The 55,708-nt window shown below is 75.6% G+C and carries 55 protein-coding genes, 1 tRNA gene and 1 pseudogene (1 of these 57 running past the window's edge); 29 read left to right on the plus strand and 28 right to left on the minus strand.

Features of this window, described 5'->3' with window-relative positions; genetic code table 11:
• The 4 genes in view from ACI8AD_RS07745 to ACI8AD_RS07760 are tightly spaced (at most 41 nt apart) and all read left to right on the plus strand, a layout consistent with a single transcriptional unit that may run on beyond the window.
• Nucleotides 1–143, plus strand: the 3' end of a protein-coding gene (locus ACI8AD_RS07745; protein WP_456869951.1) for an ABC transporter ATP-binding protein. The gene continues 820 nt to the left of window position 1, outside the view; only the last 143 of its 963 coding nucleotides appear in the window; its start codon lies off the left edge, out of view; it ends in the stop codon at nucleotides 141–143.
• Nucleotides 140–946, plus strand: coding sequence for an ABC transporter permease (locus ACI8AD_RS07750; protein ID WP_456869952.1), 807 nt, complete (start codon nucleotides 140–142; stop codon nucleotides 944–946). Before ACI8AD_RS07745 ends, ACI8AD_RS07750 begins: the two co-directional genes overlap by 4 nt.
• Before the next feature lie 41 nt (nucleotides 947–987).
• Nucleotides 988–2,187, plus strand: coding sequence for a sensor histidine kinase (locus tag ACI8AD_RS07755; protein ID WP_456869953.1), 1,200 nt, complete (start codon nucleotides 988–990; stop codon nucleotides 2,185–2,187).
• Entirely contained in the window at nucleotides 2,184–2,789 is a 606-nt protein-coding gene (locus tag ACI8AD_RS07760; protein ID WP_456869954.1) for a response regulator, read from the plus strand. The genes ACI8AD_RS07755 and ACI8AD_RS07760 overlap by 4 nt, the downstream gene beginning before the upstream one ends.
• Here the strand turns inward: ACI8AD_RS07760 and ACI8AD_RS07765 are convergent.
• From ACI8AD_RS07765 to ACI8AD_RS07805, 9 genes and pseudogenes are all read right to left on the minus strand, one after another.
• On the minus strand, nucleotides 2,786–2,977 hold the full coding sequence (locus ACI8AD_RS07765; protein ID WP_456869955.1) for a hypothetical protein: 192 nt from the start codon (nucleotides 2,975–2,977) through the stop codon (nucleotides 2,786–2,788). The two genes, ACI8AD_RS07760 and ACI8AD_RS07765, sit on opposite strands and share 4 nt — an antisense overlap.
• Complete coding sequence (locus ACI8AD_RS07770) at nucleotides 2,977–3,228, minus strand: hypothetical protein (RefSeq protein ID WP_456869956.1); 252 nt, start codon at nucleotides 3,226–3,228, stop codon at nucleotides 2,977–2,979. The genes ACI8AD_RS07765 and ACI8AD_RS07770 overlap by 1 nt, the downstream gene beginning before the upstream one ends.
• A gap of 161 nt (nucleotides 3,229–3,389) precedes the next feature.
• The gene (locus ACI8AD_RS07775; protein ID WP_456869957.1) at nucleotides 3,390–5,234 is read right to left on the minus strand and encodes an acyl-CoA dehydrogenase; all 1,845 of its coding nucleotides are present in this window, start codon (nucleotides 5,232–5,234) and stop codon (nucleotides 3,390–3,392) included.
• A 177-nt stretch (nucleotides 5,235–5,411) separates the two neighbouring features.
• A complete protein-coding gene (locus tag ACI8AD_RS07780) occupies nucleotides 5,412–5,624 on the minus strand; it encodes a LapA family protein (RefSeq protein WP_456869958.1) in 213 nt (70 codons plus the stop codon).
• Nucleotides 5,625–5,852: 228 nt separating this feature from the next.
• Complete coding sequence (locus ACI8AD_RS07785) at nucleotides 5,853–6,038, minus strand: hypothetical protein (protein WP_456869959.1); 186 nt, start codon at nucleotides 6,036–6,038, stop codon at nucleotides 5,853–5,855.
• A 46-nt stretch (nucleotides 6,039–6,084) separates the two neighbouring features.
• Nucleotides 6,085–6,510, minus strand: coding sequence for a hypothetical protein (locus tag ACI8AD_RS07790; protein WP_089402731.1), 426 nt, complete (start codon nucleotides 6,508–6,510; stop codon nucleotides 6,085–6,087).
• A gap of 53 nt (nucleotides 6,511–6,563) precedes the next feature.
• Nucleotides 6,564–7,199, minus strand: coding sequence for a TetR/AcrR family transcriptional regulator (locus tag ACI8AD_RS07795; RefSeq protein ID WP_456869960.1), 636 nt, complete (start codon nucleotides 7,197–7,199; stop codon nucleotides 6,564–6,566).
• A 289-nt stretch (nucleotides 7,200–7,488) separates the two neighbouring features.
• Nucleotides 7,489–8,637, minus strand: a complete 1,149-nt coding sequence (locus ACI8AD_RS07800; protein ID WP_456869961.1) for a PfkB family carbohydrate kinase — start codon at nucleotides 8,635–8,637, stop codon at nucleotides 7,489–7,491.
• A 34-nt stretch (nucleotides 8,638–8,671) separates the two neighbouring features.
• A pseudogene (locus tag ACI8AD_RS07805) lies at nucleotides 8,672–9,151 on the minus strand (DUF6328 family protein); the annotation flags it as partial.
• A 307-nt stretch (nucleotides 9,152–9,458) separates the two neighbouring features.
• On the opposite strand from ACI8AD_RS07805, the gene ACI8AD_RS07810 reads away from it, so the two are divergent.
• From ACI8AD_RS07810 to ACI8AD_RS07825, 4 genes are all read left to right on the plus strand, one after another.
• Nucleotides 9,459–9,800: a DUF3140 domain-containing protein gene (locus ACI8AD_RS07810; protein WP_456869962.1), complete on the plus strand. Its 342-nt coding sequence runs from the start codon at nucleotides 9,459–9,461 to the stop codon at nucleotides 9,798–9,800.
• Nucleotides 9,800–10,576: a methyltransferase domain-containing protein gene (locus ACI8AD_RS07815; protein ID WP_456869963.1), complete on the plus strand. Its 777-nt coding sequence runs from the start codon at nucleotides 9,800–9,802 to the stop codon at nucleotides 10,574–10,576. The genes ACI8AD_RS07810 and ACI8AD_RS07815 overlap by 1 nt, the downstream gene beginning before the upstream one ends.
• A 40-nt stretch (nucleotides 10,577–10,616) precedes the next feature.
• Nucleotides 10,617–11,645 carry a type III polyketide synthase gene (locus ACI8AD_RS07820; RefSeq protein ID WP_456869964.1) on the plus strand — a complete coding sequence of 343 codons (1,029 nt, stop codon included), beginning with the start codon at nucleotides 10,617–10,619 and terminating at the stop codon, nucleotides 11,643–11,645.
• A 68-nt stretch (nucleotides 11,646–11,713) separates the two neighbouring features.
• Nucleotides 11,714–12,355 carry a response regulator transcription factor gene (locus ACI8AD_RS07825; RefSeq protein WP_456869965.1) on the plus strand — a complete coding sequence of 214 codons (642 nt, stop codon included), beginning with the start codon at nucleotides 11,714–11,716 and terminating at the stop codon, nucleotides 12,353–12,355.
• Between the two features lie 18 nt (nucleotides 12,356–12,373).
• On the opposite strand, the gene ACI8AD_RS07830 is transcribed toward ACI8AD_RS07825, so the two are convergent.
• The 9 genes from ACI8AD_RS07830 to ACI8AD_RS07870 form a co-directional block, all read right to left on the minus strand.
• Entirely contained in the window at nucleotides 12,374–14,074 is a 1,701-nt protein-coding gene (locus ACI8AD_RS07830; RefSeq protein ID WP_456869966.1) for a GAF domain-containing protein, read from the minus strand.
• On the minus strand, nucleotides 14,071–14,535 hold the full coding sequence (locus ACI8AD_RS07835; RefSeq protein WP_456869967.1) for a universal stress protein: 465 nt from the start codon (nucleotides 14,533–14,535) through the stop codon (nucleotides 14,071–14,073). Before ACI8AD_RS07835 ends, ACI8AD_RS07830 begins: the two co-directional genes overlap by 4 nt.
• A gap of 61 nt (nucleotides 14,536–14,596) precedes the next feature.
• A complete protein-coding gene (locus tag ACI8AD_RS07840; RefSeq protein WP_456869968.1) occupies nucleotides 14,597–15,445 on the minus strand; it encodes a putative protein N(5)-glutamine methyltransferase in 849 nt (282 codons plus the stop codon).
• Nucleotides 15,446–15,524: 79 nt separating this feature from the next.
• Nucleotides 15,525–16,265 carry an alpha/beta fold hydrolase gene (locus ACI8AD_RS07845; RefSeq protein ID WP_456869969.1) on the minus strand — a complete coding sequence of 247 codons (741 nt, stop codon included), beginning with the start codon at nucleotides 16,263–16,265 and terminating at the stop codon, nucleotides 15,525–15,527.
• Nucleotides 16,262–16,939 (minus strand): FAD-dependent oxidoreductase, encoded by a 678-nt coding sequence (locus ACI8AD_RS07850; protein WP_456869970.1) that lies wholly within the window; start codon nucleotides 16,937–16,939, stop codon nucleotides 16,262–16,264. Before ACI8AD_RS07850 ends, ACI8AD_RS07845 begins: the two co-directional genes overlap by 4 nt.
• 73 nt (nucleotides 16,940–17,012) lie before the next feature.
• Nucleotides 17,013–17,083, minus strand: a tRNA-Gly gene (locus ACI8AD_RS07855).
• Between the two features lie 58 nt (nucleotides 17,084–17,141).
• Nucleotides 17,142–19,841, minus strand: a complete 2,700-nt coding sequence (locus ACI8AD_RS07860; protein WP_456869971.1) for an ATP-binding protein — start codon at nucleotides 19,839–19,841, stop codon at nucleotides 17,142–17,144.
• A 147-nt stretch (nucleotides 19,842–19,988) separates the two neighbouring features.
• Nucleotides 19,989–20,933, minus strand: coding sequence for a methyl-accepting chemotaxis protein (locus ACI8AD_RS07865; RefSeq protein ID WP_456869972.1), 945 nt, complete (start codon nucleotides 20,931–20,933; stop codon nucleotides 19,989–19,991).
• Between the two features lies 1 nt (nucleotide 20,934).
• Nucleotides 20,935–21,513 (minus strand): PAS domain-containing protein, encoded by a 579-nt coding sequence (locus tag ACI8AD_RS07870; RefSeq protein WP_456869973.1) that lies wholly within the window; start codon nucleotides 21,511–21,513, stop codon nucleotides 20,935–20,937.
• 143 nt (nucleotides 21,514–21,656) lie between these two features.
• Between ACI8AD_RS07870 and dcd the strand changes: the two genes are divergently transcribed.
• The gene (gene dcd, locus ACI8AD_RS07875; RefSeq protein WP_456869974.1) at nucleotides 21,657–22,247 is read left to right on the plus strand and encodes a dCTP deaminase; all 591 of its coding nucleotides are present in this window, start codon (nucleotides 21,657–21,659) and stop codon (nucleotides 22,245–22,247) included.
• Here the strand turns inward: dcd and ACI8AD_RS07880 are convergent.
• From ACI8AD_RS07880 to ACI8AD_RS07890, 3 genes are all read right to left on the minus strand, one after another.
• Nucleotides 22,213–23,490 (minus strand): MFS transporter, encoded by a 1,278-nt coding sequence (locus ACI8AD_RS07880; protein WP_456869975.1) that lies wholly within the window; start codon nucleotides 23,488–23,490, stop codon nucleotides 22,213–22,215. The genes dcd and ACI8AD_RS07880 overlap by 35 nt on opposite strands.
• Nucleotides 23,491–23,574: 84 nt before the next feature.
• A complete protein-coding gene (locus tag ACI8AD_RS07885; protein WP_456869976.1) occupies nucleotides 23,575–24,546 on the minus strand; it encodes a DUF389 domain-containing protein in 972 nt (323 codons plus the stop codon).
• A gap of 106 nt (nucleotides 24,547–24,652) precedes the next feature.
• The gene (locus ACI8AD_RS07890; RefSeq protein WP_456869977.1) at nucleotides 24,653–26,944 is read right to left on the minus strand and encodes a heterodisulfide reductase-related iron-sulfur binding cluster; all 2,292 of its coding nucleotides are present in this window, start codon (nucleotides 26,942–26,944) and stop codon (nucleotides 24,653–24,655) included.
• Nucleotides 26,945–27,434: 490 nt separating this feature from the next.
• Here ACI8AD_RS07890 and ACI8AD_RS07895 point away from each other — a divergent pair, with 490 nt between their 5' ends.
• The 8 genes from ACI8AD_RS07895 to ACI8AD_RS07930 all read left to right on the plus strand — a co-directional run bounded on the left by ACI8AD_RS07895 (nucleotide 27,435) and on the right by ACI8AD_RS07930 (nucleotide 35,919).
• Nucleotides 27,435–28,457, plus strand: coding sequence for a hypothetical protein (locus ACI8AD_RS07895; RefSeq protein WP_456869978.1), 1,023 nt, complete (start codon nucleotides 27,435–27,437; stop codon nucleotides 28,455–28,457).
• A gap of 259 nt (nucleotides 28,458–28,716) precedes the next feature.
• Entirely contained in the window at nucleotides 28,717–30,588 is a 1,872-nt protein-coding gene (gene dnaK, locus ACI8AD_RS07900) for a molecular chaperone DnaK (protein WP_456869979.1), read from the plus strand.
• 158 nt (nucleotides 30,589–30,746) lie between these two features.
• Entirely contained in the window at nucleotides 30,747–31,319 is a 573-nt protein-coding gene (gene grpE / locus ACI8AD_RS07905; RefSeq protein ID WP_456869980.1) for a nucleotide exchange factor GrpE, read from the plus strand.
• 46 nt (nucleotides 31,320–31,365) lie between these two features.
• A complete protein-coding gene (dnaJ, locus tag ACI8AD_RS07910; protein ID WP_456869981.1) occupies nucleotides 31,366–32,625 on the plus strand; it encodes a molecular chaperone DnaJ in 1,260 nt (419 codons plus the stop codon).
• Nucleotides 32,622–33,095, plus strand: coding sequence for a heat shock protein transcriptional repressor HspR (locus ACI8AD_RS07915; protein WP_456869982.1), 474 nt, complete (start codon nucleotides 32,622–32,624; stop codon nucleotides 33,093–33,095). Before dnaJ ends, ACI8AD_RS07915 begins: the two co-directional genes overlap by 4 nt.
• Nucleotides 33,092–33,613, plus strand: coding sequence for a MarR family winged helix-turn-helix transcriptional regulator (locus ACI8AD_RS07920; RefSeq protein WP_456869983.1), 522 nt, complete (start codon nucleotides 33,092–33,094; stop codon nucleotides 33,611–33,613). Before ACI8AD_RS07915 ends, ACI8AD_RS07920 begins: the two co-directional genes overlap by 4 nt.
• Before the next feature lie 177 nt (nucleotides 33,614–33,790).
• Nucleotides 33,791–34,264, plus strand: coding sequence for a MarR family winged helix-turn-helix transcriptional regulator (locus ACI8AD_RS07925; RefSeq protein WP_456869984.1), 474 nt, complete (start codon nucleotides 33,791–33,793; stop codon nucleotides 34,262–34,264).
• 47 nt (nucleotides 34,265–34,311) lie between these two features.
• Nucleotides 34,312–35,919 (plus strand): MFS transporter, encoded by a 1,608-nt coding sequence (locus ACI8AD_RS07930; RefSeq protein WP_456869985.1) that lies wholly within the window; start codon nucleotides 34,312–34,314, stop codon nucleotides 35,917–35,919.
• Nucleotides 35,920–35,998: 79 nt separating this feature from the next.
• Here ACI8AD_RS07930 and ACI8AD_RS07935 read toward each other — a convergent pair whose 3' ends face one another.
• A complete protein-coding gene (locus ACI8AD_RS07935; protein WP_456869986.1) occupies nucleotides 35,999–36,439 on the minus strand; it encodes an OsmC family peroxiredoxin in 441 nt (146 codons plus the stop codon).
• A gap of 95 nt (nucleotides 36,440–36,534) precedes the next feature.
• Nucleotides 36,535–37,008 carry a MarR family winged helix-turn-helix transcriptional regulator gene (locus tag ACI8AD_RS07940; protein WP_456869987.1) on the minus strand — a complete coding sequence of 158 codons (474 nt, stop codon included), beginning with the start codon at nucleotides 37,006–37,008 and terminating at the stop codon, nucleotides 36,535–36,537.
• A 186-nt stretch (nucleotides 37,009–37,194) separates the two neighbouring features.
• On the opposite strand from ACI8AD_RS07940, the gene clpB reads away from it, so the two are divergent.
• From clpB to ACI8AD_RS07985, 9 genes are all read left to right on the plus strand, one after another.
• On the plus strand, nucleotides 37,195–39,792 hold the full coding sequence (gene clpB, locus ACI8AD_RS07945) for an ATP-dependent chaperone ClpB (protein ID WP_456869988.1): 2,598 nt from the start codon (nucleotides 37,195–37,197) through the stop codon (nucleotides 39,790–39,792).
• Between the two features lie 150 nt (nucleotides 39,793–39,942).
• Complete coding sequence (locus ACI8AD_RS07950; RefSeq protein WP_456869989.1) at nucleotides 39,943–40,560, plus strand: hypothetical protein; 618 nt, start codon at nucleotides 39,943–39,945, stop codon at nucleotides 40,558–40,560.
• A 110-nt stretch (nucleotides 40,561–40,670) separates the two neighbouring features.
• Nucleotides 40,671–42,326: a molybdopterin-dependent oxidoreductase gene (locus tag ACI8AD_RS07955; protein WP_456869990.1), complete on the plus strand. Its 1,656-nt coding sequence runs from the start codon at nucleotides 40,671–40,673 to the stop codon at nucleotides 42,324–42,326.
• Nucleotides 42,327–42,498: 172 nt separating this feature from the next.
• Nucleotides 42,499–43,188: a fasciclin domain-containing protein gene (locus tag ACI8AD_RS07960; protein WP_456869991.1), complete on the plus strand. Its 690-nt coding sequence runs from the start codon at nucleotides 42,499–42,501 to the stop codon at nucleotides 43,186–43,188.
• A gap of 80 nt (nucleotides 43,189–43,268) precedes the next feature.
• On the plus strand, nucleotides 43,269–43,814 hold the full coding sequence (pyrE, locus tag ACI8AD_RS07965) for an orotate phosphoribosyltransferase (RefSeq protein ID WP_456869992.1): 546 nt from the start codon (nucleotides 43,269–43,271) through the stop codon (nucleotides 43,812–43,814).
• Nucleotides 43,815–44,024: 210 nt separating this feature from the next.
• The gene (locus tag ACI8AD_RS07970; RefSeq protein WP_456869993.1) at nucleotides 44,025–45,419 is read left to right on the plus strand and encodes an FAD-binding oxidoreductase; all 1,395 of its coding nucleotides are present in this window, start codon (nucleotides 44,025–44,027) and stop codon (nucleotides 45,417–45,419) included.
• A gap of 74 nt (nucleotides 45,420–45,493) precedes the next feature.
• Nucleotides 45,494–46,528, plus strand: a complete 1,035-nt coding sequence (gene fbaA, locus ACI8AD_RS07975; RefSeq protein WP_456869994.1) for a class II fructose-bisphosphate aldolase — start codon at nucleotides 45,494–45,496, stop codon at nucleotides 46,526–46,528.
• A 3-nt stretch (nucleotides 46,529–46,531) separates the two neighbouring features.
• Nucleotides 46,532–46,954: a DUF3151 domain-containing protein gene (locus ACI8AD_RS07980; RefSeq protein WP_456869995.1), complete on the plus strand. Its 423-nt coding sequence runs from the start codon at nucleotides 46,532–46,534 to the stop codon at nucleotides 46,952–46,954.
• A gap of 165 nt (nucleotides 46,955–47,119) precedes the next feature.
• Nucleotides 47,120–47,263 (plus strand): GPGG-motif small membrane protein, encoded by a 144-nt coding sequence (locus ACI8AD_RS07985; RefSeq protein ID WP_176449825.1) that lies wholly within the window; start codon nucleotides 47,120–47,122, stop codon nucleotides 47,261–47,263.
• A gap of 45 nt (nucleotides 47,264–47,308) precedes the next feature.
• On the opposite strand, the gene ACI8AD_RS07990 is transcribed toward ACI8AD_RS07985, so the two are convergent.
• From ACI8AD_RS07990 to ACI8AD_RS08000, 3 genes are all read right to left on the minus strand, one after another.
• On the minus strand, nucleotides 47,309–48,109 hold the full coding sequence (locus tag ACI8AD_RS07990) for an ATP-binding cassette domain-containing protein (protein ID WP_456869996.1): 801 nt from the start codon (nucleotides 48,107–48,109) through the stop codon (nucleotides 47,309–47,311).
• Nucleotides 48,110–48,117: 8 nt separating this feature from the next.
• Nucleotides 48,118–49,164, minus strand: coding sequence for an ABC transporter permease (locus ACI8AD_RS07995; RefSeq protein ID WP_456869997.1), 1,047 nt, complete (start codon nucleotides 49,162–49,164; stop codon nucleotides 48,118–48,120).
• A 99-nt stretch (nucleotides 49,165–49,263) separates the two neighbouring features.
• Nucleotides 49,264–49,878 carry a hypothetical protein gene (locus ACI8AD_RS08000; RefSeq protein ID WP_456869998.1) on the minus strand — a complete coding sequence of 205 codons (615 nt, stop codon included), beginning with the start codon at nucleotides 49,876–49,878 and terminating at the stop codon, nucleotides 49,264–49,266.
• 67 nt (nucleotides 49,879–49,945) lie between these two features.
• On the opposite strand from ACI8AD_RS08000, the gene ACI8AD_RS08005 reads away from it, so the two are divergent.
• A complete protein-coding gene (locus tag ACI8AD_RS08005; protein WP_456869999.1) occupies nucleotides 49,946–51,235 on the plus strand; it encodes an adenylosuccinate synthase in 1,290 nt (429 codons plus the stop codon).
• 118 nt (nucleotides 51,236–51,353) lie between these two features.
• Here the strand turns inward: ACI8AD_RS08005 and ACI8AD_RS08010 are convergent, their stop codons facing one another.
• The gene (locus ACI8AD_RS08010; protein WP_456870000.1) at nucleotides 51,354–52,403 is read right to left on the minus strand and encodes a glycerophosphodiester phosphodiesterase family protein; all 1,050 of its coding nucleotides are present in this window, start codon (nucleotides 52,401–52,403) and stop codon (nucleotides 51,354–51,356) included.
• Between the two features lie 180 nt (nucleotides 52,404–52,583).
• Between ACI8AD_RS08010 and rsgA the strand changes: the two genes are divergently transcribed.
• On the plus strand, nucleotides 52,584–53,540 hold the full coding sequence (gene rsgA, locus ACI8AD_RS08015; protein WP_456870001.1) for a ribosome small subunit-dependent GTPase A: 957 nt from the start codon (nucleotides 52,584–52,586) through the stop codon (nucleotides 53,538–53,540).
• A gap of 39 nt (nucleotides 53,541–53,579) precedes the next feature.
• On the opposite strand, the gene ACI8AD_RS08020 is transcribed toward rsgA, so the two are convergent.
• Nucleotides 53,580–54,032, minus strand: a complete 453-nt coding sequence (locus ACI8AD_RS08020) for a hypothetical protein (RefSeq protein ID WP_456870002.1) — start codon at nucleotides 54,030–54,032, stop codon at nucleotides 53,580–53,582.
• Nucleotides 54,033–54,309: 277 nt separating this feature from the next.
• Between ACI8AD_RS08020 and purD the strand changes: the two genes are divergently transcribed.
• Complete coding sequence (gene purD, locus ACI8AD_RS08025; protein WP_456870003.1) at nucleotides 54,310–55,581, plus strand: phosphoribosylamine--glycine ligase; 1,272 nt, start codon at nucleotides 54,310–54,312, stop codon at nucleotides 55,579–55,581.
• The last annotated feature ends 127 nt before the right edge of the window (nucleotides 55,582–55,708 follow it).

Genomic DNA, 55,708 nt, shown 5'->3' on the forward strand with positions numbered 1-55,708 from the left:
CGCTGCAGCCGGTGCTCGCCGCTCTGCTGGCCTGGGCCGACGCCCACGACCTCGTCCTGGGCGGGCTGCAGGCCCGCGCCGCGTCCCTGGAGCAGGCCTTCCTCGCCGTCGCCGACGGCACCGACCCGGAGGACCCCCGATGACCGCCCTGACCGCCCCGGCTCCCGCCCCGTCGCGCCTGCGACGGGTCCGCGCGCTCGCCGCCGCCGAGACCCGGCTGCTGCTGCGCAACCGCACCGCCGTCGTGAACTCGGTGCTGCTGCCCCTGTTCCTCGTCGCCGTCGTCCCGGCCGCCGGGCTCGGGGGGGACGACCCGCTGGGCCCCAGCCTCGCCGTCACCTCCGTCGCCGTGACGCTGGTCTTCCTCACCTACTACAACCTGGTCACCACCTACGTCGCCCGCCGTGAGGAGCTGGTGCTGCAGCGGATGCGCAGCGGCGAGCTCACCCCCGGCGAGGTGCTGCTCGGCACGGCCGCCCCGACGCTGCTCGTCACGCTGGTGCAGGTGGCGCTGGTGCTCGCCGGCACCGCCGTCATCGGCGAGTGGGCCGCACCGACCGACGTCGTCCTGCCGCTGCTGGCGCTCCTGGGCGGGGCGGCGCTGATGACGCTGCTGGCCGCGGCCAGCACCTCGTTCACCCGCACCGCCGAGAGCGCGCAGATCACGACCCTGCCGCTGGTGGTCCTCGCGTCGGTCACCTCGGGCGTCCTCGTGCCGCTGTCGGCCTTCCCGGAGCAGGTGGCCCAGGTCCTCCGGCTGACCCCGGTCGAGCCCGTCGTCGAGCTGGCCCGCCTGGGCCTGGCCGGGCGGACCTGGGACGGCCGGACGGTCGACTGGGCCGGCGCCTGGGCCGCCGCACCGCAGCCGCTGCTCGTGCTGGCCGGCTGGACCGCCCTGGCCGCGCTGATCGCCCCGCGGGTCTTCCGGTGGGCACCCCGCCGGTGAGCGGTGGGGGACCCGGCGGCCGGTACGGCAGCATGGGCGCCGTGCCGACCGTCGCGCGCTGGTGGCGGGACCGCTCCGACCCCCAGCGCCTCGACCTGTACACGCGCTGGTCGCTGTACACCTGGCTGGCGACGACGCCGCTGTTCGCACTGCTCGTCGTGGCGGGGGCCGGTCTCGGCGACACCCCGGTCACCCGGCTGTACCTGGCCGGCTCGCTCGCCGTCGCCGTCACCGGTGTCGTGCTGGTGCGTGCCGGGCTGGCCGCCCGCTCGACCCGGGGCCCGCTGCCGGCCCGCCCGCTGGCCGCCGCGCTGGCCGCCGCCGTCCTCACCACCGGCACCGGGGTGGTGGTGACCCTCGCCGAGGGCAGCGACCCGGGCACGCGGTGGCTGGTCGCGCTGCCGCCGGCGATGCTGCTCACCGCGGGCTCCCCCGTCTGGACGTCGCCGGTGCTGGTCCGCGCCTCCGTCGGCGTCGGCCTCATGGTGGGCGCGGTGGCGCTGCTCGCCGGTGAGGTGTGGCCCGCCGCGGTGGTGCTCGCCGTGCTGTTCGCCACCGCCGTGGGCGGCCTCGCGCTCGCCTTCCGGCTGACCGTGTGGGTGCTCGACGTCGTCGTCGAGATGGAGCGCAGCCGCGCGGTGCAGGCGCAGCTGGCCGTCGCCGAGGAGCGGCTGCGCTTCGCCCGCGACCTGCACGACGTCATGGGCCGCAACCTCTCGGTGATCGCGGTGAAGAGCCAGCTGGCCGCGGAGCTGGTGCGCCGAGGACGCGACGGCGCGGCCGAGGAGCTGGCCGACATCAGCCGGGTCGCCGAGGAGTCGCTGCGCGAGGTGCGCGACGTCGTCCGCGGGTACCGCGGCAGCGACCTGCCCGGCGAGCTGGCCGGTGCCCGGTCGGTGCTGCGCGCGGCCGGGGTGGACGTCACGGTGACCGGGGACGACGGCGCCGTGGCCCTGCCCGACCCCGTGCAGACGGCGCTGGGCTGGGTCGTGCGGGAGGCGGTGACCAACGTGCTGCGGCACAGCCGGGCGACCCGCTGCACGGTGGAGCTGTCCACCGACGGCGGCGCTGCAGCGCTGCGGGTGGTCAACGACGGCGTGACGGCGACGGGCGGCGGCGGGGGCAACGGGCTGACCGGCCTGGCCGAGCGGCTGGCGGCCACCGGCGGCCGGCTGGCCGCGGGCCGGGACGGCGACCGGTTCGTGCTCACCGCCACCGTCCCGGTCGGGGTGCGCGTGTGATCCGGGTGCTGCTCGCCGACGACGAGAACCTCATCCGCTCGGCGCTCGCCGCGCTGCTGGCGCTGGAGGACGACCTCGAGGTGGTCGCCCAGGCCGCCTCCGGCGACGAGGCGCTGGCGATGGCCCGGCGACACACCCCCGACGTCGCCGTGCTGGACCTGCAGATGCCCGACCTCGACGGCATCTCGGTGGCCGCGCAGCTGGGGTCGCTGGTGCCCGGCTGCGCGGTCGTCATCGTCACCGGGCACGGCCGCGCCGGGCACCTCAAGCGCGCGCTCGCGGCGGGGGTGCGCGGGTTCCTGCCGAAGACGGTGAGCGCGCCGGTGCTCACCGACGTCGTCCGGACCGTCGCCCGCGGCGGCCGCTACGTCGACCCGGAGCTGGCCGCCGAGGCGATCAGCGCCGGCGACAGCCCGCTCACGCCCCGCGAGGCCGACGTCCTGGAGCTGGCCGCCGGCGGCGCGCCGGTCGAGGAGATCGCCGCCCGGGCGCACCTGTCACCGGGGACGGTGCGCAACCACCTGTCCTCGGCGGCGGGCAAGCTCGGCGCGGCCAACCGGCACGCGGCCGTGGAGGTCGCCCGCCGCCACGGCTGGATCTAGCCGGCCTGGTTGCCGCCGCGGATCACCGAGTCGTCGCGCTGGGCGTCCTCGTCGGTGGTGAGGGTGACGTCGCGCTCGCCGCCGTCGGACCGGTCCTGGCCGGGGACGCCGTCGACCATGTTCGCCTCGGTCGGGCCGTCGGCGGTGTCGGGGGACTCGCCGTAGCCGCTGTGGTCGGGCTCGCTCATCAGTCGGTGCCTCCTCCGGAACGGGGGGTGGGCCCGGCGACCTCGCCGGACGCACCGGCGCCGCGGGCGCGGGCGACGTCGCCGTCGGCGCGGGCGGGCAGGTCGTCACCGGAGGCCGCGTCCCGCTCGATCGCCTCGTCGGCGGTGAGGGGGACGTCGTCGAAGCCGGTGCCCGTGCTGCTGTTGTCGCCGGTGCCCGACGCGGTCGGGACGCCCTGCTGGATGCGGTCACTGCCCTGCGGGTCGGTCATGGTGCCTCCGGTCGGACGATGCCGTCCTGACGGGCATGCCCGCCGTCGTCGGCCCGAAACGGCCGGCACCCCGCCGCCCTGGGGACGACGGGGTGCCGCTACCGGGCACTTCCGCGGAAGTGCCCGGACCTGGTCGTGCACATCCGCGGAAGTGCACGCCCTCAGAAGGCGGCCTCGGGGACCTCCATCAGCGCGTTGTCGGTGGCCTCGACGATCGCCCGCTCACCGGCCAGGCGCGGCAGCACCTGGGTGGCGAAGAAGCGGGTGGCGGCGAGCTTGCCCTCGTAGAAGAGCCGGTCCTTCTCGCCGACCTCGCCGGCCAGTGCGGCCAGCGCGACCTCGGACTGGCGGACCAGCAGCCACCCGGTGACCAGGTCGCCGACGGCGAGCAGCAGCCGGGTGGTGTTCTGGCCGACCCGGTAGAGGCTGGTCATGTCCTCCTGGGCCCCGCTGAGCTGGGCGAACATGGCCGTGAGCATCGCCTGGACCTCGCCGAGGGCGGTGGCCAGGTGCGCCCGCTCCTCCTTGAGCCGGCCGTTGCCGGCCTCCGCGTCGATCGTGGCCTCGATCTGGCCGGCCAGCCAGGTCAGCGCGACCCCGCCGTCCTTGACGATCTTGCGGAAGAAGAAGTCCTGCCCCTGGATCGCCGTGGTGCCCTCGTAGAGGGTGTCGATCTTGGAGTCGCGGATGTACTGCTCGACCGGGTAGTCCTGCAGGTACCCCGAGCCGCCCAGGCACTGCAGCGACTCGCTGGTCAGCAGCTCGGTGGCGCGCTCGGAGCCGAAGCCCTTGACCACCGGCAGCAGCAGGTCGTTGACGCGGGCGGCGAGCCGGGCCTCCTCGCCGTCGGCGGTGCCCGTGGCCTCGGCCTCGGTGACCCGGTCGCGGAAGGTGGCGGTGTAGAGGTAGAGCGCCCGCATGCCCTCGGCGTAGGCCTTCTGCCGCATGAGCGAGCGGCGCACGTCGGGGTGGTGGGTGATGGTCACCCGCGGGGCGTCCTTCGACGTCGCGGTGAGGTCGGCGCCCTGCACGCGGTTCCGGGCGTAGTCGAGGGCCACCTGGTAGCCGGCCGACAGCGTGGCGATCGCCTTGGTGCCCACGAACATCCGGGCGTGCTCGATGACCTTGAACATCTGGGCGATGCCCTCGTGCACGTCGCCGACCAGCCAGCCCCTCGCCGGCACCGGCCCGTCGCCGAAGGTCAGCTCGCAGGTCGTGGAGACCTTGAGGCCCATCTTCTTCTCGACGTTGGTCACGAACACGCCGTTGCGCTCGCCGAGGGCGCCGGTGGCGAGGTCGACGTGGAACTTGGGGACGACGAACAGCGACAGCCCCTTGGTGCCCGGCCCCGCGCCCTCGGGGCGCGCCAGCACCAGGTGGACGATGTTGTCGCTGAGGTCGTGCTCGGCGCTGGTGATGAACCGCTTGACGCCGGTGAGGTGCCACGAGCCGTCGGGCTGTTGCACGGCCCGCGTGCGGCCGGCGCCGACGTCGGAGCCGGCGTCGGGCTCGGTGAGCACCATGGTGGCACCCCACCTGTGCTCGATCATGAGCTCCGCGAGCCGCTTCTGGTCGGCGTTGCCCAGCTCGTGCAGGACGGCGGCGAAGGCCGCCCACGCCCCGTACACGAAGACGGCGGGGTTGGCGCCGAGCACCATCTCGAACGCGCCCCACGTCAGCGCGTGCGGGGCGCCGAAGCCGCCGAGCTCCTCGGGCAGGTCCAGGCGGTACCACTCGCCGTCCTCGAGGGCGCGCACCGACCGGACGAAGCTCTCGGGCAGCGTCACCGAGTGCGTGGCGGGGTCGAACACCGGCGGGTTGCGGTCGGCGTCGGCGAAGCTCTCCGCGATCGGGCCCTCGGCCAGCCGGCGGATCTCGGCGAGCACGCCGCGCGCGGTCTCGGCGTCCATCTGCTCGAACGGGCCGGTGCCGAACCGGTCCTTGGTGTCGAGGAACTCGAACAGGTTGAACTCGAGGTCCCGCAGGTTCGCGGTGTAGTGGCTCATGGCGGTCTGGCTCCGTTGCTCCGTGCCGGTGGGCGGCGAGCAGTGGCTACTCGCCGGTAACCAACGCTATTACCGGCGAGTAACCAGGAGCAAGGCCGCGGCCCGGGACACGCTCGCAGGGGTCAGCTGCGGGTGCGTCCCGGGCCGTCGGGGATGCCGGGTGCGGCCCGGCGTGGGTCAGCGGTTGCGGCGACGGGCGGCGAGGACGGTGGCCGCCAGCAGGCCGATCAGGGCGCCGAGCCCCGCCGCGATGAGCAGCGCCACCACCAGCGGGGCGCGCACGTCGGTGAAGACCAGGCTGATCGGCACGGTCTCGCCGTTGAACACGACGAACAGCACGAGGACCACCGTGACGGTGATCAGCAGGGCCAGGGCCAGCCCCCTGCCCACGGTGCGGCCCGCCGAGCGGGTGCGCGACGTCGTCCGGGCGGGTGCGGGGGCGGGGGCGGAGGTGGCGGGTGGCGCCGTCGGGGAGCCGCCCGTCGCGTACGGGGAGGTCCCGGTGGCGAACGGGTCGGTTCCCGGGGCGGACGGCCGGGGCTCGGCAGGCGATCCGGGAGCGGTCACGCTCCGGGTCTGTCCGCTGCGACGGGCGCTCAAACCGCCGCCCGGCGCAGGTCAGTCGCGGTGGGCGGCGGGCTCGGTCTCCGCGGGCGGGTAGGACGGGCCGGCGGCGCCGTCGGCCGGGCCGGTGCCCTCGGGCCCGTCGGAGTCGGGGGCCGGCGCGCCGGACGTGCTGCTGCCGAGGGGGCCGACCGAGCGCGGGGACTCCGGCTCGGGCATCTTCTGCTCGCGCGTGCTCACCGGTCCGAGTCTGCGGCCGCCGCGAGCCGACGGCGACCGCAGGCGGTCACTCCGACAGCGCGGGACCGGCCTCGTGCGCCGGGTGGCCCTGGGTCCGCTCGCGCTGCTTCATGCGGGCCTCGTAGACGTGCCGGTCGCCGTCGGCCAGCTCGGTGCGGGCCCGCTCGTCGAAGGCGCGGAACACCGACCAGTAGGTGGCGTCGTAGTCCTCGACGATCTGGAAGGTCCACCGGTCGGCGATGACGTTGCGGCCGACCAGGTCGCGGTCGAGGTCGTCGGCCAGCTCGGTGTGCCCCGCCTTCCGGAACAGCTCGACGGCGTCCTGCAGCAGCAGGTCGGCCTTGCCGGAGTGCTGGTGGAAGCCGTAGAGCTGCCCGCGGGCCTGTTCGATGGTCTCGAGGGCCTCGGAGAGCTTGCCCAGCCCCTCCACGGTCGTGTCGTCCAGGTCGGGGCGGCTGCGGTCGGCGCTCACCGGCTCATCCTGGGGTCTGCCGGACGGGGCCGCCCGGCGAGGGGGAGCGGCCCTCAGGCGCCCGCCGCCGACCGGGCCACGGCGATGTCGACCAGCCGCTCGGCCAGGTCGCGGCCGTGCGCGGCCGGGCCGTCGGGCCCGAGCAGGCCGCCGGAGAGGTACATGCCGTCGATGATCAGGTGCACCTGCGCGGCGAGGTCCTCGCCGGTGCCGGGGGCGACCGCCTCGGCCAGCCGCTCCAGCCGGGCGTGCAGCTCGAACTTGTAGTCGGCGGCGGCGCTGCGGGCGGGGTGCTGCGGGTCGTCGTACTCGCTGCTGACGTTGGTGAACGGGCAGCCGCGGAAGCCGGCGCGGGTGACCTCGGCCTCGACGGCCCCGACGACGGCGAGCAGCGCGGCGCGCGGGTCGCGCTCGCGGCGGATGGTCTCGTCGATCTGGCCGAGCTCGGTGGCCGCCTTGCGGGCCAGGTAGGCGCCGACCAGCTCGTCCTTGCTCCGGAACAGCCGGTAGACGGTCATCTTGCCCAGGCCGGTCTCGCGGACCAGCTCGTCCATGCCGACGCTGCGGGAGCTGCGGGTGGCGAACAACCGCTCCGCGGTGTCCAGGACGATCGCCTCGCGCTCCGCGCGGCTGCGGCGGACCGGGCCCGGGGCGTCGGCGTCGGCGAGGGAGAGGGCGGGGGCGGTCACGACGGCGATGCTGCCGTCTCCCGTGACGGATCAGTTCGCGGCACGCCGGATCTCCCGCACGACTGCTCGCTCCTGGGTGCCGAGGGGCGAACGCGCAGTTCGGGACGGCGGTGGGCGGTGGGACCGCTGTGACGGCGCCCGCGGGCACGCGAGCGGCGGGGTGGGGCGGGCCCGGACGTGCTCCTCCCTCACCGCGGGGCGTCCTCCTCCACGTCCCACCGTGCGGGAGGACGCCCGGCGATCAGGTCACCTGATCCCGGCGGGCGGCCCGGACCGGTCCGTCACGCGGTCAAGAACCGGGCGTGTCCGCGCCCTCGCCGCCGACGTCGGAGCCCTCCGCGGGGTCCTCGGCGCGCGGCGTGCGGCCGTCGTCGGTCTGCTGGTCGCCGGGGTCGCCCTCCGCGCGCTCGGGCGTGCGCGGCGGCCGTTCGGGCTCGGTCACGGCGTCCTCCTCGGGTCTCGGGGCGGGGTCACCGGGGCCTTGCCCAGCCGGGGGCGGCGTCGAACCCGGCCGGCCGACGGGAACCGCCGCGGGCAGCTGCGGCAGCAGGTGGCCGACGGCGCCGGCGTCGGGCAGCGCGCCGCGCGCGCCCGCCCCGGTCGTCGACAGCGCCGCGGCCGCGACCGCCTCGCGCACCGCGGCGGTCAGGTCCGCACCGCGGGCGAGGGCGGCGCCCAGCGCGCCGGTGAAGCAGTCGCCGGCGCCGGTGGTGTCGACGGCCTCGACCGGGGGCGGTGCCTGCAGGGCCACCGGCCCGTCGCCGGGCACCACCAGCGCCCCCCGCGCGCCGAGCGTGACGACGACCGCCGGCACGCCGAGCGCGCGGGCCAGCCCGGCCAGCTCGGCGGGGGAGCGCTCCGCGGGGCGGGCGCCGGCGAGGGCCACCAGCTCGTGCTCGTTGGGCACCAGCACCGCCACCCGACGCAGCAGCGCGGGCGGCAGCGGCGCCGGCGGCGCGGGGGTGAGCACCACCGTCCCCGACGCGGCCTCCGCGGCGGCCTGCACCGTGGCCAGCGGAACCTCCAGCTGCAGCAGGACGACGGCGGCGTCGCGCACGGCGGGCACGTCGACGTCGGCCGGGGTCAGCGCGGCGTTGGCCCCCGGCACCACGACGATGAGGTTCTCCCCGCTGCCGTCCTCCACCGGGATCGTCGCCGAGCCGGTCGGGGTGCCCGCGGTGCGCCGCACCAGCACGGTGTCGACCCCTGCCTCGGCGAGCGCGGCCAGCTGCCGCTCCCCGGCCGGGTCGTCGCCCACGCGGCCGACCATGGTCACCCCCGCGGCCGACAGCCGGCCGGCGGCAGCGGCCTGGTTGGCGCCCTTGCCGCCGGCGGCGAGGACGGCGCCGCGGCCGACGACGGTCTCGCCGCGGCCCGGCAGCCGCTCGACGGCGACCAGCACGTCCTCGTTCAGGCTGCCGACGACGGTGACGGACACGGGGACCCCCGGGGGACGCGGGACAGCGGGCCCCTCATCCTGCGGAACCGCTGTCCGGCTCCGGCGGGTCGGGGTGCCCGGCCGCGGACGCGCGCCGGGCCCACACCGGCAGCGCGTACCAGGTCACCGTCGCCACCAGCAGCACCCCGGCGCCGGCCACGATGCCCGCCGCGCGCCCGAGGACGACGTCGAGCACGAGCAGCACGCCGCTGCTGATCGCGAGCACCAGCAGCGCCAGGCCGGCCACCAGCATCCGGTCGGCCACCACGATCAGGGCGGCCTTGAGCCGCCGCCGGAACACCAGCCGGTGGAAGGAGACCGGCGCGATGAGCAGCACCGTGGCCAGCGCGGTGGCCAGCAGCGTGACGGTGTAGACGGTGCGCGCGAAGTCGTCGAGGTCGGCGAAGCGCTGGGTGAAGGCCAGGCCGAGCAGGAACGCGAACAGCACCTGCACCCCGGTGATCGCCACCCGGAGCTCCTGCAGCAGCTCCGCGAGGTTGCGGTCGAGCAGCTGGTCGACGGTCTCGCCCCGGGCCTGGGGGGGGGGGCGCGGCCCGCCCCCCCCCCCCCCCCCCCCCCCCCCCCCCCCCCCCCCCCCCCCCCCCCCCCCCCCCCCCCCCCCCCCCCACCCCCCCCCCCCCCCCCCCCCCCCCCCCCCCCCCCCCCCCCCCCCCCGCCGACACCTGTGGTCCCCGCCGCTCGTCCCGCGTCGCCGTCCCGTCGCCGGTCACCTCCGCGTCGTACCCGCCCGGCCGTCCCGGCACCCGTTTCCCGTGGTCGGGAAGGAGGTACCGCCCCGGGGACGCGACCGAGGAGGAGCCGTGGCCGACGACGACAGGGACACCGTCCGCAGGGAGTTCGGCGAGGCGGTGAACATGAGCGCCGCGGAGCTGGAGAGCTGGCTGCAGACCGACGAGTCGCAGTCGGTCGGGCAGAAGAGCGGCGGGTCGGGGGAGTCGACGGGACACGAGTCCGGCCGCCGGATCGTCGAGCTGCTGCGCGCGGAGGAGGGCGACCTCACCGACGACGACTACGCGCACATGCGCAAGGTCCACGGCTACGTCCAGCGGCACCTGGCGCAGGAGCCGCAGAAGGAGGACGTCGAGACGTCGAGGTGGCGCTACTCGCTGATGAACTGGGGTCACGACCCGCTGAAGAAGTGATGCGCATCGACGACCCCCGGCGCAACGACCCCGCGCAGTACGACGAGCTGGCCGACCAGTGGTGGGAGGCCTCCGGCGGCTTCGCCATGCTGCACTGGTTCGCCGCGTCGCGCGCCGAGCACATCCCGCAGGCAGCCCGCCCCGGGGCCCTGCTGGTCGACCTCGCCTGCGGCGGCGGGCTCATGGCGCCGTACGCCGCCCGGCTGGGCTACCGGCACGTCGGGGTGGACCTGGGGGCGGCCGGGCTCGCCGTCGCCGCCCGGCACGGGGTCCTGCCGGTGCGGGCCTCGGTGCTCGCCGTCCCGCTGTGCGACGGGTGCGCCGACGTCGTCGTCGCCGGGGAGGTCCTCGAGCACGTCGACGACGACGTCGCGGTGCTGGCCGAGGCGGCCCGGCTGCTGCGCCCGGGCGGGACGCTGGTCCTCGACGCGATCGCCGCCACCCGGCTGGCGGAGGTGATCGCGGTCCGCATCGCCGAGCGGCTGCCGGGCGGGCCGCCGCCGGGCATCCACGACCCCGCCCTCTTCGTCGACCGCCGGCGGCTGCTGACCGCGGCCGACCGGCTGGGGCTGGACCTGCGGCTGGTCGGGCTGCGCCCGTCGGTGCGCGACGTCGTCGCCTGGCGCCGGGGGCGCCGCGACGTCGTCCGGATGCGGCCGCTGCGGACGACGGCCGTCATCTTCGCCGGGTACGGCCGCAAGCGCGCCACCCCGCCGGACGGCGGGCCACCCCTCCGGGAGCGGGTCGCGACCCCCGGCCGTACGGTCGGGTCGTGACCCCGCACGTGAGCAGCCCGTTCGTCCCGGGGCCGCGCGGGTGAGCGCCGCGGTCCTGACCGGGGCCGGAGCGGCGCTCCCGACGACGCTGGACCAGGACGCCGCGTGGGAGGGCTTCTTCGCCCGCCACTACGCCGGCGTCCGCGCCGCCCGCCGCATCTGGTCCAGCGCCGGGGTGCGCACGCGGCACGCGGTGGCCAACCCGGTCGACGAGGACCTCAGCTCGTGGGGCACCGGGGCGCGCATGGCCCGCTACGTCCAGGAGGCGCTGCCGCTGGGCAAGCAGGCGGTCGCCGGGGCGCTCGACGCCGCCGGGCTCGCGCCGGGCGACGTGGGCCTGTTCGCCGTCGCCACCTGCACCGGCTACGCCACCCCGGGCCTGGACATCCGGCTGGCCAGCGACCTCGGCATGCCGCCCGGGCTGCAGCGCCTGCTGGTCGGGCACATGGGCTGCTACGCGGCGATCCCGGGCCTGGCGGCGGTCGGCGACTTCGTCACCGCCCGCTCACGCCCGGCGGTGCTGCTGTGCTGCGAGCTGACCAGCCTGCACGTGCAGCCGGCGCAGCGGGACCTCGACCAGGTGGTCGCGCACGCGCTGTTCTCCGACGCGGCCGCGGCCGTCGTCGTCGAGCCCGGCGCGGGGCGCGGGCGGCGGCTGGCCGGGGTGGTGGCCCGGACCGACCCGTCGACCGCCGACCACATGACCTGGGACGTCACCGACCTCGGCTTCCGCATGGGGCTGTCCCCCCGCGTCCCCGACGTGCTCTCCCGCCACGTCGGCGACGTGGTCGCCGAGTTGCTCGAGGGGGCCGGCCTGCGGGTCGAGGACGTCGCCGGCTGGGCGGTGCACCCCGGCGGCCCGCGGATCCTCGACGTCGCCCGGGACGAGCTCGGCCTGACCGAGGAGCAGATCGGCGCCTCGCGCCGGGTGCTCGCCGAGCACGGCAACTGCTCCTCGGCCACCGTGCTGCTGGTGCTGCAGGAGCTCGCCGACGTCGACGGCCCGGTGGTGGCCATGGCCTTCGGTCCGGGACTGACTCTGTACGCAGCGTTGCTGCTGCCCGTCTGACGCCCCGCGGGGCCCACGTCGGCGCTACCCTCTGTGACCGCCGAGACGGTCAGGGAGGGGAGGCACCCGTGGCCGCTGTCCCGCGCTCGATCCGCGTGTTCCTCGTCGACGACCACGAGGTGGTCCGCCGCGGCGTCGCCGAGCTGCTGGAGGACGACCCCGCGCTGGTCGTCGTCGGCGAGGCCGGGACCGCCGCGGAGGCGCTCGCCCGCGGTCCGGCGGTCCGCCCCGACGTCGCCATCGTCGACATGCGGCTGCCCGACGGCGACGGCGCCGACGTCGTCCGCGCGCTGCTGGAGCGGGTGCCCGGCTGCTCCTGCCTGGTGCTGTCCAGCTACGCCGACGACGACGCGGTGGCCGCGGCAGTGGCCGCCGGCGCCGCCGGGTACCTGGTCAAGCAGGTCCGCGGGGCCGACCTCGTGTCGGCCGTGCACACGGTCGCGACCGGCGGCACGCTCGTCGGTGCCCCGGGGCGCCCGTCCCGGGACGGCGCCGACCGGCGGCTGGCCGGGCTCACCGAGCAGGAGCGCACCGTGCTCGGGCTGATCGGTGAGGGGCTCACCAACCGGCAGATCGGCGACCGGATGGGCCTGGCCGAGAAGACGGTGAAGAACTACACCAGCCACCTGCTGGCCAAGCTCGGGCTCGAGCGGCGCACCCAGGCCGCGATCCTCGCCACCGAGCTGCGCGGCCGGCGTCCCCGCGGCTGAGCGGCCGGCCCGCCGGCCTCAGGCGCCGCCGGTCCGCGGCGCCCGCCAGGTCACCGCGGTCCCACCCCGGTCACTGGCGACGGTGAGCGTGCCGCCGCGGCGCCGGGCGCGCTCCTCCAGGTTGGCCAGGCCGCTGCGGACGGGGACCGCGGGCAGCCCCCGGCCGTCGTCGGCGACCGATGCCGTGACGTCGTCCCCGGGGGCCGAGCCGGCGTCCACGGTGACCCGGACCAGGGTCGCCGCCGCGTGCCGGACGACGTTGCTCACCAGCTCGCGCACCACCGCCAGCAGGTCGTGCGCCAGCGCGCGGGACAGCCCGTCGACGTCGCCGCGCAGCTCCACCCGGCGCTGCACCCCGGAGCCCTCGGTCACCCGCGCCACGACCTCGGCCAGCCGCCGTCCCAGCGCCGCCGGCGGCGCCTCGCGGTCGTGCAGCTCGAAGATCGCCGAGCGGATCTGGGTGATCGTCTCGTCGAGCTCGTCGACGCTGCGCTCCACCCGGCGGGCCGCGTAGGGGTCGACCTCCCCGAGGGAGCGGGCCACCCGGTCGAGACTCAGCGCCGTCGCGTAGATCCGCTGGACGACGTGGTCGTGCAGGTCGCGGGCGATGCGCTCGCGGTCGGCCTGGACCTGCAGCTGGCGCTCGCGGCGCTGGCTGCGGGCCAGCTCGAGGGCCACCGCGGCCTGCGCGGCGAAGGCGGCCAGCGCGTCGAGGACCTCGGCGTCGAAGGGCTCCCGGTCCGCGGCGCGCAGGCACACGATCGTGCCGATGGCCGGGCCGAGCGGGACGACGACGGCCGAGCGGGCACCGGTGGTCAGCTCCACCGCCACCTCGGCGGGCCGCCCCGGCCCGGGCCCGGCGCGCACGTCGTCGAGCAGCTCGGCGCGGCCCGAGCGGTGGACGCGGCCGACGTGGGTGCCCTCCACGGGCACCCGCACGCCCTCGAGGTCCGCCGACGCCGGGCCGGTCGCGGCGACGATGGTCAGCGCGCCGGGGTCGTCCTCCTCCGGGACGAGCAGCCCCGCGCCGTCGGCGTCGCTGAGGTCGGCGGCCCGGCGCACGAGCGTCTGCAGGACCTCCTCGAGCGCGCTGCCCGACAGCAGGGCGGTCGACACCTCGGTCGCCGCCTGCACCCACGCCCGCCGCCGCTCGGCGACCTCGGCCCGGCGGGCGTTCTCGATGGCCAGCCCGGCGACCGCCGCCAGTGCCAGCACGGCCTCCTCGTCGGCGGGCGTGAACGACCCGCCGGAGCGCTTCTCGGTCAGGTAGAGGTTGCCGAAGACCTCCTCGCGGACCCGCACCGGGACGCCCAGGAACGACGCCATCGGCGGGTGGCCCTCGGGGAAGCCGACCGAGGCCGGGTGCGCCCCGAGGTCGTCGAGCCGCAGCGGCACCGGCTGGTCGACCAGCAGGCCCAGGATCCCGGCGCCCGCGGGCGGCCGGCCGATGCCCGCCTGGGTCGCTGCGTCCATGCCGACGATGACGAAGCGGTCGACCCGCCGGCCGTCGCGGGAGAGCACCCCGAGGGCGCCGTAGCAGGCGTCCGCCCGTGCCACCGCGGCCTCGACGATGGCGTGCAGCGTCGCCTCCAGGCGGCCGCCGGCGGCCACGGCGCGGACGGCGGCGGCGAGGGCGGGCTCGCCGGCCGGGACGTCCTCGGGATCGGGCGGGGTCAGGGCCCGTCCGGAGGAGGCCGGGCGGAATCGAGGGGCGCTCACGCGCCGGAGGCGAGGCGACGGCCGGGGAAGCGCGGCGCCACCGGGCGCAGGAGGGTGCGGCCGCCGGCGCCGACGAGCACCAGGTCGCCCCCACGGGCGGCGGTGCCCAGCGCGTCGAGCAGCGGCCGGTCCACCGCGACGGTGCGGACGCGACCGCTCACGCCGGTCTCGGCGATGGCCCGCACCACCGCGGCGTCGGCCCGCGCGAGGGCGGCCTCGCGGGCGTCGACGTCGGAGGGGCGCTGACCGGGCAGGGGGTCACCGGCGGGCGGTTCGACGGCGGCCACCGCGAGCACGGTGCCCTCGCGGCGGGCGGCCTCGCGCAGCGCCCACACGAGGGCGCGGTGCCCGGTCGGGGAGCCGTCGACGTCGACGACGAACGACGGCCCGGGACGGCGCGGCAGCAGGGGGAGCAGCCGGATCGGCTCGACAGGAGGCTCGACGGGCGGATCGGCGGCCATATCCGGATACTGACCGGCTCCTGCCCGATCGGACAGGGCCCAAGGGCCCGGTCAACGGAACTCATCCGGACGGATGGCCGGTCAGCGCGCCGGTCACCACCGTGGTCCCGTCCTCCTCGGGCGGCGCCGTGCCGGCCCGCAGGCCCGCCCGCGCGAGCACCGCGGCGAGCACCGGGGCCTGGTCCTCGCCGACCTCCACCAGCAGCACCCCGCCGGGCGCCAGCCAGTCCGGTGCGCCGGCCGCGATGCGCCGGTGCACCGCCAGCCCGTCGCCGCCGCCGTCCAGGGCCGTGCGCGGCTCGTGCAGCCGGGCCTCGGGCGGGAGCAGGCCGATCGCGGCGGTGGGCACGTAGGGGGCGTTGGCGACCAGGACGTCGACGCGGCCGCGCAGCCGGCCGGGCAGGGCGTCGTAGAGGTCCCCGCAGTGCACCGTCCCGCCGACCGGGCCGAGGTTGCGCCGGGCCCACGGCAGCGCCGCGGGGTCGACGTCGGCGGCGTGCAGCTCGGCGAGGTCGACGGCGGAGGCCAGCGCCAGCCCGACCGCGCCGCAGCCGCAGCACAGGTCCACGGCGACCGGCCGGCGTCCCCGAACGGCGCGGGCCGCCGCCACCGCCCGCGCGACCAGCGCCGCGGTGCGCTGGCGGGGCACGAAGACGCCCGGGCCGACGGCGACCCGCAGCCCGCAGAACACGACGGCGCCGACGAGGTGCTCCAGCGGCTCGCCCGCGACGCGGCGGGCGGTCCGGGCGGCGAGGTCGGCGGGACCAGCGGCGGCCTCGACGAGCAGGCGGGCCTCGTCCTCGGCGAAGACGCAGCCGGCGGCGCGGAGCCGGGCGACGAGGTCGGCGAGGGCGCCGGGCGGGAGCTCGACGGGCAGCGGGGCCTCCGGGGGTCGGGGGGACCCGCCCACTGTGGACCCCGACTCCGGTGCCCGTGCCGCAGGGTGGGCCGTCGCGACGGGGGCGGGTCGCGACGGCCCGGTCCCGGCACTACGCCGTGAGCGTGGCCAGCGCCTGCTGGATGGCGTCGGTGACCACCTTGGGCTGGCTGACCATGATCACGTGCGAGCCCTCGGCCTCGGTGATCGTGGCCCCGGCGCGCTCGGCCATGCGGCGCACGACGTCGCTGCCGGCGGCGCGGTCCCCGGTCGCGACGACCGCCCAGGAGGGCAGGCTGCGCCACGCCGGGGTGCCGGTGCGCTCGCTGAACCCACGGGCGGAGATCGGGCGCTGGGTCGCGGCCATGACGCGCGCCTGCTGCTCGGAGACGTCGGCGGCGAACGCGTCGTGGAACTGCTCGGGGTCGATGGCGAGCTCGACCTCGGTCTGCCCGCCCTCGCCGGGGTACTGCCACTGCTGCAGCGCCGAGTTCAGGACGCTGTCCCGGGAGTCGGCCTCGATCTCCTGCAGGGCCTCGCCCTCGTCCGGGGCGAACGCGGCGACGTACACGAGGCCGACGACGTTGCCGGCCCGCAGGGCGGCGTTGGTGATGATCGCGCCCCCGTAGGAGTGGCCGACGGCCAGGACGGGGCCGGGGATCTGGCCGAGCGCGCTGCCCACGTAGGCGGCGTCGTGCTCGATGCCCCGCAGCGGGTTCGAGATCGCCTGGACCCGTACCCCCGCGGTGAGCAGCTGGGCGACCACGTCGTTCCAGCCGGAGCTGTCGGCGAACGCGCCGTGGACGAGCGCGACGGTGGGGGCCGAGCCGGTGGCGGACGGTGCCTGGGTCATGGGGGTCTCCTCCTGGATCGACGGACGCAGGACGAGCCTGGGGACCGGCGCGGGGCCGGGCATCGGTCGTTCGACTCTGCGCCCGTCGCTCCCGGCACCCGGGACGCGCCGCTCTCGCGAGGCGAGCGGCCCGCGCCGGGGACCGGCCCGGAGGAGGGGCCGTGCCGCCGTCCGCGGACGGGGTGAGTCATCTGACTCAGGCGAGGGAGCGGGCCCGGCCGCAGGGCGCGCAGCTCGACGGCGTCGACGCCGGAGACCACCTCCGCGGCGACCAGCCGCCCGACGACGGGGGCCAGGGTGACGGCCGAGTGCAGGACCGCCAGGTGCACGCCCGCCACCCCGGGCAGGGGGCCGATGACCGGCGACCCGTCGGCCGGCACCGGTCGCGTGCCCACCCGGACGCCGGCCGGGCGGACGCCGTCCGCGCCGGTGGAGGTGGCGGCGATGCGCTCGCGTGCCTCCTCCCCGGCGCGCCGCAGGTCCTCCCGGGTGGTCCCACCGTCGACCACCCGGGCCACCAGCAGGTCGCCGCCCGCGGCCTGGCGGACCTCCAGGCGAGGAGTGACGACCAGTGTGCGGACCAGTCCCGGAGGAGCGGTCAGGCGCACCAGCAGCGCCGGCGAGCCGACGATTCCAGCGCCGACGACCACGACGCCGGCCGTGCGGTCGGCCACGTGGTCACCCTCCCGCGGCACGCGCCGCGGCGGCAGGGGAGAGGAGGGGAGGTGCCGCGCACCGCGGCCGGAGAGCGGGTGACGAGAATCGAACTCGCACTGTCAGCTTGGGAAGCTGATGTTCTGCCATTGAACTACACCCGCGGTGGCCCGGAGGCCGCACTCAGCCTAGCAAGGCCGCCCGGCGATCGGTCAGGCCCGGTCACCCCTCCGGGCGGGGGCTGCGGATGGTCACCGTGGTGCCGGCCGGGCCGGGGACGGCGGTGACGTCGGCGACGGCGCTCATCAGCATCGACCCGCGGCCGCGGTCCATGCTCGACGTCCGCTCCCGCCACTGTCCGGTGTCGTGCACCGCGATCTCGACCTCGCCGTCGCGCACCGCCACCCGGACCTCGATCACCGGCTCGGTGGGGTGCTGGGCGTGCTCGATCGCGTTGGTGGCCGCCTCGCACGCGGCCAGCACGAGGTCGTAGGTCCGCGCGTCGTCCAGGCCGGCCTCGGCCAGCAGCGCGGCCAGCCGCCGCCGCAGCGGCGGGATCGAGCTCGTCCGCGACGGGAAGCGCCAGGTCTGCGCCACGCCGTCCCCGTCCTGCCCGGCCGGCGCCGGTGCCGGCGGGACCGACGGCAGCCCGGCCCGCTCGCCGGTGCGGGGGCGTGGCGGCGGAGGCGCCGACGGGCCCGGCCGGACGGCGGCGGCAGTCGGCGGCGGCCCGGCCTCCCGCCGGCCCCGGGCGCGCTCGAGCACCGCCCGCAGCCGGCCGAGGAGCTCGGCGGACTCGAACGGCTTGGGCAGGTAGTCGTCGACCCCGGCGTCGAAGCCCTCGACGGCCGCCTCCTGGCCGGCCCGCGCGGTGAGCATCACCACCGGCACGGCCCGGGTGGCGGGCTCCGCGCGCAGCGCCTTGAGCAGCGCGAAGCCGTCCAGCCCCGGCATCATCACGTCGGTCAGCACGACGTCGGGCGGTGCGGCGGCCGCGTCGGCCAGGGCCTGCGTGCCGTCGGCCGCCGTCCGCACCACCCACGACGGCGACAGCAGCCGGGTCAGGTACGCGCGCATGTCGGCGTTGTCGTCGACGACGAGCACGGTGCCCAGCGGGCCGGCTGGGTCGGCGGTCCGGGCCCGCCAGCCCAGGTCGTCGTCCCACGGGGTGAGCGCCGCCGCGCGCACCGGGGCCGTGGTCGGCGGGGGAGCCGCGTCGGTGTCCGGCTCGCCGGCGGGCAGCCGGACGGTGAAGGTGCTGCCCTCGCCGGGCCGGCTCTCCACCCCGACGGTCCCGCCGTGCAGCTCGACGAGCTCGCGCACCAGGGCCAGGCCCAGGCCGGTGCCCTCCCGGCTGCGCGCGGGGGAGTCGGCGACCCGGTGGAACCGGTCGAACAGGTGCGGCAGCTCCGCGGCGGGGATGCCCACGCCGGTGTCGGTGACCCGCAGCACCACGTCGTCGTCCTCGGCGGTGAGGGCCACCGTGATGCCGCCGACGAACGTGTACTTGACGGCGTTGGCCACCAGGTTGAGGACGATCTTCTCCCACATGCGGGGGTCGACCGCGGTGGGCCGGCCCAGCGGGGGGCAGTCCACGGTCAGCGTCAGCCCGGCCCGCTCGGCGGCCGCGCGCAGCACGCCGGCCAGCTCGGCGGTGTCGGCGGCGAGGTCGGTGGCCACCCGCACCGGCGCCGTCCGCCCGGCCTCGATGCTCACGAACTCCAGCAGGTCGTTGACCAGCCGCTGCAGCCGCTGGCCGTTGCGCAGCGCGAGGGTCAGCTGGTCGTGGACGGCCGGGGGGAGGTCCGCGCCGGACTCGGCGAGGGCGTCGGTGATCGGGCCGAGGAGCAGCGTCAGCGGCGTGCGCAGCTCGTGGCTGACGTTGGCGAAGAACGTCGTCTTGGCCCGGTCGAGCTCGGCCAGCGCCTCGGCGCGGGCGCGCTCGCTGGCGTAGGCGCGCGCGTCGGCGACGGCGCCGGCGACCTGCCCGGCCAGCAGCTCGTGGAAGGTGCGGTACTCCTCGTCGAGCGCCCGGGCCGGGCTGACGCCGACCAGCAGCGCGCCGACCGGCTCGCGACCCGCTCCGGCGGTCAGGGGCAGCACCACCGCCTCGGTGACCGGGTCGGCGAACGGCCCGCCGCTGACGCCGAGACCGGCGACGGCGACGTCGCCGAGGTGCGCGACCCCGCGGGCGGCCTCGGGCAGCAGGCCGGGGTCGACGCCGACCGTGGCCGCGCGCCGCAGCCGCGGCCCGCCGTCCTCGGTGAGGTAGACCGCGGCGAAGGGCACGTCGAGCGGGTCGGTGGCCAGTGCCGCGCAGACGCCGACGGCGAGGTCGCGCTCGTCCTCGCGGCGGCCGGCGGCCGTCGACACCTCGTGCAGCAGCTGCTGGCGCCGCTCGGCCACGACCTGGCCGGTGACCTCGGTGCACACCCCGTGCATGCCGGCGACCTCGCCGTCGTCACCGAAGGCCGGGGCGTGGGAGACGGTGAAGTAGGTCTCCTCGCGGTAGCCGGCGCGCTCCAGGAGCAGCAGCAGCTGCGGGATCCAGGACGCCTCGCGGGTGGCCATCGCCCGCTCGACCGGCTCCTGCAGCGCCGCCCAGCCCTCGGCGAGGGTGATCCGCAGGTCCTCCCCGAGCGCGGCGGGGTGCTTGGCGCCGATGAGCGTGGCGTAGGCGTCGTTGTAGAACTGGGTGTACTCCGGGCCCCAGGTGAGGATCATCGGGAAGCGCGAGACCAGCACCGTGCGGATGGCGTAGCGCAGGCTCGCCGGCCAGGTGTCCACCGGTCCGACCGGCGTCGCCGACCAGTCCAGGTCGGCCATCAGCCGGCCGTTCTCGCTGCCGCCGGCGAACACGTCCTCGACGGCCAGCGCCCCGGTGCCGCGGGCCCCGGTCCCCACGGCGGGCTCCGGGGCCACGCACACCTCCCGGACACGGCGGCGCCGACGCAGGGGGGAGCCCACGGCGGCGTCAGGACCTGGTGGCCGCACCGGCCACCGACTGCGTGCACGGTACATCCGGCAGCTGGGAGCCCGCCGGGTCCGTCCCCCGGCCGGGGTGCCCCCTCACCGGCGCATCTCGGCGAGGAACCCGGTGGCCTCCGACCGCAGCCGCTCGGCCATCTGGGACAGGCCGGTGACGTCGGTGCCCGCGGTCCCCAGGGACGCCGTGCCGTCGACCGCCGCGGCGATGCCGTCGACGAGGCCGTTCATCTCGCCCACCGTCGTGCCCACCGAGCCGATGACGGCGGTGACCTCGTCGCAGGCGGCGCGGATGGCCTCGACCTGCGCGGTCACCCGCTCGGTGGCCCGCGCGGTCTGGTCGGCGAGGTCCTTGACCTCCGAGGCGACGACGGCGAAGCCCGTGCCGGCCTCGCCCGCCCGCGCCGCCTCGATGGTGGCGTTGAGCGCCAGCAGCCGGGTCTGCGCGGCGACGGACTCGATGAGCGCGATGACCTGGCGGATCTCCGCGGAGGTGCGGGTCAGGGAGGTCAGCGTGGACGAGGCGTCGCCGACCGCGCCGGTCGCCGCCGACGACGCCGTCGTCAGGCCCGCCGCCGAGGCGCTCATCTCCGTCGCCGCCGTCGCGACCTGCTCGCTCATGGCGAGGACGACGGACTCGAAGTCGTCGGCCAGCCGCAGCCGCGAGGTCTGTGCGTCGGTGACCCGCGCGGCGGTGGTCCGCATCGCGTCGCGCGCGGTGTTGATGTCGGTGGCGGCCTGCCGGTAGGCGCCCTGCAGGCCGGTGCGGAGCACGCTGCGGTGGTACCGGCCCTCGGCGGCGGCGGTCAGCGCGGCGCGGGACTCGCGGACGAAGGCGTCGCTGACGTCGAGGGCCCGGTTGACGCCGTGCTGCAGCGCCACGAGGTCGGGGACGGCCTCGGAGCCGGGGACCGGGACGGCGCGGGCCTCGAGGTCGCCGCGGGCGGCCGCCTCGCAGGTCTCGGTCAGCCGGCGGACGAACGCGCGGACGACCTCGAGCTCGCCGGCGTCGGTGCGGGTGCGGCCCACGTCAGTCCTCCTCCTGGCTGATGACCGACCACACGAGGTCCTCGTAGGACGCGGCCTGCTCGGCGACGAGCCGGTGGAGCAGCGCCGAGGACGCCGCGACGGCGGCGCGGGCGGTCGAGTGCCGGCGCTCCTCGGCGAGCAGCTGCCGGTACAGCGGGCGGACGCGGTCCAGCGCCCGGCGGGAGGGCCGGCGCCGGTTGGAGTGGTAGCCGACCACCGCGCCGTCGGGGCCGTGGGACGGCGTGACGTGCGCGAGCACCCAGTAGGAGGCGCCGTCGGCGGCGAGGTTCTGGATGTAGGCGAACAGCTCGCGGCGGGCGGCGAGGGTCTCCCACAGCAGCGAGAACACCGCGCGCGGCATGTCGGGGTGCCGGATGAGGCTGTGCGGCTGCCCGACGACCTCGTCGAGGGAGTAGGCGCCGACCCGCAGGAAGACGTCGTTGGCGTAGGTGATGACCCCGCGGCCGTCGGTCTTGGAGACGATGAGCTCGTCGGCCCCGAAGGACCGCTCCTCACCGGTCGGCCGCACGGCGGCCCGGCGGGGACGGGGGACCGCGGTCCGGGGGTGGGTGTCCAGCAACGCGGTGTCCTCCTGCGTCGGTCGGTCGTGCCCCGGGTATCGGCACGAGCCGCCGGGACACGATCCGAGAGGGACAGGTCGGGACCAAGGTCCCGACGGGCGGTCCGCGGGGCCGGCGCGGTCGCGTCCCTAGACTCCGCGCCATGCTGCTGTCCGACCGCGACATCCGCGCCGCGATCGCCGAGGGGCGGCTCGGCATCGAGCCGCACGACGCGGGGCTGGTGCAGCCCTCGAGCATCGACGTCCGGCTGGACCGCTACTTCCGGGTCTTCAACAACGCCCGGTACACCCACATCGACCCCGCGCAGCAGCAGGACGACCTCACCACGCTGGTCGAGCCCGACGGTGACGAGCCGTTCGTGCTGCACCCGGGCGAGTTCGTGCTCGGCTCCACCCTCGAGGTGGTCTCGATCCCCGACGACCTGGCAGCGAGACTCGAGGGGAAGAGCTCGTTGGGCCGTCTCGGACTGCTCACGCACTCGACGGCGGGCTTCGTCGACCCGGGGTTCTCGGGCCACATCACGCTGGAGCTGTCCAACGTGGCCAACCTGCCGATCACGCTGTGGCCGGGGATGAAGATCGGCCAGCTGTGCCTGTTCCGGCTCACCGGCCCGGCCGAGCACCCCTACGGCTCGGCGGTCTACGGCTCCCGCTACCAGGACCAGCGCGGCCCGACGCCGTCGCGGTCCTTCCGCAACTTCACCCGCGCGGAGACCCGGCGGCCGCCGGGCTGACCGCCGCGGGCGACCAGCCGGGCACCTCGTCGTCGACGTACCGGTCCCGGGTGACCAGCCACCCGGTGACGGTGAGGCCCACGGTGGCGACGGCGATCAGCACGAACATGCCGCCGTACCCGCCGGTGGCCCCGCGGAGCACGCCGACCAGCAGCGGGCCGGCGCCGGCGAGGACGTAACCCCACCCCTGGGTGACCGTCGAGAGCGCCGACACCGTCTCCGGCGTCCGCGCGCGCAGGCCCAGCAGCGTGAGCACCATGGAGAAGGTCCCCATGCCGACGGCGAGCACGCTCATCCACAGCCACGGCATCGTGCGCGGCGCCAGCCACAGCCCGGTCCAGCCGACGGCGTAGCAGGCCATGAACCCCAGCAGCAGCGGCCGCTGCCACCGCTGCCGCACGGTGAGCGAGGGGACGACCGCGTTGACCGGGATGACGACGATCGAGTTGATGCCGAGCAGCAGGCCGGCGGTCGCCGCGCTGAGCCCGGAGTCGCGCAGGTACTGCGCCGACCAGCCCATCACCACGTAGGCCTGGGTCGCCTGCAGGCCGAAGAAGGCGGCGAGGGTGAGGGCCAGCGGGCTGCGCAGGAGCGGGGCCATGCGCACCGACCGGTGACTGCCGCGGGAGGCGCCCGGCCGGCGCGGGGTGACCAGCCAGGGCAGCGCGGCGGCCAGCGCGAGCACCGCCCAGATGCCCAGCGCCCAGCGCCAGCCGTCCTGCCCGAGCGCGGCGGCGATCGGTGCGGTGCTCACCGCCGCGACCGCGCCGCCGATGGCCATGCTCGCGCTGTAGGCGCCCACCAGCAGGCCGGTGCGCTCGGGGAACCAGCGCTTGACCAGGCCGGGCAGCAGCACGTTGCCCAGCGCCCCGCCGACCATGGCCAGCGCCGTCCCCACGAGGAACAGCGGGAAGGAGTCGACGACGGCGCGCAGCACCAGCCCGGCGGCCATGGTCGACAGCGCGCCGGCGAGCACGTGCGCGTCGGGGAACCGGGCGGCCAGCGGGGGGCCGGCGAAGCCGATGAGGGCGAAGCACAGCACCGGCATGGTGGTCACGACGCCGGCCGCGGCGCTGGAGACGCCGAGGCCCGCCTCGAGCTCGGCGAGCACCGGCCCGACCGAGCTGACCGCCGTCCGCAGGTTCGCCGCGGTCAGCACGATCGCCACCGCGACCAGCACCAGCCCCCGGCGTCGCTGGGTGGCGTCCGGGGCGGTCGGGGGAGCGGCGGCCGTGCGGGTCACCGTTCGATGGTGCGCTCCACCGGGTCCCCGTCCGCAACCGGGTGCACTGTGCAACCAGTCACGCCGGGCAACCGGTCACGCCGGTCAGGCGCGCAGCTCCGTGCGGGCGGTGGTCTGCACCCGCGGGACGATCTGCGGGACCCGCCGCCAGAGCACCCGCTGCAGGGCCAGCGTCACCACCGCGGCGGCGACGATGCCGACCAGGTTGATGCCCAGCTGCAGCGCCGCGCGGGCGAACTCGTCGCCGCTGCCGAGGGCCAGCGACACCGCCATGTCCGCCGCGGCCGGCACCGTGGTCACCGAGATGAAGACGCCGACCAGGGCGGCGCTCTTGGCCGAGGTCAGCGACAGCACGCCGGCGATGCCGGCGAGCACCGCGACCACCAGCGACCAGTGGTCGGGCTCGGTGATGAAGACGGTCTGCGGCCGGGCCATGGTGAGCACCTCGGGGCCGAACCAGCCGAGCAGCCGGCCGGTCAGGGTGACCAGCGTGGTCGCCGCGATCGCCACGAGGAAGCCGACCCCCAGCGCCCGGCCGGCCGCCCGCGCGACCGAGCGCCGGCCGTGGACGAGGGCGACGGCCAGCCCGGCCAGCGGGGCGAACTCCGGCCCGAGCACCATCGCGCCGATCAGCAGCACCGCGGAGTCGTTCACCACCGCCACGGCGGCCAGCAGCGTCGCGATGGTGAGGAAGGCCAGGTAGGACACCGACAGCGACGAGTCGGCCGCCGTCGTGCGCACCACCTGCTCCCACACGACGGCGTCCGAGCCGTCGCCGGGTGCCGCCTCCTCCGCCCGCTCCGCGCTGGCCGACACGGCGGTGTCCACGGCCTCGACGGTGATCCCGCCGTCCCGGTCGACGTGCAGCTCCCGCAGCCCGGCCACGAGGGCGTCGGCGGACTCGCGGGCGACGTCGGCGAGGACGAGGTCACCGGGCGGGCTGACCGAGGCCCCGGGGACCACGGCCAGGTGGGCGGTGCCGGGGCAGCGGTCGAAGAGGTCGCGGACGTCGTCGGTGCGGTCGGGCGGGACGGTCACCCGCAGGTGGAGGAGCACCGGGGGTTCCTACCGCAGCCGGTGACCCCGTGGGACGACGGACGCCGCCGGCGAGGAGGGTTCCTCGCCGGCGGCGTCCGTCGGGGTGGTGCGCGGGTGCGGGCGGCTAGGCCTGGCCGTGGCCCGTGGCGGCCGAGCCGGTGCCGGCGACGTCGTCGTCGGACGTGCCGACCTCGGCGCCGTGCTCGGTGCCCGGGGTACCGACCGGGGCCATGGAGCGCAGCAGGATCTGGCTGACGTCGAGGACCTCGACGTGCTCGGCGGCCTCGCCGTTCTGCTTCTTCGACGTCAGGGCGTCCGACAGCATCGTGATGCAGAACGGGCAGGCGGTGGAGATGACGTCGGGGTCGAGGCCGAGGGCCTCCTCCGTGCGCTCCACGTTGATCCGCTTGCCGATCTTCTCCTCCATCCACATGCGCGCGCCGCCGGCGCCGCAGCAGAAGCCGCGGTCCTTGCAGCGGTGCATCTCCTGGGTGGAGAGGCCCTGCACGCTGTCGAGGATCTCCCGCGGCGGCGTGTAGACCTTGTTGTGCCGGCCGAGGAAGCACGGGTCGTGGTAGGTCACCTTGCGGTCGACCGGGGTGACCGGCGTGAGCCGGCCCTCCTCCACGAGCTGGCTGAGCAGCTGGGTGTGGTGCACGACCTCGTACTCGCCGCCGACCTGCGGGTACTCCCGGCCGAGGGAGTTGAAGCAGTGCGGGCAGGTGGTGACGATCTTGCGGGTGCCCGGCACGCGGCCCTCGAAGACGCCGTTGAGGGTCTCGACGTTCTCCTGCGCCATCATCTGGAAGACGAACTCGTTGCCCATGCGGCGGGCCGGGTCGCCCGAGCAGGTCTCGCCCGACCCCAGGACGGCGAACTCGACGCCGGCGGTGTGCAGCAGCTCGGCGACGGCCTTGGTGACCTTCTTGGCGCGGTCGTCGATGGCGCCGGCGCAGCCGACCCAGAACAGGTACTCGACCTCGTAGGGCAGCGGGCCGTCGGCCATCCGCACCTCGAAGTCGACCTCCTTGATCCAGTCCTCGCGGGTGCTCGGGCTCACGCCCCAGGGGTTGCCGCGGTTCTCGAGGTTGCGCAGCATCACGCCGGCCTCGGACGGGAAGTTGGACTCGATGAGGACCTGGTAGCGGCGCATGTCCTCGATGTGGTCGACGTGCTCGATGTCGACCGGGCACTGCTCGACGCAGGCGCCGCAGTTGGTGCAGCTCCACAGGACGTCGGGGTCGATGACCCCGCCCTCCTCGAGGGTGCCGACCAGCGGGCGGTGCGCCTGGGCGTCGTTCGTGCCCTCGATGCGGGCGTAGCCCGACGCCCAGACCTGCTCGTCGCTGGGCTTGAGGACGTCGAAGTCCGGTGCGGTCTCGCTCGCCGTCTTCGCGCCGAGCAGGTACGGGGCCTTGGCGTAGAGGTGGTCCCGCAGGTCCATCACGACCATCTTCGGGCTCAGCGGCTTGCCGGTGTTCCAGGCCGGGCACTGGCTCTGGCACCGCCCGCACTCGGTGCAGGTGGTGAAGTCCAGCATCCCCTTCCAGGTGAAGTCCTCGATCTTGCCGCGACCGAAGACGTCGTCCTCGCCCGGGTCCTCGAAGTCGATCGGCTTGCCGTTCGAGGTCATGGGCTGCAGCGGGCCGAGGGCGACGCCGCCGTCGTCCTGCCGCTTGAAGTAGATGTTCGGGAAGGCGCTGAAGCGGTGCCAGGCCACGCCCATGTTCAGCGTGCGGGCGAGCACGACCAGCCAGACCAGCGAGACGACGATCTTGACGAACGCGACGACGCTGAGCAGGTCCGGGCTGTCGGGCAGCACGGTGGCCAGCAGGCCCGAGACCGGGTGCGACCAGGCCGGCGCCTCGGTGAGGTCGGAGGAGATCTTCAGCGCGCGGATGAGCAGGATGCAGACGCCGACGACGAGGACGACGGCCTCGACGAAGTAGCCGCGGCCCTCGTTGGAGCCGGCGAAGCGGCTCGCGCGGCCCTGGCGGCGCGGGTGGTCCTTCTGGCGCCGGTAGATCAGGTAGAGGATCCCCAGGATCGTGCCGGTGCCGATCACGTCGGCGAAGAGGTTCCACAGGCTCCACTCGCCGATCAGCGGCAGGTGGAAGGCCGGGTTCCAGACCTCGCCGAAGGCCTCGACCAGGGTGAGGAACAGGCCGTAGAAGCCGACGAACACGAACCAGTGGGCGGCGCCGATGGCCGACCACTTGAGCATCCGGGTGTGGCCGAGCGACTCGACCAGGAGTGTCTTCATCCGCGGGCCGAAGGGCCCGAACCGGGTGCTGTCGGCCTGGCCGGTGCGGATGATGCGGACCATCGCCCGGACCGCCCGGTAGGCCAGGACGACCGCCACGATGAGGAACAGCACGCTGATCGTGCCGAGCACGACCTGCAGGGGGCCCGTCATGATTCCCTCTCCCCACGCCAGGCGGCGTCGGTTGGTCCGTCCGCACGGACGGCGCGAGAGGGGTCTCGCCGCCGTCGTCGACCGGCCTGCGGACCGGCGGCGGATCGCGCGCGGGCGCCTGTGCCCCCGCGACCCAGCACGATAGCTGCGCGAGAGCAGGTTACCCGCCGGTAACCCGGGGCGCCGCGCCCTCCTCCGACGCCGTCGACGGTGCTCACCGCCCACCCGCTGCCGGGGTGACCGGCCCGTTCTCCTGCGGCGGCCGGCCCCGGGCGCGTCGCCGCAGGTCGGGCGCGGGCCGCGACGGTGACCGTCCTCACCCGGGGTGTCGGGCCCGGGCCATGATCAGGTGACCTGGTCGTGCCGCGTCCTGGCTCACGGTGGGCGGTGAGCCCGGACGCGTCAGGGTGAGCCAGGGCGGCGCTGGGTCCCTGTCCACAGATGCCGCGCGGGCCTCGGGCGAGCGTCTCGGAGGTCGGAGACTGCGGCCGTGCACCCGGATCTGGAACGGATCGCGTCCGCCCGGCTGGGCGTGTTCACCGCTCAGGAGGCCCTGCGCGCCGGCTACCGCCCGGACGAGATCCGCACCGAGCTGAGCCGTGGGCGCTGGTGCTGGCTGCGGCGGGGGGTGTACATCCGCGCCGCGGACCTCGAGGTGGCGACCCGGGATGCCCGCCGGCACGTCGTCGACTGCACGGCCGTCCTCGTGTCCCTGCGTCCCGGACCCGTCGTCAGCCACGCATCGGCCGCGCGGGTGCACCGGCTGGTCGTGCCCCGCGGCGTGGCCGACGTCGTCCGGCTGACCGACGTGGCCCAGTGGCGCCGCGGGCGGGGCTACGTCGTCAGGCGGGCGTCGCTGCCGCCCGGTGACGTCGGTGACCTCGCGTCGTTCGGTGTGACGACGCCGGCGCGGACGCTCGTCGACTGTGCCCGTGAGTGGGACCTCGTGGACTCGGTCGTGGCCCTGGACGCGGCCCTGCGCGACGGGCTGGTCACCCGCCACGAGGTGCGCGCGGCGGTGCTGCGGGCCACGCACTGGGTCGGGATCGGGAACGCGGCCCGGGCGCTGGGACTGGCCGACGGACGGGCGGAGTCGCCGCTCGAGACCCGCGGACGGCTGGCGTTGCTCGGGGTCGGCCTGCCGACCCCGGAGCTGCAGGTCGAGCTGCACGGTCCGCGGGGTCTCGTCGCGCGCGTCGACGCCTGGTACGAGGACGCCGCCGTGGCGATCGAGTTCGACGGTCGGGTCAAGTACGTGGACCCGATCGACGGGCGGCACCCCGGAGAGGTGCTCTGGCGGGAGAAGCGCCGTGAGGACGCGATCCGTGAGCTCGGGGTGCGCGTCGTCCGGCTGGCGCAGGACGACGTCGTCCCGTCGCGGCGGGTGGAGCTCGCCCGCCGCATCGCCCCGTTGCTGGCCGCTGCGCCTGCCGGACCCCGGCGCTTCTCCGTCGTCCGCAGACCCGAGGGCTCGGCCGCTGACGTCGACCGGTCGTCCCGGCCGGCGTCCTAGCTCACCTCCGCGCGTCCTGACGGACCGTCGGCGGTGAGCCAGGACGCAGCACGATCAGGTCACCTGATCATGCGCGGAACGGCCCGGACACGTGTGACCGGGGTCACGAGGACGGGACGCCCCGACCCCGGGAACACCGGCGCGAGGAGTGCCGTTAGGGTGGGCAGGAAAGTTGAGTGGACCCCGCGCAAGGCGGACACCCAGCTCGCCGCACGACCCAGCACAGCACCCGCACGCACACGGAAGAGGAGCCAGCTCCATGGCACGAGCGGTCGGTATCGACCTCGGGACCACCAACTCCGTCGTCACCGTCCTGGAGGGCGGCGAGCCGACGGTCATCGCCAACAGCGAGGGCTCGCGCACCACGCCCTCGGTCGTCGCCTTCGCCAAGAACGGCGAGGTCCTCGTCGGGCAGTCGGCCAAGAACCAGGCCGTCACCAACGTCGACCGCACCATCCGGTCGGTCAAGCGCCACATGGGCACCGACTGGAAGACCGGCGAGATCGACGGCAAGCGCTACACGCCGCAGGAGATCAGCGCCCGCATCCTGCAGAAGCTCAAGCGGGACGCCGAGACCTACCTGGGCGAGCCGGTGACCGACGCGGTCATCACCGTCCCGGCCTACTTCGAGGACGCGCAGCGCCAGGCCACCAAGGAGGCCGGTGAGATCGCGGGTCTCAACGTCCTGCGCATCGTCAACGAGCCGACCGCGGCCGCGCTGGCCTACGGCCTGGACAAGGGCGAGACCGAGCAGACGATCCTCGTCTTCGACCTCGGCGGCGGCACCTTCGACGTCTCGCTGCTCGAGATCGGCGAGGGCGTCATCGAGGTCAAGGCCACCGCCGGTGACAACCACCTCGGCGGTGACGACTGGGACGAGCGCGTCGTCAAGCACCTGGTGCAGACGTTCAACGCCCAGAACGGCATCGACCTGTCCAAGGACAAGCTGGCCATGCAGCGGCTCCGCGAGGCCGCCGAGAAGGCCAAGATCGAGCTGTCCGGCGCGCAGTCGACCAACGTCAACCTGCCCTACATCACCGCCGGGGCCGAGGGCCCGCTGCACCTCGACGTCACGATCACCCGCGCCGAGTTCCAGCGCCTCACCCAGGACCTGCTCGACCGCGCCCGCGCGCCGTTCAACCAGGCGATCCGCGACGCCGGCGTCTCCGTCGCCGAGATCGACCACGTCGTCCTGGTGGGTGGCTCCACCCGCATGCCGGCCGTCTCCGACCTGGTCCGCGAGCTGACCGGCGGCAAGGAGCCCAACAAGGGCGTCAACCCCGACGAGGTCGTCGCCATCGGCGCCGCGCTGCAGGCCGGTGTCCTCAAGGGCGAGGTCAAGGACGTCCTGCTCCTCGACGTCACCCCGCTGTCCCTGGGCATCGAGACCAAGGGCGGGATCATGACCAAGCTCATCGAGCGCAACACCACGATCCCGACCAAGCGCTCCGAGATCTTCACGACGGCCGACGACAACCAGCCCTCGGTGCAGATCCAGGTCTTCCAGGGCGAGCGCGAGATGGCCATGTACAACAAGAAGCTCGGCATGTTCGAGCTGACCGGTCTGCCGCCGGCGCCGCGTGGCGTCCCGCAGATCGAGGTGGCCTTCGACATCGACGCCAACGGCATCGTGCACGTCCACGCCAAGGACCTCGGCACGGGCAAGGAGCAGTCGATGACCATCACCGGTGGCTCGGCCCTCCCGAAGGAGGACATCGAGCGGATGATGCGCGACGCCGAGGCCCACGCCGAGGAGGACAAGCGCCGCCGCGAGGAGGCCGAGACCCGCAACCTGGCCGAGTCGCTGCAGTACCAGACCGAGAAGTTCCTGGCCGAGAACGGCGAGCGCATCCCGGCCGACAAGAAGGAGGAGCTCGGCGAGGCCCTGACCGAGCTGCGCTCCGCCCTCGGCGGCTCCGACATCGCCGCGATCAAGTCGGCGCAGGAGAAGGTCGCCCGCATCTCGCAGGAGGTCGGCGGGGCGCTCTACGCCCAGCAGGCCGAGGCCGGCGCCGCCGGCACCGGTGACGGTGCGCCCGGCGCGGCCGGCGGCGCGGGTGCCTCGGCGCCCACCGGTGACGACGACGTCGTCGACGCCGAGATCGTCGACGAGGACAGCGACCGCCGATGAGCCAGGGGGACGAGCAGCCGCGGGTCGTGATCCGTGACAAGCGGCGGATCGACCCCGTCAGCGGCGCGGTGCGGGCGCCGGCCGGCCAGCAGCCGGCCGGCGCCCCGCCGGGCCCGGCTCCGGCACCGACACCTGACCACCCATCGCCAGGGGAGCGCATGAGCGAGAACGAGACGGTCACCCAGGTGCCCGTGCAGGAGAGCGTGGCCGACGACCGGGCCGGCGACGGCGACCTGTCGCGCCAGCTGGCCGAGCGGACCGAGGACCTGCAGCGGGTCACGGCCGAGTACGCCAACTACCGGCGGCGGGTCGACCGCGACCGCGCGCTGGTCGTCGACCAGGCTGCCGAGCGGTTCGCCGCCCAGCTGTTCCCGATCGTCGACGACATCGAGCGGGCCCGCGACCACGGTGACCTGACCGGCGCCTTCAAGGTCGTGGCCGACCGCGTCCTGGGGCTGCTCGACGGCCTGGGCGTGTCGGCCTTCGGCACCGCCGGCGACCCGTTCGACCCCGCACTGCACGAGGCGGTCCTGCACGACACGTCCGACGACGTCAGCGTGCCGACCGCCACGACGGTCCTGCGGCAGGGTTTCCGCCGCGGCGACCGGGTGCTGCGGACGGCGATGGTGGCGGTGAGCGACCCGTCCGGCGCTGCCCCGGCGGCCGGCGACGCGGCCGCCGGTGACCCGGCCGCCGAGGCCGCGCCGGGGGAGACCCCGGCCGCGGGCTGACCGGCCACCGACGAGCGACGCCGGACGCGAGGAGAGGAGGCGCCCGATGAGCACTCGGGACTTCATCGAGAAGGACTACTACAAGGCGCTGGGCGTCTCCCAGAACGCCGACGCCGCCGAGATCAAGAAGGCCTACCGGAAGCTGGCCCGGGACCTGCACCCGGACAAGAACCCGGGCAACGCCGACGCCGAGGCCCGGTTCAAGGACGTCTCCGAGGCCTACGACGTGCTCTCCGACCCCAAGCGGCGCGGCGAGTACGACGAGGCCCGGCGGCTGTTCGGCTCCGGCGGCGCCGGCGCCCGCGCCGGGTTCCCCGGCGGCTTCCCGGGGTCGGCCGGTGGCGGCCAGTCCTTCGACCTCGGCGACCTCTTCGGCGCCGCGGGCAACGCCGGGCGGGCCGGCGCCGGGGGCCTCGGCGACCTGTTCGGCAACCTCTTCGGCGGCGGCGGTGGCACGACGGCCGGATCGGCCCGGGCGCGCTCGCAGGCGGCGTCCGGGCCGGCCCGCGGCCAGGACGTCGAGACCGAGGCGACGCTGTCGTTCGACGAGGCCGTCCTGGGCGTCACCGTGCCGCTGCGGATGCAGAGCCCGGGCACCTGCCCGACCTGTGCCGGCAGCGGCGCCAAGCCGGGTACCAGCCCGCACACCTGCGAGGTGTGCGGCGGCGCCGGCGTCACCAGCCGCAGCCAGGGCGCGTTCGCGTTCTCCGAGCCCTGCCGCAACTGCCGCGGCACCGGCCAGGTCGTCGACGACCCGTGCCCCACCTGCGCGGGCAACGGCGTCACCACCCAGACCCGCACGATCACCGTGCGGATCCCCGCGGGCGTCAAGGACGGCCAGCGCATCCGGCTGGCCGGCAAGGGCGCGCCAGGACGGCGGGGTGGCCCGGCCGGTGACCTGTTCGTCGTCGTGCACGTCAGCGAGCACGAGCTGTTCGGCCGCAAGGGCGACGACCTCACCCTCACCGTGCCGATCACCTTCCCCGAGGCGGTGCTCGGCACGACGCTGACCGTGCCGTCCCTCGACGGCACCGTCACGCTCAAGGTGCCCGCGGGCACCGCCAGCGGGCGCACCCTGCGGGTGCGCGGCCGGGGCGTGCCGGGCCGCGGCCGGTCCGGCGACCTGCTGGTCACCGTCGAGGTGGCCGTTCCGCAGCGGCTCTCGGCCGAGGCCGAGCGGGCGGTCAAGACCCTCGACGCCGAGCTCGGCGACCCGCGCCCGCAGATCACCGCGGCCGTGGAGCGGGCGGGTGCGGAGCGGGCCGGCGCGGGGCGGGGGAGCGCCGAGGGCGGGAGCGCCCGGTGAGCGCGCCGGGCGCCGAGGAGCGCGACCGCCGCGACGGCGCGCGGGCCGTCGCCGACGACGCGCCGGTCTTCGTGATCTCCGTGGCCGCCCAGCTGGCCGGCATGCACGCCCAGACGCTGCGCCAGTACGACCGGCTGGGCCTGGTCACCCCGGGTCGCACGCCCGGCGGCGGCCGGCGCTACAGCCCCCGCGACGTCGCCCTGCTGCGCGAGGTCCAGCGGCTGTCCCAGGAGGACGGCGTCAACCTCGCCGGCATCAAGCGGATCATCGACCTCGAGTCGCAGGTCGAGGCGCTGCAGCAGCGCGTGCACGAGCTGATCGGCGAGCTGGAGGAGTCCGAGCGCCGGCGGGCGGCCTCCGACGCGGCGCTGCACGGCTCGTTCGCGGCCTCCTACAGCCGCGCCGACCTGGTGCCGATGCGGCAGGCCACCTCCGCGCTGGTCGTCTGGCGACCCCGCGAGTCGCGGTGACCGGGAACCCCGGCGGGACCGCCGTCGTGGAGTGGGACGTGGGCAGCACCGGTGCGGAGCAGCACGAGTCCTTCGTGCGCCTCGAACGCGAGATCGGCCTGCTGCTGCGCCGGTCGCGGGCCATCTCCGCCCGGCTGGCCCGCGAGCTGCACCCCGACCTGGACGGTGCGGCCTACGGCCTGCTGGCGCTGCTCGCCGACGGCGGCCCGCTGCGCGCCAGCGACCTCGTCGCCCGGCTGGGCCTGGACAAGAGCACGGTGAGCCGGCAGGTGTCGTCGCTGGTCGCCCTGGGCATGGTCGACCGCGAGCCCGACCCGGCCGACGGGCGGGCCCAGGTGCTGCGGCCCTCGGCGGAGGGGGCGGCGCGGCTGTCCGGCATCCGCGAGGCCCGCCGCGCCCGCTGGGAGGCCGACCTGTCCGGCTGGCCGGCCGACGACGTCGCCACCCTGGGCGAGCTGCTGGCGCGGCTCAACCGGCTCGGCGAGGCCCGCGAGGCGCAGGCGGCGCCCGAGGGCTGAGCCTCACCACACGCACGACGCCCCACCACGCGCACGACGCCGACGGCGCCCGGACCATCCCGGTCCGGGCGCCGTCGTCGTGTGGTGGGCGTCTCGGTAGGCTGATCGTTGCAGACCCCAACCAATCAGACGTATGGTTGGTGTCTGCAAGTACTCCCTCGCCCCGTGAGGACCCCCATGCCCGTCTCGCCCGCCACCCGCGACCGGCTGACCGCCGGGATCGCCCGGCTGCTGCGCAGCGGCCGGCACGTCTCCACCCGCGCCGCCGACGCCGTCTACGGCGAGCTGCCCTCCTTCGGCTGGGCGCTGCTCGTCCCGCTGGAGCGCGACGGCGAGCAGCGCTGCAGCGCGCTGGCCGCCCAGGTCGGCGTCGACGTCTCGGTCGCCAGCCGCCAGGTCGCCGCCCTGGAGCGCGCCGGCCACGTGGAGCGCCGCCCCGACCCGCGCGACGGCCGGGCCAGCCTCATCCGGCTCTCGCGGTCCGGCGCCGCCGCGCTGGCGCAGACCCGCGCGCTGCGCGGCGAGTGGGCCGCCGAGGCCCTCGCCGGGTGGGACGAGGACGACGCCCGCCACCTCGGCGACCTGCTCGAGCGGCTGGCCGCCGACCTCGACCGCACCGTGGCGCCGCGCACCCACGCGCGCGCCTCGTGACCGCCACCCGCCCGTCCCCCACCCGCGCCGAACCAGCCAGGAGCACCGTGACCACCACCCGCGAACCCGCCGTGACCGCACCGGCGGCGCAGGCGCCGGTCGAGCAGCAGGGCCGCATGACGCACCGGCAGATCCTCGAGGCCCTCTCGGGGATGTTGCTGGCGATGTTCGTGGCGTTCCTGTCCTCGACCGTCGTCTCCAACGCCCTCCCCACGATCATCACCGACCTGCGGGGCAGCCAGAGCCAGTACACGTGGGTGGTCACCGCCACCCTGCTCGCCTCGACGGCGTCCACGCCGATCTGGGGCAAGCTCGCCGACCTGTTCAGCAAGAAGCTGCTGATCCAGCTCTCCATCGTGGTCTTCATCGTCGGCTCGATGCTGGCCGGCCTGTCCCAGTCGGTCGGCACGCTCATCGGCTGGCGGGTGCTGCAGGGCCTGGGCCTCGGCGGCCTGCAGGCGCTGGTGCAGATCGCGATGGCCGCGATGATCAGCCCCCGCGAGCGCGGCCGGTACTCCGGCCTGCTCGGCGCCGTCATGGCCGTGGCCACCGTCGGCGGCCCGCTGCTCGGCGGCCTGCTGGTCGACACCAGCTGGCTGGGCTGGCGCTGGTGCTTCTACGTGGGCGTGCCCTTCGCCGCGGTGGCGCTGGTGCTGCTGCAGCGCACGCTGCACCTGCCGGTGACCAGGCGCCGGGTCCGCATCGACTACCTCGGCGCCACGTTCCTCACCGCCGGCGTCTCGGGGCTGCTCATCTGGGTCACCCTCGCCGGTGACCGGTTCGCGTGGGCCTCGGTCGAGACGGCGCTGTTCCTCACCGGCAGCACCCTCGCCGTCGTCGCCTTCGTGGTGACCGAGCTGCGGGCGGTCGAGCCGATCGTCCCGCTGCGGCTGTTCCGCGACCGGACGACGACCCTCGCCATCGTGGCCAGCGTCGCGATCGGTGTGGCGATGTTCGGCTCGACGGTCTTCCTCGGCCAGTACCTGCAGATCTCCCGCGGCTACTCCCCGACGGCGGCCGGCCTGCTCACCATCCCGATGGTCGGGGGGCTGCTGCTGTCCTCGACCGTCTCGGGCCTGCTCATCACCCGCTACGGCCGGTGGAAGCGGTACCTGGTCGCCGGCTCGCTGCTCGTCGTCGCCGGGTTCGGCCTGCTGTCGACCATCGACCACGAGACCGACATGGTCCTGCTCGGCGTCTTCCTCTTCGTGCTCGGCGTCGGCATCGGCATGACCATGCAGAACCTCGTGCTCGCGGTGCAGAACACCGTGGCCGCGAACGACCTGGGTGCGGCGTCGTCGGCGGTGGCGTTCTTCCGCAGCCTCGGCGGCACCATCGGCGTCTCGGTCCTCGGTGCGGTGCTCAGCAGCCGGGTGACCGACCTGATCACCGCAGGCCTGCCGCCGGAGGCGGCCGCGGCCGGCGGCGGCTCGGGCGGCGTCGGCCTGGCAGACCTCAAGGACGCCCCGCCGGCCATCCAGGAGCTCATCCGCGTCTCCTACGGCGACGCGACCGGCCGGATCTTCCTCGTCTCCGCGGTCATCGCGGTGGTCGCCGTCGTGGCCATCCTGCTGGTCCGCGAGGTCGCGCTGCGGACCGAGAGCGGCGAGGAGCGGCTGGCCCGCGAGGCCGAGCCGGTGGCCGAGGCCGCCTGACCCGGCGCCTCCACCCGACGGCGCTCACACGACGGAGGCCCGCTTCCCCACCCGGGGAGCGGGCCTCCGTCGTCCCGCCTCAGGACTCCAGCGCGGCGTCCAGGGTGATGTCGTCGACCCCGGCGAGGGCCTTGCTGACCGGGCACCCGGCCTTGGCCGCCTGGGCGGCCTTCTCGAAGCCGTCGGCGTCGAGGCCCTCGACCTCGCCGCGGACGGTCAGCGCGATCCGCGTGATGTGCGGCGCGCCGTCCTTCTGGCCGAGCGTGACGTCGGCGCTGATCTCCAGGGACTGCGGGTCGCCCCCGGCCTTGCCGATCTCGTTGGACAGCGCCATCGCGAAGCAGGCCGAGTGGGCCGCGGCGATCAGCTCCTCCGGGCTGGTCGTGCCGCCGGCGTCGTCGGCCGCGCGCTTGGGGAAGTTGACCTCGAACGTGCCGACCTTCGAGCTGGACAGCTCGACCTGCCCCGAGCCCTGCTCGAGGGTGCCGTTCCAGGCGGTGCGTGCGGTACGGGTGGGCATGGCTGCCTTCCGGGGGACGGGGAGCCGGCGACTGCTGCCGGCCCGGACCCCGCGGCCCTACCCCGGTGGACGGCGCGCGACCCACCGGGGACCGGTCACCGACCCCGCGGGGGCTCGCTGACGCGCTGGGTGAGCACGTTGAGCGTCTGCTTGAGGTCGGAGAACTGGTCCACGTCCATCCGCAGCGCGCAGATCATGTCCTGCGAGATGGCGTAGGCCCGGTCGCGCAGCGCACGCCCGGCGTCGGTGAGGGCGATCGCCACGGAGCGCTCGTCCTCCACCCGGCGGTGACGGGTGACCAGGCCGGCGGCGGTCAGCCGCTTGAGGAGGGGCGAGAGCGTGCCGCTGTCGAGGGCCAGCCGCTGGCCGAGCTGGCCCACGGTCTGCTGGTCCTCCTCCCACAGCAGCATCATCACCAGGTACTGCGGATAGGTGAGGCCGAGGTCCTCGAGCATCGGCCGGTACCGGGCCGTCATCGCTCGCGACGCCGCGTAGAGCGCGAAGCACAGCTGGTCGTCCAGGGCCACGCTCGGCGCGGGGAGGCGGCCCTCCACGCTCGTCTGTTCCATGTTCCGAGTGTAGGGACCAGAAGGTCGCGCGGCATGCAGTTGTGCCGGATTGGCGCCGTCACCACCGAGCGCGCACGATCCGGAGTTGAGTGGAACAGACTCAACCTCCCGGCCGTTGGACCCCTCGACACGCCGTTGCGCCGGGACCGTCCCGGCGACCCGACGAGAGGACCATCCGGACCCACCATGGAGAGCAAGCTGACCACCCGTTCGCAGGAGGCGTTCGCGGCCGCCCAGCGGCTGGCGGTCGACCGGGGGCAGGCGGCGCTGGAGCCCCTGCACCTGCTCGTCGCGCTGCTGCAGCAGACCGACGGCATCGCCGGCCCCCTGCTCAGCGCCGTGGGCGCCGACCCGGCCGACGTCCGGGCCAAGGCCGAGGCCGCCCTGCGCCGCATGCCCAGCGTCAGCGGCGCCACCGTCGCCGCGCCCTCACCCTCGCGGGAGCTGCTGCGCGTGGTCAACGCCGCCGGTGAGCAGGCCAGCGCCCTGGGCGACGAGTACGTCTCCACCGAGCACCTGCTCGTCGGGCTGGCCGGCTCCGACGGCGAGGCCGGTGCCGTGCTGACCAGCGCCGGCGCCACCCGCGACGCGCTGCTGGCCGCCTTCCGCACCGTCCGCGGCACCCGCAAGGTCACCACAGCCGACCCGGAGAGCACCTTCCAGGCGCTGGAGAAGTACGCCGTCGACCTCACCGAGCGCGCGCGGGACGGCAAGATCGACCCGGTCATCGGCCGGGACACCGAGATCCGCCGCGTCGTGCAGGTGCTCTCCCGCCGCACGAAGAACAACCCCGTCCTCATCGGCGAGCCCGGCGTCGGCAAGACCGCGATCGTCGAGGGCCTGGCGCAGCGGATCGTGGCCGGCGACGTGCCCGAGAGCCTCAAGGGCAAGCGGCTGATGGCCCTGGACCTGGCGAGCATGGTCGCCGGTGCCAAGTACCGCGGGGAGTTCGAGGAGCGGCTCAAGGCCGTCCTGCAGGAGATCGCCGAGTCCGAGGGCGAGGTCGTCACCTTCATCGACGAGCTGCACACCATCGTCGGCGCCGGGGCCACCGGCGACTCCGCCATGGACGCCGGCAACATGATCAAGCCGATGCTCGCCCGCGGCGAGCTGCGCATGGTCGGCGCCACGACCCTCGACGAGTACCGCGAGCACATCGAGAAGGACCCGGCGCTGGAGCGCCGCTTCCAGCAGGTCTTCGTCGGCGAGCCCTCGGTCGAGGACACGATCGGCATCCTGCGCGGGCTCAAGGAGCGCTACGAGGTCCACCACGGCGTGCGGATCACCGACGCCGCGATCGTCGCCGCCGCCACCCTGTCGGACCGGTACGTCACGGCTCGCTTCCTCCCCGACAAGGCGATCGACCTGGTCGACGAGGCCGCCAGCCGGCTGCGCATGGAGATCGACAGCCGGCCGGTCGAGGTCGACGAGGTCGAGCGCGCCGTGCGCCGCATGGAGATCGAGGAGATGGCGCTGGCCAAGGAGGAGGACCCCTCCTCGCAGGACCGGCTGGCGGCGCTGCGCGCCGACCTGGCCGACCGGCGCCAGCAGCTCGACGAGCTCACCGCCCGCTGGCAGCAGGACAAGTCGGCGATCGAGCGCATCCAGCGGATCAAGGAGGAGCTCGAGACCGTCCGCACCGAGGCCGAGCGCGCCGAGCGCGACGGCGCCCTGGCCCGCGCCGCCGAGCTGCGCTACGGCCGGCTGCCCGAGCTCGAGCGCTCGCTGACCGCGGCCGAGGAGTCGGTGAAGACCGGCGAGTCGATGCTCAAGGAGGAGGTCGGCCCCGACGACATCGCCGAGGTCGTCCAGGCCTGGACCGGCATCCCCGCCGGCCGGCTGCTCGAGGGCGAGACGGCGAAGCTGCTGCGGATGGAGGAGGAGCTCGGCCGGCGGGTCGTCGGCCAGCCCGACGCCGTCCGCGCGGTGTCCGACGCCGTCCGCCGCGCGCGGTCGGGCATCGCCGACCCCGACCGGCCGACCGGGTCCTTCCTGTTCCTCGGCCCCACCGGCGTCGGCAAGACCGAGCTGGCCAAGGCGCTGGCGGAGTTCCTGTTCGACGACGAGCGGGCGATGGTCCGCATCGACATGAGCGAGTACTCCGAGAAGCACTCGGTGGCCCGCCTGGTCGGGGCGCCCCCGGGCTACGTCGGCTACGAGGCCGGCGGCCAGCTCACCGAGGCGGTCCGGCGGCGGCCCTACACCGTGGTGCTGCTCGACGAGGTGGAGAAGGCGCACCCCGACGTCTTCGACGTGCTGCTGCAGGTGCTCGACGACGGCCGGCTCACCGACGGCCAGGGGCGGACGGTGGACTTCCGCAACACCATCCTGATCCTGACGTCGAACCTCGGCTCGCAGGTCATCGCGGACCAGTCGCTGCCCGAGGAGGCCCGCCGCGCGGCGGTCATGGACGTCGTCCGGTCGCACTTCAAGCCGGAGTTCCTCAACCGCCTCGACGACGTCGTCGTCTTCCGGGCGCTGGGCAGCGACGAGCTGGCCGGGATCGTCGACATCCAGGTCGGCGTGCTCGCCCGCCGGCTGGCCGCGCGCCGGCTGACGCTGACCGTCACCGACGCCGCCCGCGAGTGGCTCGCGCTCAACGGGTTCGACCCCGTCTACGGCGCCCGCCCGCTGCGGCGGCTGGTCCAGTCGGCCATCGGCGACCCGCTGGCGCGGGCGCTGCTGGCCGGCGAGATCCGCGACGGCGACGGCGTCGTCGTCGACTGGCCGGCCGACCTGGCCGGGGACGCGGCAGACACCGGGCTGACCGTCACCCGCGCCTAGAGCGAGGAGGCCGTGGCAGGGCCTCACCGGGACCCGCCGTCCTCCCCCAGGGGAGGGCGGCGGGCCCCTCGCGTGTCGGGGGTGCTGGCCGGGCACCGCCCGGTCGATCATGATCCCCGCCGAGCACCGACACGGAGGAGACGCACCGCGATGACCGCAGGACAGGGCCCGCAGGGCTGGGAGCCGCTTCCGGGCCAGCAGCCGTACGGTCAGCAGCCGTACGGCCAGGCCCCCTACGGCGGCTACGGCTCCGCGCCGGCCGCACCCGACTCGTGGGGCGCCCCGGCGCCGGTCGAGCGACCCCAGGCGGTGAAGCTCGGCGTCGGCGCGTGGCTGGCCAGCACCCTGCTCGGCGTCCTCGGCGCGATCGTCACCTTCGCCCAGTTCGACGAGCTCGTCGACCAGGCGCTGGTCGACCAGGGGCTCGACCCGGCCGACTACCAGGGCGTCAGCGACGCCACCAGCGCCGGTGTGATCACCGCCAGCGTCGTCTTCGCGCTGGTCTTCGTCGGGCTGCAGCTGCTGTTCATCTGGTTCGCCTGGCAGGGCCGCAACTGGGCGCGGATCGTGCTGTGGGTCCTGGGCGGCCTGGCCGTCCTCTCGAGTCTGGTCGGCCTGGCCGGCGGGGCCACCGGCACCAGCGGCCTGCTCACCGTGCTGTCCCTCGTGCAGACGGTGCTCGTCGTCGTCGGCATCGTCGCGCTCGCGGCCAAGCCGGCCAACGCGTGGTACCGCTACCGCGGCTGGCAGCGCGCCCGCAGCCGCTGACCGCACGGCTCCCGGGCCCGCCGACCCCCCTCCCGGGGAGGCGGCGGGCCCGTTACCGCATCGTGACCGGACGCGGTGAACCGCTCGCCGTGCCGTCCCGAACCCCGGGCGTGACCACCACCGAGCAGGCCCCCGCGCCGGCCACCGGACCGGACAGGGCCCGCCCCGCCGCCGGCCGCGGCCGGCGCCGGCTGCTCGCCGCGCTCGCCGGCCTGCTGGCCGCCGCCGTCGCCCTCGGCGTCGCCGAGCTCGTGGCCGGCCTCGTCGGGCCGACGTCCTCGCCCGTCGTCGCGGTCGGCGACACGGTCATCACCCTGGTCCCCGAGCCGGTCAAGCAGTTCGCCGTCAGCACCTTCGGTGAGGACGACAAGGTCGCCCTCGTCGTCGGCACGCTGGTGCTCGTCGCCGTGTACGCGCTGCTCGTCGGCGTGGTCGCGCTGCGCTCGCGCGCCGCCGGGATCGCCGGGATCGCGCTGTTCGGGGCCATCGGCGCCCTCGCCGCGGTCAGCCGTCCGTCCGGGGCCCTGCTCGACGCGCTGCCCTCGGCGGGAGGCGCGCTCGCCGGGACCGTCGCCCTCCTGCTGCTTCTCGCCCCCCTGACCGTGCCGGGCGGGGAGCGGGCCGCTCCCGACGACGCCGTCCTCGAGCGGCTGCGCGGCGCCCTCGCCATGGCCGACCGCAAGGGCGCCGGCATGGACCGCCGCCGCTTCGTCGTCACCGGCGGTGTCACGCTCGCCGCGGCCGCGGTCACCGGCGGCGGCGGCCGGTTGCTGCGGCGCCGCTTCGACGTGAGCACCGACCGCGGCGGCCTGGTCCTGCCCACGGCGTCGTCCCCGGCACCGGCCCTGCCCCCCGGCGCGGACCTCGCCGAGCGCGTCGACGGTCTCACCCCGCTGTTCACCGCCAACCGCGACTTCTACCGGGTCGACACCGCGATCACCGTCCCGCAGATCCGGCCGGCCGACTACCGGCTGACCCTCACCGGGATGTTCGACGCGCCGCGCAGCTACACGCTGGCCGACCTCTTCGACCGCGACGACGTCGTCGAGCGCGACGTCACGCTCACCTGCGTCTCCAACGAGGTCGGCGGCGGCCTCGCCGGCACCGCCCGCTGGACCGGCGTCCCGCTGGGCGCCCTGCTCCGCGAGAACGGCGTCTCCGCCGACTCCGACCAGCTCGTCTGCCGCTCCTCCGACGGGATGACCATCGGCACCCCGACCCGTGCGGCCCTCGACGTCGAGAACGCGATGCTGGCCTTCGGGATGAACGGCGAGCCGCTGCCGGTCGAGCACGGCTTCCCCGTCCGGATGGTCGTCCCGGGCCTGTACGGCTACGTCTCGGCCTGCAAGTGGCTGACCTCGATCGAGGCCACCACGTTCGACGCTTTCGACGCCTACTGGGTGGAGCGCGACTGGGCCGCGCAGGGGCCCGTCAAGGTGGCCTCGCGCATCGACACCCCCGCCCCGCTGCGCCCGTTCCCCGCCGGCCGCCGGCCGATCGCCGGGGTGGCCTGGGCCCAGGGGCGCGGCATCGCCCGCGTCGAGGTCCGGGTCGACGACGGCGAGTGGCGCGAGGCCGAGCTCGCCCCGCAGGCCGGCGTCGACGTGTGGCGGCAGTGGGTGCTGCCCCACGACTTCGCCCCCGGCTCCTACCAGCTCACCGTCCGGGCCACCACGGCCGACGGCGAGGTGCAGACCGAGGAGCGCGCCCGGCCCTTCCCCGACGGGGCCAGCGGCCTGCACTCCACCCGGGTGATCGCGAGGTAGCGGTCCCCGCCCGGCCGGCCCCCGCCGGCCGGGCAGTACACCCCCCGAGCCCGTCTCGGCCACCTGCGCCGCAGACGCCTCTCCCGACCCCTCGAACGGGTCGGGAGGGACCACCGCGGGGACCACCCGGTCCCCGGACGGACGAGCACGACGACCGAGGAGCATCCCGACCGTGACGAAGAACAGCCTGACCCGCGGCCTCCTGCTGGCCACCGCCTCCACCCTCGCCGTCACCCTGAGCGCCTGCAGCTCCGACGACGCCGGCGCCACCGACAGCTCGGACCCCGACGCCGGCAGCTCGTCGTCCTCCGCGGACTCGATGGGGAGCTCGGACGCGGCGGAGAGCAGCAGCCCGGCGGCCGAGCCCGCCACGGACGAGCCCTTCGGCGCCGCCTGCTCCTCGGTCCCGGCCGACGGCGAGGGCAGCTTCGCCGGCATGACCGACGACCCGGTCGCCACCGCCGCCAGCAACAACCCGGTGCTGACCACGCTGGTGCAGGCGGTGACGCAGGCCAACCTGGTCGACACGCTGAACACCACGCCGGACATCACCGTCATCGCCCCGGCCAACCCGGCGTTCGAGGCGATCCCGCAGGACCAGCTGCAGGCGGTGCTGGCCGACAACGCGCAGCTGACCCAGATCCTCACCCACCACGTCATCCCGGGCCGGCTCTCCCCGGACCAGCTGGCCGGCACGCACACCACCGTCGCCGGTGACGAGGTCACCATCGAGGGCTCCGGCGAGGCGTTCACGGTCGCGCAGACCGTCACCGGCACCCCGGCGAACGTCGTCTGCGGCAACGTGCAGACGGCGAACGCGACCGTCTACATCGTCGACCAGGTGCTGGCCCCCACCGCCTGACGGAGCCCCGCACCCCAGCCCCGGCCGGTCCGGCTCCCACGGGGGGAGCCGGGCCGGCCGGCTGCGTAGGGTCGCTGTCCATGCAGCAGCACCCCGACCGCGACCGCCTGCGCGAGCTGGTCGTCGACCTGGCCGTCGTCCGCGGGCGCGTCACGCTGTCCTCGGGGCGGGAGGCCGACTGGTACGTCGACATGCGCCGGCTGACCCTCCACCACGAGGGCGCCCCGCTGGTCGGCCGCGTGATGCGCCAGCTCACCGGCGACCTGCGCTACGACGTCGTCGGCGGGCTCACCCTGGGCGCCGACCCGGTGGCGACGGCGATGCTGCACGCCGCGGCCGCCGGCGAGGGCTTCCTCGACGCGTGCGTGGTCCGCAAGAGCGGCAAGGCGCACGGGCTGCAGCGCCGGATCGAGGGCCCCGACGTCGAGGGGCGGACGGTGCTCGTCGTCGAGGACGTCTCCACCACCGGCAGCAGCCCGCTGGCCGCGGTCGAGGCGCTGCAGGAGGCCGGCGCCGAGGTGATCGCCGTCGCCGTGGTGGTCGACCGCGGCGGGCGGGCCGCCGTCGAGGCCGCGGGGCTGGAGTACCGCGCCGCGTTCGAGCTCGCCGACCTCGGCCTGGACTGACCCGGCGTCCTCCCGCACCGCAGCACGTCCTCCCGCACCGCAGCACGTCCTCCCGCACCGCAGCACGTCCTCCCGCACCGCAGCACGTCCTCCCGCACCGCAGCACGTCCTCCCGCACCGCGGCGCGTCCTCCCGCACCGCCCACCGTGAGGGAGGACGCCCGACGATCAGGTCACCTGATCCCGGCACCGCCCGCCGTACCGTGTGAGCGTGACCACACTCGCCACCGCCTGGGTCGACGAGCTCACCGCGGCCCTGGGTGCCGACGGCGTCCGCACCGACCCCGACGTCACCGCCGCCTACGCCCGCGACCAGGCGATGCTCGCCGAGGCCGGCACGCCCGCCGCCGTCGTCTTCCCGCGGAACACGCAGGAGGTCGCCGCGGTCATGCGGATCGCCTCCCGGCACGGCGTCCCGGTGGTCCCGCGCGGTGCCGGCTCGGGACTGGCCGGGGCGAGCAACGCCGTCGACGGCGCGGTGACCATGGTGATGACCCGCATGGACGCCGTCCTGGAGGTCTCGCCCGCCGACCGCCTCGCCGTCGTGCAGCCCGGCGTGGTCAACAAGGCGCTGCGCGACGTCGTCGCCGGGTCCGGGCTGTTCTATCCCCCGGACCCGTCGAGCTACGACTGGTGCACGATCGGCGGCAACCTGTCCACCAACTCCGGCGGCCTGTGCTGCGTCAAGTACGGCGTGACCACCGACTACGTGCTCGGCCTGGAGGTCGTGCTCGCCGACGGGCAGGTGCTGCGCACCGGACGGCGCACCGTGAAGGGCGTCGCCGGCTACGACCTGGCCCGGCTGTTCGTCGGCTCCGAGGGCACGCTCGGCGTCATCACCGAGGCCACGCTGGCGCTGCGGCCGGCACCGCAGCGGCCGGTGACGCTGGTGGCCACCTTCGCCACCACCGCGCAGACCGGCGAGGTCGTCGAGCGGGTGGTCACCTCCGGGCTGGTGCCGAGCCTGCTGGAGGTCATGGACAACACCTGCATTTGCGCCGTCGACGACCTGCTGCACGCCGACCTCGACCGCGATGCGCACGCGCTGCTGGTCGCCCAGTCCGACAGCGGGGGAGCGGCCGCGCTCGCCGAGATCGAGGCGCTGGCGGGGCTGTGCCGCGAGGCCGGGGCCGACCTGGTGCACACCACCGACGACCCGGCCGAGGGTGACCTGCTGCTCGCCGCCCGCCGCATGGCGCTGCCCGCGCTCGAGCGGCTGGGCACCACCCTCATCGACGACGTCGCCGTCCCCCGCTCGCACATCGCGGCGTTCCTCGACGGCTGCGACGCGATCGCCGTCGCCCGCGGGCTGACCATCGGCGTCGTCGGGCACGCCGGCGACGGCAACATGCACCCGACCATCTGCTTCGACCCGGCCGACCCCGACCAGCGCACCCGGGCCTTCGCCGCCTTCGACGACATCCTCGAGCTCGGGCTGGGCCTGGGCGGCACGGTGACCGGCGAGCACGGCATCGGGTCGCTCAAGGTCGGGTGGCTCGAGCGGGAGGTCGGCGCGGTCTCCCTCGACGTGCACCGGCGCATCAAGGACGCCCTCGACCCGGCCGGGCTGCTCAACCCGGGGAAGGTGCTGCGCCGGCGGGCCTGAGACGGGGGCCTGTCCGGCGTGCGGCGGGCACGGGATACTGACCGCGACCCGCGTCGATCGACAGGAGTGCCCGGATGCCCATCGCGACCCCCGAGGTCTACGCCGACATGATCAGCCGGGCGAAGGAGGGCGGCTTCGCCTACCCGGCGATCAACTGCACCTCGTCCGAGACCGTCAACGCCGCGCTGCGCGGCTTCGCCGACGCCGGCAGCGACGGGATCATCCAGTTCTCCACCGGCGGCGCCGAGTTCGGCTCGGGCACCCGGGTCAAGGACATGGTCACCGGGGCGGTGGCGCTCGCCGAGTTCGCCCACGTCGTCGCCGAGAAGTACCCGGTCAACGTGGCGCTGCACACCGACCACTGCCCCAAGGACAAGCTCGACTCCTACGTCCGGCCGCTCATCGCGCTGTCGAAGGACCGGGTCGACGCCGGGCAGGCGCCGCTGTTCCAGTCGCACATGTGGGACGGCTCGGCGATCGACCTGGAGGAGAACCTGCAGATCGCCGAGGAGCTCATCGACAAGTGCGCCGCGGCGAAGATCGTCCTCGAGCTCGAGATCGGCGTCGTCGGCGGTGAGGAGGACGGCGTCGCCCACGACATCAACGAGAAGCTCTACACCGCCCCCGGCGACTTCGTGGCCACCGCCAAGGCGCTCGGCCTCGGTGAGCGCGGCGTCTACCTGCTCGCGGCCACCTTCGGCAACGTCCACGGCGTCTACAAGCCGGGCAACGTCAAGCTGCGGCCGGAGATCCTCCAGCAGGGCCAGGAGGTCGTGTCGCAGGAGCTCGGCCTGCCCGAGGGCAGCAAGCCGTTCAACTTCGTCTTCCACGGCGGCTCGGGCTCGCTGCAGTCGGAGATCCGCGAGGCGCTGTCCTACGGCGTGGTGAAGATGAACGTCGACACCGACACCCAGTACGCCTTCACCCGCCCCATCGTGGGGCACATGTTCGGCAACTACGACGGCGTGCTCAAGGTCGACGGCGAGGTCGGCAACAAGAAGGCCTACGACCCGCGCTCCTACATGAAGCTGGCCGAGACCGGCATGGCCGCCCGCGTCGTCGAGGCGTGCGAGGACCTGCTGTCGGCCGGCCAGTCGCCGAGCGCCTGACCCATGACGCACTCCCACCAGAACCTGCTCGGCGAGCCGCCGGCCACGCTGCTGCCCGGGAACCCGGAGGCGGAGAGGGAGCTCGCCGCGGGCGACCCGCCGGCCGAGGTCGCCGCGCACCACCCCACGGCGAGCGCGGCGTGGGCCGCGCTGGCGGAGGCGGCGATCGACCGTCCCGAGCGGGCGCTCCCCGACACCGTCGAGGCCTACGCCTACGCCCGCACCGGCTACCACCGCGGGCTGGACGCGCTGCGCCGCAACGGCTGGCGGGGCCACGGCCCGGTGCCGTGGTCGCACGAGCCCAACCGGGGCTTCCTGCGCTGCGTCATCGTGCTGGCGCGGGCGGCCGAGGCGATCGGCGAGGTCGACGAGCAGGAGCGCTGCACCCAGCTGCTGCGCGACTGCGACCCCAGCCTCGCGCCCTGACCGACCCCGCCCGGCGGCCCCGTGGTGCCGGGGGACGTGACCCGGCGTCACCGGAACGGGGGACGTCCGGCGGACGTCGTGCGCTCACCAGGCGGAACGCCCGGTCCGGGAGCACACTCCGTGACCTCAGCGTCCGTCCGGGACGCGCCTCTCGGGAGGTGGCACGTGGCCACACTGCTCTGGATCCTGGCCGTCGTCCTCGTCATCGCCGGCGTCCTGGCGATCGTCCGCGGGCAACTGCTGTGGGGCATCGTCCTGATCGTCGTCGGGCTGCTCGTGGGCCCCGGAGGCGTCAGCGTCTTCACCTGATCGCCTGTCCCGACCTCCGTGCACGTCCGCGGACGGGCACGGAGGTCAGCGCTCGCCGAGCTCCGGGTGCAGCTCCTGCAGCCGGGTGGTCAGGGCGGTGAGCTCCTCGCCGCCGGCCATGAGCCGGGTGAGGTCGTCGGCGTCGACGTCGGCGCGGGTGAGGTCGCCGGCCACCTGGCCGCGCGCCAGCAGCAGGAACCGGTCCCCGACCAGGTGGGCGTAGCGCGGGTTGTGCGTCACCAGGACGACGGCGAGACCGCGCGCCCGCGCACCGAGCACCGCCTGCCCGACCAGCGTGTGCTGCGCGATGGTCATCGGCTCGGTGGGCTCGTCGAGCACCAGCGCCCGGGCGCCGTAGTGGACCGCGCGGGCGATGGCGAGGCTCTGCCGGGCGCCGGGCTGCAGGGAGTTGACCGGCTGGTCGGGGTCAACGCCGGTGACGCCGACGCGCTCGAGCGCCCGCACGGTGGTCTCGCGGGCGGCGTCGACGTCGAGGCGGCGCAGCGGCCACCGCCCGCGGGTGGGCTCGGCGCCCAGACACAGGTTGCGCCACACCGACAGCAGCGGCGCGACGGCGAGGTCCTGCCACACCGTGGCGATGCCGGCCCCGCGCGCGTCCCGCGGGGTGCGGAAGCGCACCGGGGCGCCGTCGAGGAGCAGGTCGCCGTCGTCGTGCCGGCGCAGCCCCGACAGCACCGCCACCAGCGTCGACTTCCCGGAGCCGTTCTCCCCGAGGACGCAGGTGATCCGGCCGCCGTCGAGGGCGACGTCGACCCGGTCGAGCGCGGGCACCCCGCCGTAGCGGACCGACAGCCGGCGCAGCTCCAGGACCGGGGGCGCGCTCACGACCGTGCTCATGACCGCGGCGCGGCCCGCAGCCGGCCGCGCACCACCCCTCCGACCAGCAGCGCGACCAGCAGCAGCACGCCGAGCAGGACCTGCGACCAGCGCGGGTCCCAGCCCGACAGCTCCACCCCGCGGCGGGCGACGGCGTACAGCAGCGCGCCCACCGCCGCACCGGCCATCGAGCCGTAGCCGCCGGTCAGCAGGCAGCCGCCGATCACGGCCACGACGACGAAGTCGATCGCGGTGGCCAGCGACGGCGTCGCCGCGACGCTGGCCACCGGCACCAGCGCCAGCGTGCCCACCAGCCAGCCCGCGGCGGCGGTGAGCAGGAAGAGGACCAGCGTCGTGCGCCGGACCGGCACGCCGAGCTCGCGCGCCGCCCGCCGGGACCCGCCCATCGCCAGCACGTCGTTGCCGAAACGGGTGCGCCACAGCAGCCAGCCCGCGAGGGCGGTGACGGCGAGCCACCACAGCAGCGCGACCGGGAACACGCCGCCGCCGACCTCCACCGTCGACCCGAACAGCGCCGACGCCGACGACCACCCGGGCGCCTGGTCCAGGCCGGTGATGCGGGGGGCCCCGGCCACCAGCGGCAGCGCCGACACCGTCGTGCCCTGCACCACCAGCGCCGTGGCCAGGGTGACCAGGAAGCTCGGCAGCCCGGTGCGCACGACCAGCCAGCCGTTGGCCAGCCCCACGGCCAGCGAGGCGGCCAGCGAGACGGCCAGCGCCGGCCAGATGCCCCACTCCATCGGCCCGGCGAGCACCCCGGTGAGGGTGGCGCTCCCCACGGTGACCGTGCCGATCGACACGTCGAAGTGGCCGCCCACCAGCAGCAGCGCCACCATGACCCCGCCGATGCCCAGCAGCGCCGCCGCGTCGAGGACGCCGGCGAGGCCCTCCGGGGTGAGCAGCTCGGGCACCCGCACCCCGAAGACCACGACGACGACGGCGAGCCCGAGCACGGCGGCGGTGCTGGGCCGGGCGAGGACGCGGTCGACGACCCGCCGGCGCGGCGGTGCGACCCGTGTGAAGGGCAGCCGGTCGACGGTCACCGGGTCACCGGACAGGGGCGCAGCGGGGCCTCCTCGGGCTGGGGCCCTCCCAGTGTCCACGACGGCGACCCGGCGTGCCCCGGGGAGCGCGGGGGCCCGTCAGGGACGCAGCCGCCAGCGGACGCGGTCGTCGGCGTACCAGGTCCACCGCGTCACCGGCCGCGGGAACACGACGCCGTCGCGGGTGACCTGCGCGGGGTCGCTGGCCAGCTGCAGCGCCCGGCCGGTGCTGCGCCGCGGCGGGCGCATGAGCTGCGGGGAGACGACGACGCGGATCGTGTCGACCGCGCCCCAGTCGGGCCGCACGTCGATGCGGGCGACCGTCCCGTCGGCGACCCGGGCGTCGTCGTGGTGGGCCTGCACGCCCAGTCGCGCGGCCAGCGGCAGGCGCCCGCGCTCGGCGGCCTCGTAGCGCCCGTGGTGCAGCAGCACCCCGCCGTGGTCGTCGCGCACCAGCGACAGCTCCCGCTCGTCCCCCGTGCCGATCCCCAGGTCACGGGCCAGCCCCCGGGAGGAGGGGTCCTCGGCCGGCTCCCAGGACACCGGCACCTCGGCGGTCCGGCTGGCCCTGTGCAGCGCGGCGAGCACCGCCGACAGCGCCGGGACCGGCCCGCGCACGAGCAGCGCACCGGCGTCGGCCGCGCCCGAGACGGCGGCGCGCCCGGGCTCCTGCCCGGGCGCGAGACCGCGCAGGTCGAACTCGACGAGGGACATGCCGATACCCTGCCACCTGCCAGCCGGTCCACCGCCGGTGACGAGTCCTGAGGGGGACGACAGCGAGATGCCGGCAGTCGTGCTGATCGGCGCCCAGTGGGGCGACGAGGGCAAGGGCAAGGCCACCGACCTCCTCGGGGGGCGGGTGCCCTACGTGGTCCGCTACCAGGGGGGCAACAACGCCGGGCACACCGTCATCACCCCCGACGGCGAGCGCTACGCCCTGCACCTGATCCCGTCGGGCATCCTCACGCCCGGGTGCACCCCGGTGATCGGCAACGGCGTCGTCGTCGACCCGCAGGTGCTCATCGGGGAGCTCGCCGGGCTCGAGGAGCGCGGCGTGGACACCTCCCGGCTGGTGATCTCGGCCGACGCGCACCTGATCATGCCGCACCACCGGGCGCTGGACCGCGTCACCGAGCGGTTCCTCGGCAAGCGCAAGATCGGCACCACCGGCCGCGGCATCGGCCCCGCCTACGGCGACAAGGTGGCCCGCACCGGCATCCGGGTGGCCGACCTGCTCGACCTGTCGATCCTGCGGCAGAAGCTCGAGGGCACCCTGGTCGAGAAGAACCAGGTGCTGGTCAAGGTCTACAACCGCAAGGCCATCGACGTCGACGACGTGGTCGAGGAGTACGCCGGCTACGCCGAGCAGCTGCGGGACCGCATCGCCGACACCCGCCTGCTGCTGGCGAACGCGCTCGACGCCGGCGAGTGGGTGCTGCTGGAGGGCTCGCAGGGCACCCTGCTCGACGTCGACCACGGCACCTATCCGTTCGTGACGTCGTCGAACCCGACCGCGGGCGGGGCGGCCACCGGCAGCGGGATCGGCCCGACCCGCATCTCCCGTGTGGTCGGGATCCTCAAGGCCTACACGACCCGGGTGGGCTCGGGCCCGTTCCCGACGGAGCTGTTCGACGCCAACGGCGAGCACCTGCGCAAGGTCGGCGGCGAGGTCGGCGTCACCACCGGCCGCGACCGGCGCTGCGGCTGGTTCGACGCCGTCGTCGCCCGGTACGCCAGCCGGGTCAACGGGATCACCGACTACTTCCTCACCAAGCTCGACGTGCTCTCGGGCCTGGAGACGGTGCCGATCTGCGTCGCCTACGACGTCGACGGCGTCCGGCACGAGGAGATGCCGATGACGCAGACCGGCTTCCACCACGCCACCCCGGTCTACGAGGACATGCCGGGCTGGTTCGAGGACATCCGGCACTGCCGGTCCTTCGACGAGCTGCCGGCCAACGCGCAGACCTACGTGCGCCGGCTGGAGGAGCTCTCGGGGGCGCGGATCAGCGTGATCGGGGTGGGGCCCGGGCGCGACGAGAACGTCGTCGTGCACGACCTGCTCGACTGAGCCGCCACGATCAGGTGACCTGATCCCCGGGCGTCCTCCCGCACGTCCCACCGTGAGGGAGGACGCCGCACGATCAGGTCACCTGATCATCGGCGAGCCGCCGCGGGCGTCCCGGGCGTCAGGCGGTCAGGGCCCGCAGCGGCTGGGTGGCCTCCGAGTCCAGCTCCGCGCGGGCGGCGACGACGACGTCGGGGTTGTCGGTGATGACGCCGTCGACCCCGAGCGCGAGCAGCAGCCGGGCGGCGGACCGGACGTCACCGCCGGCGGCGGGGTCCTCGCTGCTGCGCAGCTGGCGCGGCAGGAACGCGTTCTCCGCGGCCAGCGTCCAGGGCACCACCCGCAGGTTCGCCGCGTGCGCCCGGCGGACCAGGTCGGAGACCCCGCGCAGCGCCCCCTCGGCGTCGCGCAGCAGGAGGTGGTCGACGCTGGGCGCGATGCCCTGGGCGTAGGTGGACACCGCGCGCAGGCCGGCGTTGGTCAGCAGGTGCTCGTCGGCGGCCGTGGTGTCGACCAGCTGGACCATCGTCGGGCCGTCGTCGCCGAGGTCGGCGCGCAGCCGGCGCAGCGCCGCGGCGTCGAAGGACTGCACGACCACGGTCCCGTCCGGGCAGGCGGCGTCGAGGCGGCGCAGCTCGGCGGCGACCAGCTCGGTCATCGGCTGGCCCCGCTCGGCCGACCAGGTCGGCTTCTTCAGCTCGGCCAGCACCCGCACCTGCCGCTGCGGCGTCGACCGGTGGCGGGCCAGCTCCACGACCTCCTCGAGGGTGAGCACGCCGAAGCGGCCGTCGTAGGCGGTGTTGAGCGGGCGCAGGTCGGGGTGGCGCTCGACGGCGCGCAGCGTGCGCAGCTCGGCGAGCGTGAAGTCCTCGGCGAACCAGCCGGTGCGCCGCTTGCGGCCGACCCGCCGGGTGGTGCGGCGGTCGGCGAACTCCGGCCGGGTGGCGACGTCGGTGGTGCGCGAGAGCTCGTTCTCGTGCCGCACGACCAGCGCCCCGTCCCCCGAGACGACGATGTCGGGCTCGATGAGGTCGGCGCCCATGTCGATCGCGAGCTCGTAGCTCGCGGTGGTGTGCTCCGGCCGGTACGCGCAGGCGCCGCGGTGGCCGACGACGACGGGGCGCGGGGTCCGGGCAGCTGCGGGAGTCGCGAGCGACTCGGTCGCGTGCATGCCGTCCACAACACCCGAGCGAGGTGTCGGGATGGCGAACGCCGGCTGGCGCGTCGCCGAGAAATGGGAGGACACCGCGCTGACCTGCGCGGGACCATCCGCCGCGTGATGCATCTCTCGAGGATCGGCTGGTCGGCCGACCGAGCGGACCACCTGCCCCCCGGGACGTCACCCGGTCGGGTGACCCGCGTCGACCGCGGCCGGCTCACCGTCCTCACCGCCGACGGCGAGCGGCGGGTGCACCCCGCCGCGGCGCTGCACGACCCCGACGGCGTCGCCTCCCCGGCCGTGGGCGACTGGGTGGCGCTGCGCGGGGAGCTCGCCGTCGCCGTGCTGCCGCGGCGCTCGGCGTTCACCCGCACCGTCGCCGGGCGCACCTCCGCCGGGCAGGTGGTGGCCGCCAACCTCGACCTGGTGCTCGTCGTCGACGCGCTGGCCGGGCCGACACGGGCGCGGCGGGTGGAGCGCTACCTCGCCGTCGCGTGGGCGAGCGGGGCGACGCCGGTCGTCGTGCTCACCAAGGCCGACCTGTGCGACGACGTCCCGGCCGCGGTGGCCGCGGTGGCCGAGGACGCGATCGGCGTCGACGTGCTCGCCGTCAGCGCGCACACCGGCGAAGGACTCGACGCGCTGCGGGCGCTGCTGGGCGAGGGCCGCACCGCGGCCATGGTCGGGCCCTCGGGGGTGGGGAAGTCCTCCCTGGCCAACGCGCTGGCCGGCGCCGAGGTGGCGCCGACGCGCGACGTCCGGGAGGCCGACGGCCGCGGCCGGCACACCACCACCTCCCGCGAGCTGCACCTGCTGCCCGGCGGCGGGCTGCTCGTCGACACCCCCGGCATGCGGGAGCTGGGCCTCTACGACGACGAGGGCGTCGACACCGCCTATGCCGACGTCGCCGAGCTGGCGGCGCAGTGCCGGTTCCGCGACTGCGAGCACCGCACCGAGCCCGGCTGCGCGGTCGCCGCCGCCATCGACGACGGCCGGCTCGACCCCGCCCGGCTGCTGGGCTGGCGCAAGCTGCAGGCCGAGGCCCGCCGGCAGGAGCTGCGCGCCGACGCCCGCGCCCGCGCCGCCGAGCACGCCCGCGTCCGCGCGCTGCACCGCGCGTACCGCTCGCAGCCGAACAGGGTGCGGTGAGCCTCGGGGAGGTCGCGCTCCGTGGCTGATACGTCCGGGTCAGGAGACGCGGACGAACCCCTGCCCGTCCCAGTGCCAGCGCACGGTGATCGGGATCGACGGGCCGCTGGCGTGGGAGTCCTCCGGCGCGTAGGCCTCCATGGCGGCGACGATGTCGCCGTCCCGGACCGACAACCCGGCCGGGTCGTAGAGCGGCGGCAGGCTCGTCGCCTCGCGCAGGGTGCGGGGACTGGGCAGCAGGCCCAGCCGCTCGCCGGACGCGGCGAACACCTGGACCTCCTCGACGACGCCGTTGGACGGCTGCGGCGAACACTGCAGCAGCACGACAGCATCCGGCTCGCCGTCCCCGTCGACGTCCCCCCGGGCCGAGGTCACCCACCGGACCTCGTAGTGGTCGTAGTACGGGGGCCGGCTCCCGTCGGCGGACACCCGCGCGGTCCCGCCGGTCAGCGTGACGGGGATGCCGTCCGGGACGATCCCGTCGCACGTCACGCGGTAGCTGGCTGCCCGCCAGTCCGGCCCCGTCGCCGGGGAACCGGCGGTGTCCCGACCACCGCCCGTGGCGGTGCAGCCGCCGAGCAGGCACCCCGCCACGCCCGCGGCCAGGAGCCGGAGCGGTGTCGCCGGCCGGTGTCCCGGCACCCTCCACGACGAGGACATCGGCCCATCCCCTCGGCCGGTCGTGCGGGGGCACCCCCCACCTCCGAGCGTGCCACCGGGAGGGCCGTCCCGGGCAGGGGAGCGCCCTCCGTCGGTAGGGTCGCCGTCCGTGCGCGTGCTCGTCGTCGGCTCCGGAGCCCGGGAGCACGCCCTGTGCGTCGCTCTGTCGTCCGATCCCGCGGTCACCGCGCTGGCCTGCGCCCCCGGCAACGCCGGCACCGCGCGGGTCGCCGAGGCCGCGCCGCTCGACGTCGCCGACCCGGTGGCGGTGGCGGCGCTGGCCACCGGCTGGCGCGCCGACCTCGTCGTCGTCGGCCCCGAGGTGCCCCTGGTCGCCGGCGCCGCCGACGCCGTCCGCGACGCCGGGATCGCGTGCTTCGGACCGTCGGCGCAGGCCGCGCAGATCGAGGGCAGCAAGTCCTTCGCCAAGCACGTGATGGCCGCCGCCGGCGTGCCCACCGCCCGCGCGTGGCCGGTCGGCGGGCCGGCGGAGTTGGAGACCGCGCTCGACGAGGCCCTGCATCTCGGGGCCGGGGCGCCGTACGTGGTCAAGGACGACGGGCTGGCGGCCGGCAAGGGCGTCGTCGTCACCACCGACCGGGACGCCGCCGTCGCCCACGGCCACCGCGTGCTCGACGCCGGGGGTGCGGTGCTGGTCGAGGAGTTCCTCGACGGCCCGGAGGTGTCGCTGTTCGCCGTCACCGACGGGACGACGGTGCTGCCGCTGCTGCCCGCGCAGGACGCCAAGCGCCGCGACGACGGCGACGCGGGCCCCAACACCGGCGGGATGGGCGCGTACGCGCCGCTGCCGTGGGCCCCGCCCGGGCTGGTCGACGAGGTGCTGGCGACGGTGTTGCAGCCGACGGTCGACGAGATGCGCCGCCGCGGCGAGCCGTTCTGCGGTCTGCTCTACGCCGGGCTGGCGCTGACCTCCCGGGGCGTGCGGGTGGTGGAGTTCAACGCCCGCTTCGGCGACCCCGAGACCCAGGTCGTGCTGCCGCTGCTGGAGACGCCGCTGGGCGGGCTGCTGCACGCCGCGGCCACCGGCACGCTCGCCGACCACCCGCCGCTGCGCTGGCGGTCCGGTGCCGCCGTCACCGTCGTCGTCGCCGCGCCCGGCTACCCGGAGGCCCCGCGCACCGGCGACCCGGTGACCGGTGCCGACGGCGAGGGCGTGCTGCACGCCGGCACCGCCGTGGACGCCGGGGGCACGGTCCGCTCGGCCGGCGGGCGGGTGCTCGCGGTGACCGCCACCGGGCCCGACCTCGCCGCCGCCCGGCAGACCGCCTACGAGCGGGTGGCCGCCGTCCGGCTGGCCGGCGCGCACTGGCGCACCGACATCGCGCTGGCCGCCGTCGAGGGCCGGATCACGCTCCCGTAGCCGCCGGCCCGTCCTCCCTCACCGCAGCGGGGCCGCCCCCACGGCCCCCCCGGGGGGGGGGCGCCCGGCCCTCCGGGCACCAGGTCCCGGCGGGGCCCGCCGCCGCGGGCCCCCCCCGCCCGGCGGG

The sequence above is a fragment of the Geodermatophilus sp. SYSU D00766 genome, from assembly GCF_054049915.1.

Coding starts and splice junctions, on each gene's coding strand:
- ACI8AD_RS07765 (WP_456869955.1), bottom strand. CDS start 2,977: ATGAGCGAGCCCGACCACAGCGGCTACGGCGAGTCCCCCGACACCGCC.
- ACI8AD_RS07890 (WP_456869977.1), bottom strand. CDS start 26,944: ATGACGGGCCCCCTGCAGGTCGTGCTCGGCACGATCAGCGTGCTGTTC.
- dnaJ (WP_456869981.1), top strand. CDS start 31,366: ATGAGCACTCGGGACTTCATCGAGAAGGACTACTACAAGGCGCTGGGC.
- pyrE (WP_456869992.1), top strand. CDS start 43,269: ATGCAGCAGCACCCCGACCGCGACCGCCTGCGCGAGCTGGTCGTCGAC.
- ACI8AD_RS07835 (WP_456869967.1), bottom strand. CDS start 14,535: ATGGCCGCCGATCCGCCCGTCGAGCCTCCTGTCGAGCCGATCCGGCTG.
- dnaK (WP_456869979.1), top strand. CDS start 28,717: ATGGCACGAGCGGTCGGTATCGACCTCGGGACCACCAACTCCGTCGTC.
- ACI8AD_RS07750 (WP_456869952.1), top strand. CDS start 140: ATGACCGCCCTGACCGCCCCGGCTCCCGCCCCGTCGCGCCTGCGACGG.
- ACI8AD_RS07775 (WP_456869957.1), bottom strand. CDS start 5,234: ATGAGCCACTACACCGCGAACCTGCGGGACCTCGAGTTCAACCTGTTC.
- ACI8AD_RS07845 (WP_456869969.1), bottom strand. CDS start 16,265: ATGACCCAGGCACCGTCCGCCACCGGCTCGGCCCCCACCGTCGCGCTC.
- ACI8AD_RS07940 (WP_456869987.1), bottom strand. CDS start 37,008: ATGGAACAGACGAGCGTGGAGGGCCGCCTCCCCGCGCCGAGCGTGGCC.
- ACI8AD_RS07815 (WP_456869963.1), top strand. CDS start 9,800: ATGCGCATCGACGACCCCCGGCGCAACGACCCCGCGCAGTACGACGAG.
- ACI8AD_RS07925 (WP_456869984.1), top strand. CDS start 33,791: ATGCCCGTCTCGCCCGCCACCCGCGACCGGCTGACCGCCGGGATCGCC.
- fbaA (WP_456869994.1), top strand. CDS start 45,494: ATGCCCATCGCGACCCCCGAGGTCTACGCCGACATGATCAGCCGGGCG.
- ACI8AD_RS07950 (WP_456869989.1), top strand. CDS start 39,943: ATGACCGCAGGACAGGGCCCGCAGGGCTGGGAGCCGCTTCCGGGCCAG.
- ACI8AD_RS07980 (WP_456869995.1), top strand. CDS start 46,532: ATGACGCACTCCCACCAGAACCTGCTCGGCGAGCCGCCGGCCACGCTG.
- ACI8AD_RS08005 (WP_456869999.1), top strand. CDS start 49,946: ATGCCGGCAGTCGTGCTGATCGGCGCCCAGTGGGGCGACGAGGGCAAG.
- ACI8AD_RS07935 (WP_456869986.1), bottom strand. CDS start 36,439: ATGCCCACCCGTACCGCACGCACCGCCTGGAACGGCACCCTCGAGCAG.
- clpB (WP_456869988.1), top strand. CDS start 37,195: ATGGAGAGCAAGCTGACCACCCGTTCGCAGGAGGCGTTCGCGGCCGCC.
- ACI8AD_RS08000 (WP_456869998.1), bottom strand. CDS start 49,878: ATGTCCCTCGTCGAGTTCGACCTGCGCGGTCTCGCGCCCGGGCAGGAG.
- grpE (WP_456869980.1), top strand. CDS start 30,747: ATGAGCGAGAACGAGACGGTCACCCAGGTGCCCGTGCAGGAGAGCGTG.
- dcd (WP_456869974.1), top strand. CDS start 21,657: ATGCTGCTGTCCGACCGCGACATCCGCGCCGCGATCGCCGAGGGGCGG.
- ACI8AD_RS08010 (WP_456870000.1), bottom strand. CDS start 52,403: ATGCACGCGACCGAGTCGCTCGCGACTCCCGCAGCTGCCCGGACCCCG.
- ACI8AD_RS07770 (WP_456869956.1), bottom strand. CDS start 3,228: ATGACCGACCCGCAGGGCAGTGACCGCATCCAGCAGGGCGTCCCGACC.